At 41.3% G+C, this 57,671-nt stretch carries 56 protein-coding genes and 1 pseudogene (1 of these 57 only partly in view); 42 read left to right on the top strand and 15 right to left on the bottom strand.

Annotated features, from left to right (window positions below; all coding sequences use genetic code 11):
* From HMPREF2877_RS07625 to HMPREF2877_RS07610, 4 genes are all read left to right on the top strand, one after another.
* On the top strand, positions 1–420 hold the 3' portion of the coding sequence (locus tag HMPREF2877_RS07625; protein ID WP_002884568.1) for an FUSC family protein. The gene continues 84 nt to the left of window position 1, outside the view; only the last 420 of its 504 coding nucleotides appear in the window; the start codon falls outside the window, past its left edge; the stop codon is at positions 418–420.
* Between the two features lie 173 nt (positions 421–593).
* A complete protein-coding gene (locus tag HMPREF2877_RS07620) occupies positions 594–968 on the top strand; it encodes a MerR family transcriptional regulator (RefSeq protein ID WP_004183576.1) in 375 nt (124 codons plus the stop codon).
* Positions 969–1,016: 48 nt separating this feature from the next.
* Positions 1,017–2,360 (top strand): type I glutamate--ammonia ligase, encoded by a 1,344-nt coding sequence (gene glnA, locus HMPREF2877_RS07615; protein WP_070579476.1) that lies wholly within the window; start codon positions 1,017–1,019, stop codon positions 2,358–2,360.
* A 186-nt stretch (positions 2,361–2,546) separates the two neighbouring features.
* Positions 2,547–3,179, top strand: coding sequence for a CHAP domain-containing protein (locus HMPREF2877_RS07610; protein ID WP_049553485.1), 633 nt, complete (start codon positions 2,547–2,549; stop codon positions 3,177–3,179).
* 101 nt (positions 3,180–3,280) lie between these two features.
* On the opposite strand, the gene rnjA is transcribed toward HMPREF2877_RS07610, so the two are convergent.
* Together rnjA and HMPREF2877_RS07600 are read right to left on the bottom strand one after the other, a co-directional pair.
* Entirely contained in the window at positions 3,281–4,963 is a 1,683-nt protein-coding gene (gene rnjA, locus HMPREF2877_RS07605) for a ribonuclease J1 (RefSeq protein ID WP_070579474.1), read from the bottom strand.
* A 4-nt stretch (positions 4,964–4,967) separates the two neighbouring features.
* Positions 4,968–5,198 (bottom strand): DNA-dependent RNA polymerase subunit epsilon, encoded by a 231-nt coding sequence (locus tag HMPREF2877_RS07600; RefSeq protein ID WP_002947111.1) that lies wholly within the window; start codon positions 5,196–5,198, stop codon positions 4,968–4,970.
* Between the two features lie 261 nt (positions 5,199–5,459).
* On the opposite strand from HMPREF2877_RS07600, the gene tsaB reads away from it, so the two are divergent.
* Genes tsaB through HMPREF2877_RS07575 form a run of 5 tightly spaced genes read left to right on the top strand, consistent with a single transcriptional unit; the run spans position 5,460 to position 8,631 of the window.
* Positions 5,460–6,146 (top strand): tRNA (adenosine(37)-N6)-threonylcarbamoyltransferase complex dimerization subunit type 1 TsaB, encoded by a 687-nt coding sequence (gene tsaB / locus HMPREF2877_RS07595; protein ID WP_049553487.1) that lies wholly within the window; start codon positions 5,460–5,462, stop codon positions 6,144–6,146.
* A complete protein-coding gene (gene rimI / locus HMPREF2877_RS07590; protein ID WP_049553488.1) occupies positions 6,106–6,561 on the top strand; it encodes a ribosomal protein S18-alanine N-acetyltransferase in 456 nt (151 codons plus the stop codon). The genes tsaB and rimI overlap by 41 nt, the downstream gene beginning before the upstream one ends.
* Positions 6,561–7,574: a tRNA (adenosine(37)-N6)-threonylcarbamoyltransferase complex transferase subunit TsaD gene (gene tsaD / locus HMPREF2877_RS07585; protein WP_049553489.1), complete on the top strand. Its 1,014-nt coding sequence runs from the start codon at positions 6,561–6,563 to the stop codon at positions 7,572–7,574. Before rimI ends, tsaD begins: the two co-directional genes overlap by 1 nt.
* Before the next feature lie 51 nt (positions 7,575–7,625).
* Entirely contained in the window at positions 7,626–8,318 is a 693-nt protein-coding gene (locus HMPREF2877_RS07580) for an AzlC family ABC transporter permease (protein ID WP_013991201.1), read from the top strand.
* A complete protein-coding gene (locus tag HMPREF2877_RS07575) occupies positions 8,305–8,631 on the top strand; it encodes an AzlD domain-containing protein (RefSeq protein WP_045769119.1) in 327 nt (108 codons plus the stop codon). Before HMPREF2877_RS07580 ends, HMPREF2877_RS07575 begins: the two co-directional genes overlap by 14 nt.
* A gap of 51 nt (positions 8,632–8,682) precedes the next feature.
* Here HMPREF2877_RS07575 and HMPREF2877_RS07570 read toward each other — a convergent pair whose 3' ends face one another.
* The 3 genes from HMPREF2877_RS07570 to rnhC are packed head-to-tail and all read right to left on the bottom strand — an operon-like array spanning position 8,683 to position 12,798.
* Complete coding sequence (locus tag HMPREF2877_RS07570) at positions 8,683–11,187, bottom strand: SF1B family DNA helicase RecD2 (protein WP_045769120.1); 2,505 nt, start codon at positions 11,185–11,187, stop codon at positions 8,683–8,685.
* 60 nt (positions 11,188–11,247) lie between these two features.
* Positions 11,248–11,889: a signal peptidase I gene (lepB, locus tag HMPREF2877_RS07565; RefSeq protein ID WP_070579471.1), complete on the bottom strand. Its 642-nt coding sequence runs from the start codon at positions 11,887–11,889 to the stop codon at positions 11,248–11,250.
* Positions 11,890–11,901: 12 nt separating this feature from the next.
* Entirely contained in the window at positions 11,902–12,798 is an 897-nt protein-coding gene (gene rnhC / locus HMPREF2877_RS07560) for a ribonuclease HIII (protein ID WP_070579468.1), read from the bottom strand.
* A gap of 316 nt (positions 12,799–13,114) precedes the next feature.
* On the opposite strand from rnhC, the gene zapA reads away from it, so the two are divergent.
* Together zapA and HMPREF2877_RS07550 are read left to right on the top strand one after the other, a co-directional pair.
* The gene (gene zapA / locus HMPREF2877_RS07555; protein ID WP_004183554.1) at positions 13,115–13,429 is read left to right on the top strand and encodes a cell division protein ZapA; all 315 of its coding nucleotides are present in this window, start codon (positions 13,115–13,117) and stop codon (positions 13,427–13,429) included.
* The gene (locus HMPREF2877_RS07550) at positions 13,426–13,968 is read left to right on the top strand and encodes a CvpA family protein (protein ID WP_045769122.1); all 543 of its coding nucleotides are present in this window, start codon (positions 13,426–13,428) and stop codon (positions 13,966–13,968) included. Before zapA ends, HMPREF2877_RS07550 begins: the two co-directional genes overlap by 4 nt.
* A gap of 101 nt (positions 13,969–14,069) precedes the next feature.
* On the opposite strand, the gene HMPREF2877_RS07545 is transcribed toward HMPREF2877_RS07550, so the two are convergent.
* On the bottom strand, positions 14,070–16,418 hold the full coding sequence (locus tag HMPREF2877_RS07545; RefSeq protein WP_070579466.1) for an endonuclease MutS2: 2,349 nt from the start codon (positions 16,416–16,418) through the stop codon (positions 14,070–14,072).
* 174 nt (positions 16,419–16,592) lie between these two features.
* Here HMPREF2877_RS07545 and polA point away from each other — a divergent pair, with 174 nt between their 5' ends.
* The 3 genes from polA to HMPREF2877_RS07530 all read left to right on the top strand — a co-directional run bounded on the left by polA (position 16,593) and on the right by HMPREF2877_RS07530 (position 20,416).
* Entirely contained in the window at positions 16,593–19,232 is a 2,640-nt protein-coding gene (gene polA, locus HMPREF2877_RS07540; RefSeq protein WP_049553707.1) for a DNA polymerase I, read from the top strand.
* Positions 19,233–19,784: 552 nt separating this feature from the next.
* Positions 19,785–20,186 (top strand): DUF6608 family protein, encoded by a 402-nt coding sequence (locus tag HMPREF2877_RS11405; RefSeq protein ID WP_004183523.1) that lies wholly within the window; start codon positions 19,785–19,787, stop codon positions 20,184–20,186.
* A 20-nt stretch (positions 20,187–20,206) separates the two neighbouring features.
* Entirely contained in the window at positions 20,207–20,416 is a 210-nt protein-coding gene (locus tag HMPREF2877_RS07530; RefSeq protein WP_014632597.1) for a hypothetical protein, read from the top strand.
* 348 nt (positions 20,417–20,764) lie between these two features.
* Here HMPREF2877_RS07530 and mutY read toward each other — a convergent pair whose 3' ends face one another.
* Complete coding sequence (gene mutY / locus HMPREF2877_RS07525; RefSeq protein ID WP_014632598.1) at positions 20,765–21,916, bottom strand: A/G-specific adenine glycosylase; 1,152 nt, start codon at positions 21,914–21,916, stop codon at positions 20,765–20,767.
* 1,167 nt (positions 21,917–23,083) lie between these two features.
* A complete protein-coding gene (locus tag HMPREF2877_RS07515) occupies positions 23,084–24,037 on the bottom strand; it encodes a hypothetical protein (RefSeq protein ID WP_045769125.1) in 954 nt (317 codons plus the stop codon).
* A gap of 200 nt (positions 24,038–24,237) precedes the next feature.
* On the opposite strand from HMPREF2877_RS07515, the gene rpsF reads away from it, so the two are divergent.
* The 3 genes from rpsF to rpsR are packed head-to-tail and all read left to right on the top strand — an operon-like array spanning position 24,238 to position 25,339.
* Positions 24,238–24,528 carry a 30S ribosomal protein S6 gene (rpsF, locus tag HMPREF2877_RS07510; RefSeq protein ID WP_002884188.1) on the top strand — a complete coding sequence of 97 codons (291 nt, stop codon included), beginning with the start codon at positions 24,238–24,240 and terminating at the stop codon, positions 24,526–24,528.
* An 11-nt stretch (positions 24,529–24,539) separates the two neighbouring features.
* Positions 24,540–25,058 carry a single-stranded DNA-binding protein gene (locus HMPREF2877_RS07505; protein ID WP_002891844.1) on the top strand — a complete coding sequence of 173 codons (519 nt, stop codon included), beginning with the start codon at positions 24,540–24,542 and terminating at the stop codon, positions 25,056–25,058.
* Positions 25,059–25,099: 41 nt separating this feature from the next.
* Positions 25,100–25,339 (top strand): 30S ribosomal protein S18, encoded by a 240-nt coding sequence (gene rpsR / locus HMPREF2877_RS07500; RefSeq protein WP_000068665.1) that lies wholly within the window; start codon positions 25,100–25,102, stop codon positions 25,337–25,339.
* A 122-nt stretch (positions 25,340–25,461) separates the two neighbouring features.
* Here rpsR and HMPREF2877_RS07495 read toward each other — a convergent pair whose 3' ends face one another.
* The 3 genes from HMPREF2877_RS07495 to HMPREF2877_RS07485 form a co-directional block, all read right to left on the bottom strand.
* A complete protein-coding gene (locus tag HMPREF2877_RS07495) occupies positions 25,462–26,343 on the bottom strand; it encodes a DUF4300 family protein (RefSeq protein ID WP_004183473.1) in 882 nt (293 codons plus the stop codon).
* Positions 26,344–26,453: 110 nt separating this feature from the next.
* A complete protein-coding gene (locus HMPREF2877_RS07490) occupies positions 26,454–27,125 on the bottom strand; it encodes a DUF1129 domain-containing protein (RefSeq protein WP_013991182.1) in 672 nt (223 codons plus the stop codon).
* Positions 27,126–27,194: 69 nt separating this feature from the next.
* Complete coding sequence (locus HMPREF2877_RS07485) at positions 27,195–28,139, bottom strand: magnesium transporter CorA family protein (protein ID WP_045769126.1); 945 nt, start codon at positions 28,137–28,139, stop codon at positions 27,195–27,197.
* Between the two features lie 295 nt (positions 28,140–28,434).
* Between HMPREF2877_RS07485 and uvrA the strand changes: the two genes are divergently transcribed.
* From uvrA to nusB, 10 genes and pseudogenes are all read left to right on the top strand, one after another.
* Positions 28,435–31,260 carry an excinuclease ABC subunit UvrA gene (uvrA, locus tag HMPREF2877_RS07480; protein ID WP_070579463.1) on the top strand — a complete coding sequence of 942 codons (2,826 nt, stop codon included), beginning with the start codon at positions 28,435–28,437 and terminating at the stop codon, positions 31,258–31,260.
* Between the two features lie 96 nt (positions 31,261–31,356).
* Positions 31,357–31,599, top strand: a complete 243-nt coding sequence (locus tag HMPREF2877_RS07475; protein WP_045769128.1) for a DUF3923 family protein — start codon at positions 31,357–31,359, stop codon at positions 31,597–31,599.
* Between the two features lie 174 nt (positions 31,600–31,773).
* Complete coding sequence (locus tag HMPREF2877_RS10995; RefSeq protein ID WP_013991178.1) at positions 31,774–31,923, top strand: hypothetical protein; 150 nt, start codon at positions 31,774–31,776, stop codon at positions 31,921–31,923.
* A 36-nt stretch (positions 31,924–31,959) separates the two neighbouring features.
* Positions 31,960–32,160 (top strand): hypothetical protein, encoded by a 201-nt coding sequence (locus HMPREF2877_RS07470; protein ID WP_013991177.1) that lies wholly within the window; start codon positions 31,960–31,962, stop codon positions 32,158–32,160.
* A 267-nt stretch (positions 32,161–32,427) separates the two neighbouring features.
* Positions 32,428–33,288, top strand: coding sequence for a thioredoxin family protein (locus tag HMPREF2877_RS07465; RefSeq protein WP_045769129.1), 861 nt, complete (start codon positions 32,428–32,430; stop codon positions 33,286–33,288).
* Positions 33,289–33,502: 214 nt separating this feature from the next.
* Positions 33,503–34,563: pseudogene (locus tag HMPREF2877_RS07460) on the top strand (M24 family metallopeptidase).
* Positions 34,564–34,581: 18 nt separating this feature from the next.
* Positions 34,582–35,037 carry a deoxycytidylate deaminase gene (locus HMPREF2877_RS07455; protein ID WP_002884736.1) on the top strand — a complete coding sequence of 152 codons (456 nt, stop codon included), beginning with the start codon at positions 34,582–34,584 and terminating at the stop codon, positions 35,035–35,037.
* A gap of 115 nt (positions 35,038–35,152) precedes the next feature.
* Positions 35,153–35,713, top strand: a complete 561-nt coding sequence (gene efp, locus HMPREF2877_RS07450) for an elongation factor P (RefSeq protein ID WP_002884532.1) — start codon at positions 35,153–35,155, stop codon at positions 35,711–35,713.
* A 70-nt stretch (positions 35,714–35,783) separates the two neighbouring features.
* Positions 35,784–36,173 carry an Asp23/Gls24 family envelope stress response protein gene (locus tag HMPREF2877_RS07445; protein ID WP_045769163.1) on the top strand — a complete coding sequence of 130 codons (390 nt, stop codon included), beginning with the start codon at positions 35,784–35,786 and terminating at the stop codon, positions 36,171–36,173.
* Positions 36,166–36,600: a transcription antitermination factor NusB gene (gene nusB, locus HMPREF2877_RS07440; protein WP_002884506.1), complete on the top strand. Its 435-nt coding sequence runs from the start codon at positions 36,166–36,168 to the stop codon at positions 36,598–36,600. The genes HMPREF2877_RS07445 and nusB overlap by 8 nt, the downstream gene beginning before the upstream one ends.
* A gap of 90 nt (positions 36,601–36,690) precedes the next feature.
* Here the strand turns inward: nusB and HMPREF2877_RS07435 are convergent, their stop codons facing one another.
* Both HMPREF2877_RS07435 and HMPREF2877_RS07430 read right to left on the bottom strand, forming a co-directional pair.
* Positions 36,691–37,656, bottom strand: a complete 966-nt coding sequence (locus HMPREF2877_RS07435; protein WP_045769164.1) for a LacI family DNA-binding transcriptional regulator — start codon at positions 37,654–37,656, stop codon at positions 36,691–36,693.
* Between the two features lie 8 nt (positions 37,657–37,664).
* Positions 37,665–39,107: a sucrose-6-phosphate hydrolase gene (locus HMPREF2877_RS07430; RefSeq protein ID WP_021143622.1), complete on the bottom strand. Its 1,443-nt coding sequence runs from the start codon at positions 39,105–39,107 to the stop codon at positions 37,665–37,667.
* Between the two features lie 189 nt (positions 39,108–39,296).
* On the opposite strand from HMPREF2877_RS07430, the gene HMPREF2877_RS07425 reads away from it, so the two are divergent.
* The 14 genes from HMPREF2877_RS07425 (at position 39,297) to HMPREF2877_RS07360 (ending at position 54,755) form a co-directional block, all read left to right on the top strand.
* Entirely contained in the window at positions 39,297–41,198 is a 1,902-nt protein-coding gene (locus HMPREF2877_RS07425; RefSeq protein ID WP_014635038.1) for a sucrose-specific PTS transporter subunit IIBC, read from the top strand.
* A 177-nt stretch (positions 41,199–41,375) separates the two neighbouring features.
* Complete coding sequence (gene scrK / locus HMPREF2877_RS07420) at positions 41,376–42,269, top strand: fructokinase ScrK (RefSeq protein WP_070579460.1); 894 nt, start codon at positions 41,376–41,378, stop codon at positions 42,267–42,269.
* Positions 42,270–42,334: 65 nt separating this feature from the next.
* On the top strand, positions 42,335–43,282 hold the full coding sequence (manA, locus tag HMPREF2877_RS07415; protein WP_070579457.1) for a mannose-6-phosphate isomerase, class I: 948 nt from the start codon (positions 42,335–42,337) through the stop codon (positions 43,280–43,282).
* Between the two features lie 2 nt (positions 43,283–43,284).
* Positions 43,285–43,611 (top strand): hypothetical protein, encoded by a 327-nt coding sequence (locus tag HMPREF2877_RS07410; RefSeq protein ID WP_229051953.1) that lies wholly within the window; start codon positions 43,285–43,287, stop codon positions 43,609–43,611.
* Positions 43,612–43,811: 200 nt separating this feature from the next.
* Positions 43,812–46,361, top strand: coding sequence for a preprotein translocase subunit SecA (secA, locus tag HMPREF2877_RS07405; RefSeq protein ID WP_045769168.1), 2,550 nt, complete (start codon positions 43,812–43,814; stop codon positions 46,359–46,361).
* 23 nt (positions 46,362–46,384) lie between these two features.
* A complete protein-coding gene (locus tag HMPREF2877_RS07400; protein WP_045769169.1) occupies positions 46,385–47,416 on the top strand; it encodes a 3-deoxy-7-phosphoheptulonate synthase in 1,032 nt (343 codons plus the stop codon).
* A gap of 84 nt (positions 47,417–47,500) precedes the next feature.
* On the top strand, positions 47,501–48,529 hold the full coding sequence (locus HMPREF2877_RS07395) for a 3-deoxy-7-phosphoheptulonate synthase (RefSeq protein ID WP_070579455.1): 1,029 nt from the start codon (positions 47,501–47,503) through the stop codon (positions 48,527–48,529).
* 5 nt (positions 48,530–48,534) lie between these two features.
* Positions 48,535–48,888, top strand: a complete 354-nt coding sequence (gene acpS, locus HMPREF2877_RS07390) for a holo-ACP synthase (RefSeq protein ID WP_014632616.1) — start codon at positions 48,535–48,537, stop codon at positions 48,886–48,888.
* A 27-nt stretch (positions 48,889–48,915) separates the two neighbouring features.
* Positions 48,916–50,019, top strand: coding sequence for an alanine racemase (alr, locus tag HMPREF2877_RS07385; protein WP_070579452.1), 1,104 nt, complete (start codon positions 48,916–48,918; stop codon positions 50,017–50,019).
* A 118-nt stretch (positions 50,020–50,137) separates the two neighbouring features.
* Positions 50,138–52,168, top strand: coding sequence for an ATP-dependent DNA helicase RecG (gene recG / locus HMPREF2877_RS07380; protein WP_256262932.1), 2,031 nt, complete (start codon positions 50,138–50,140; stop codon positions 52,166–52,168).
* Between the two features lie 11 nt (positions 52,169–52,179).
* Positions 52,180–52,686 (top strand): hypothetical protein, encoded by a 507-nt coding sequence (locus tag HMPREF2877_RS07375; protein ID WP_004183442.1) that lies wholly within the window; start codon positions 52,180–52,182, stop codon positions 52,684–52,686.
* A 609-nt stretch (positions 52,687–53,295) separates the two neighbouring features.
* On the top strand, positions 53,296–53,733 hold the full coding sequence (locus tag HMPREF2877_RS07370) for a hypothetical protein (RefSeq protein WP_070579450.1): 438 nt from the start codon (positions 53,296–53,298) through the stop codon (positions 53,731–53,733).
* Positions 53,734–53,924: 191 nt separating this feature from the next.
* Entirely contained in the window at positions 53,925–54,533 is a 609-nt protein-coding gene (locus tag HMPREF2877_RS07365; RefSeq protein WP_045769173.1) for a DUF2975 domain-containing protein, read from the top strand.
* 9 nt (positions 54,534–54,542) lie between these two features.
* On the top strand, positions 54,543–54,755 hold the full coding sequence (locus HMPREF2877_RS07360) for a helix-turn-helix domain-containing protein (protein WP_002884695.1): 213 nt from the start codon (positions 54,543–54,545) through the stop codon (positions 54,753–54,755).
* Positions 54,756–54,806: 51 nt separating this feature from the next.
* Here HMPREF2877_RS07360 and HMPREF2877_RS10990 read toward each other — a convergent pair whose 3' ends face one another.
* Together HMPREF2877_RS10990 and HMPREF2877_RS07355 are read right to left on the bottom strand one after the other, a co-directional pair.
* Positions 54,807–54,950: a hypothetical protein gene (locus tag HMPREF2877_RS10990; RefSeq protein WP_004183437.1), complete on the bottom strand. Its 144-nt coding sequence runs from the start codon at positions 54,948–54,950 to the stop codon at positions 54,807–54,809.
* A 3-nt stretch (positions 54,951–54,953) separates the two neighbouring features.
* On the bottom strand, positions 54,954–55,922 hold the full coding sequence (locus HMPREF2877_RS07355) for an asparaginase (RefSeq protein WP_004183436.1): 969 nt from the start codon (positions 55,920–55,922) through the stop codon (positions 54,954–54,956).
* 71 nt (positions 55,923–55,993) lie between these two features.
* On the opposite strand from HMPREF2877_RS07355, the gene HMPREF2877_RS07350 reads away from it, so the two are divergent.
* Positions 55,994–57,379 carry a Cof-type HAD-IIB family hydrolase gene (locus HMPREF2877_RS07350; protein WP_004183434.1) on the top strand — a complete coding sequence of 462 codons (1,386 nt, stop codon included), beginning with the start codon at positions 55,994–55,996 and terminating at the stop codon, positions 57,377–57,379.
* The last annotated feature ends 292 nt before the right edge of the window (positions 57,380–57,671 follow it).

Below are 57,671 nucleotides of genomic sequence, written 5' to 3'. Positions count from 1 at the left end.
CTTTTTTCCGCTTTAGGCTGGGAAGGGCTTCAGATTGGTTGTTTGACAGCAGTCTTTAGTCTTCGAGAAAACTTTGATAGAAGTATTCAGTTTGGTAAATCACGTATTTTTGCGAATACGGTTGGAGGGCTTTTGTCTCTATTATTTTACTTTGTGAATATGTGGTTTAATCATTCAGTTTGGGTGACTTTGCTATTGGTTCCAATTTTGACAATGCTGACGATTGTCATTAATGTGTCCTTTAATAATGCATCTGGTGTTATTGGAGGGGTGGCTGCACTTCTGATTATTACCTTGTCTATTCCACCTGATAATACCTTTACTTATGTTATTGCTCGAGTCTTTGAAACTTTCTGTGGAGTCTTTATAGCAATCCTTGTCAATTATGATTATGATTGGTTACTTAAACACTTAAAATAAGAATGATAGGGTTCTATTGAACTCTATTTTTTATGTTTTTTTGATAAAATCCTTAAATTAGAGCGAATACATAATGTAATGTTCGGGAATTGCTTATTGTGTAAGAAAAAGTAACATAAACTGTTGACATGTAGAAATATTCAGAATATAATTGTTAGGAAAGGAGGATGATCATGGCAAGAGAGAAAGAATTAAGGCGTTCTCTAGCTGTTTTTCCGATTGGTACAGTTATGAAATTGACGGATTTAACTGCTCGTCAAATTCGTTACTATGAAGATCAAGGTTTAATTCAACCTGAACGTACAGCTGGAAATCGTCGGATGTACTCATTAAATGATATGGATCGTTTATTGGAAATCAAAGATTTTTTGGATGATGGTTACAATATTGCAGCGATTAAGCATGAGTACGAAGAACGTGAAGTTCGTGCCCAACAAAAACAAGCGGCTTTAACAGATGCGGACGTTCGACGTATCTTGCATGATGAACTCCTTCAGCAAGGCCGTTTTACGACCCCGTCACAACAATTTGGTAACTTGCGTATCTAATTACGCTTTGAACTTTTATTTTTGGTTTTTATAAAGGAGACCCCTATTATGGCAATCACAGCAGCTGATATTCGTCGCGAAGTCAAAGAGAAGAATGTTACTTTCTTGCGTTTAATGTTCTCTGATATTCTTGGTGTTATGAAGAACGTTGAAATTCCTGCGACAGATGAACAGTTGGATAAGGTACTTTCAAATAAAGCTATGTTTGATGGTTCATCAATCGAGGGATTTGTTCGTATCAACGAATCTGATATGTATCTTTACCCAGATCTTGATACGTGGACAGTTTTCCCTTGGGGTGATGAAAATGGTGCAGTAGCTGGTCTTATTTGTGATATCTATACCTCTGCAGGTGAACCATTTGCCGGTGACCCTCGTGGTAACTTGAAAAAGGCTTTGCGTCATATGGAAGAAGTTGGTTATAAATCATTTAACCTTGGACCAGAACCAGAATTCTTCCTTTTCAAATTAGATGAACAAGGTAATCCTACGCTTGAAGTTAACGATAAAGGTGGTTATTTTGACCTTGCACCAACTGACCTTGCAGACAATACACGTCGTGAAATCGTTAATGTCTTGACAGAAATGGGATTTGATGTTGAAGCATCTCACCACGAAGTGGCGGTTGGTCAACATGAAATCGACTTCAAGTATACAGATGTTTTGAAGGCTTGTGATAATATCCAAATTTTCAAATTGGTTGTTAAGACAATCGCTCGTAAACATGGTCTTTATGCGACATTTATGGCGAAACCTAAATATGGTATTGCTGGTAGCGGTATGCACTGTAACATGTCTCTCTTCACTGAAGAAGGAAATGCATTCTTTAATCCAGAGGATCCACGTGGTATGCAATTGTCTCAAGATGCTTACTACTTCCTTGGTGGTTTGATGAAACACGCATACAACTATACTGCAATTATTAACCCAACAGTTAACTCTTACAAACGTTTGGTTCCTGGATACGAAGCTCCTGTATATATTGCATGGGCAGGTAGCAACCGTTCACCATTGATCCGCGTTCCTGCGTCTCGTGGTATGGGTACACGTTTGGAATTGCGTTCAGTAGACCCAATGGCAAACCCATACTTGGCACTTGCTGTACTTTTGGAAGCTGGTCTTGATGGTATTATCAACAAGATTGATGCTCCAGATCCGGTTGAAACAAACATTTACTCAATGTCTCCTGAAGAACGTAAAGAAGCAGGTATTATTGATTTGCCATCAACACTTCGTAACGCTCTTAAAGCATTGGAAACAGATGAAGTGGTTCGTCAAGCTTTGGGTAATCATATCTATACAAACTTCCTTGATGCGAAACGTATGGAATGGGCAAGTTATGCTACCTTTGTTTCACAATGGGAAATTGATAACTACTTGGACATTTATTAAGAAATTAAATTTGAAAATCAGGTTATGCCTGGTTTTCTTTTTCTTCTAAATTCATTAAGTTCTTGGACAAATTACGTAGTTTTAACTGAGCTGTTTTCTTTTGTCATATTTCTTTATTCCCCCTTAATCGCATTAAAATATGAGAGTGTTAAACTAATTTTATATTAATCTTATTCAGGGGGAAATATGAAAACTACAAAAAAAGCTGCTTTGGCAGCAGCCTCAAGTGCATTATTGCTCGGTCTTACAGTCGCACAAACAGTTAATGCTGATACTTATACAGTTCAAAATGGAGATTCATTCTTCGGGATTGCTAGTCAGTATGGTGTAGATCCTTACCAATTAGCAGCTGAAAATGGCATGACTATTTGGTCAACAATTGTTCCTGGTGGAAGCTTGGAAGTTTCAGGTGCTACGACAGCAGTTGAGGAAACAACAGCAGCTTCTTCTTCAGAGGTAGCAACTACTGATTCAGATGCTACTTGGAATCGTTATCCAGTTGGTCAATGTACATGGGGTGTTAAGGAAGTCGCTCCATGGGCAAGTAACTGGTGGGGTAATGGTGGCGATTGGGCAGGAAGCGCTGCTAGCCAAGGTTATGCTGTAGGTTCAACACCTGTGACAGGATCAATTGTATGTTGGACTGATGGTGGTTATGGTCACGTTGGTTATGTAACACAAGTTGGTCAAGATGGTCAAATTCAAATTTTGGAGTCAAATTATCAAGGTCAACAACAAATCAATAACTATCGTGGTTGGTTTGACCCACAAAACTCAACTACACCAGGTTCAGTATCTTACATTTATCCAGGTGCATAAAATGAAAAAAAAGCGCTTATAGCACTTTTTTACTTGCTAGAATGGTGTGCTCTAGACTGGATTTAAACTTAAAAAATGGTAGCTAGATGGCTACCATTTTTTTATTTATCAGGTGTGAGAATCATTGGAATAATGATTGGTTCACGTTCTGTCTTTTCATATAAGAATGGGCGTAAAGCATTGACGATAGCTCCGTTAACGGATTGGATGCTAGCATCCTTATTCTTAAGAGCGATACGAATAGCATTGAATAGAATGCGTTGGCTTTCACGGATAAGATCGCCAGATTCACGCATATAGATGAAGCCACGGCTGAGGATGTCTGGACCGGCTAGAATCATCTTAGACTTGAAGTCGACAGTTGCTACGGCAAGTACGACACCATCTTCAGAGAGATTACGACGGTCACGAAGAACGGCAGCTCCGATATCCCCAATACCATTACCATCAACATAGATATCTTGAGCATTGAAGTGACCTGCACGACGCGCAGAGTCTTTTGTTAGGGCTAAGACATCACCATTTTCCATGATAAAGATATTATCTTTTGGAACACCACAATCAACAGCAAGGCCTGCGTGGACTTTCTGCATGCGGTATTCACCGTGAACAGGCATGAAGAATTTTGGTTTAATCAAACGAAGCATGAGTTTTTGCTCTTGTTGACCACCGTGTCCAGAGGTATGGATATTGTTGATTTTACCGTGGATAACATCAACCCCAGCTTCTTGGATGGTATTAATCAAGCGGTTAACGCTGGTTGTGTTCCCTGGGATAGGGCTAGACGAGAAGATAACGGTGTCACCAGGTTGTAGTGTCACTTGGCGGTGCATACCATTGGCGATACGAGCAAGAGCTGCCATAGGCTCACCTTGAGAACCAGTACACATGATAAGAATCTCACTGGCATGATAGTTCTTCATCTCACTAGGGTCAATAATAGTTCCTTTTGGAACTTTGATGTAGCCTAGTTCAACCCCATTGACAATGGCTTTTTCCATAGAACGTCCGAAGACAACAATCTTACGGCCAGTTTTTACAGCGGCTTCGGCAGCTTGTTGCAGACGGAAAATGTTTGAGGCAAATGAGGCGAAGATAATACGTCCGTGAATGCCTTCAATGATTTTCATGATGGATTGGCCGACGACCTTCTCAGAATTAGTGAAAGTTGGTACTTCGGCATTGGTTGAGTCTGAGAGGAGGCAAAGAACCCCTTCCTCACCAAGCGCAGCCATACGGTGAAGGTCTGCTGGCTCACCAACTGGAGTAAAGTCGAACTTAAAGTCACCGGTACATACAATCTTACCTTGTGGCGTATGGATGACGATACCGAGAGGTTCTGGAATTGAGTGAGTTGTACGGAAGAAGGTCACACTCATGTTTTTGAAAGTAAGCTCTGTATTAGCATTAATTTCATAGAGTTGCGCATCACGAAGTAGTCCGTGTTCTTCCAATTTTCCTTTGATAAGTGCAAGAGCAAGTGGTCCTGCATAGATTGGGATATTTGCCTGTTTAAGAAGGAAGGGAATACCACCAATATGGTCTTCGTGACCGTGAGTAATGACAAGAGCCTTTACGCGGTCAACGTTTTCAACGATGTAAGAATAGTCTGGGATAACATAGTCGATACCGAGAAGATCATCCTCGGGGAATTTAATACCTGCATCGACAATGATAATTTCATCTTGGTATTCAATACCATAGGTGTTTTTACCGATTTCCCCCAAACCACCAATCGCATAAACCCCAACTTCTTCAGGTTTTAGATTGATTTTTGATGTCATGGTCTTAGAACTCCGTTACTTCAAAAACGCCTGTTTCTTTCTCGTATTCAAGAGCTTTTTCTGAGAGGAGCTCAATGAATTCGATGTTGTAGGCAGTGTTTTTTTCGATGATTTGGCGAGCTTGGATACGGCCCTCAAGTTCAGTTTCTGCATCAATATCTAGGTAGAGTGATTTTGTCTGTTCGCGGCGTGGACTGCGCTCTTTAGTTTCTTGGTAAAAGACTTTATAAATCATGGTTTTCCTTTCTTTCCAAAAGGCTCTGCCATTCTATAAAAAAACCGGTCAAGTTAATCTTTCTGTGATTTACTTGACGTTATGATATTCACTTTTATGAGTAATAGCTAGTAGCCTTGATTCGTTTAACAATTACTATTATTGTACCATAAGATAAGGGCTAGATAAAGAAAATGGCGGAAAAAGTTGGAAAATGTTCGTTTCTGGGAAACAGTGACTTGTGTTATAATAGAAAAGCATAAAAGGAAACAAGGAAAAAAGATGAAAATATTAGCATTTGATACCTCTAGCACTGCTTTATCAGTAGCTTTGTTGGAAGATGAAAAACTGGTTGCAGAGTCAACTGTCACAGTAAAAAAGAACCACAGTATTAGTCTGATGCCCACCATCGATTTTTTAGTTGCTCAGGCAGGCTGGCAACCAGCTGATTTGGAACGTATTGTGGTTGCACAGGGGCCTGGATCCTATACGGGTCTTCGTGTGGCTGTCGCAACTGCCAAGACCTTGGCTTACGCTCTTGACATTGATTTGGTAGGAGTTTCAAGTCTACAGGCACTGACAGACCTTTCGGTTGACGGTATTGTGGTTCCTATCATGGATGCTCGTCGTAATAATGTTTACGTTGGTTTTTATGAAAATGGTCAAGCCCTCGTCCCTGATTGCCATGCAGCTTTTGTCGATGTTCTTGAGCAGGCTAAAGTTTATGAAAAGGTGACATTTGTGGGTGAAGTAGCTAATTTTGCGGATCAGATTAAGGAAAGTCTCCCAGAGGCAACTATCTTGTCAAGTCTTCCATCAGCTCAGCTGATTGGACGTTTAGGCTTATCCTTGCCTTCTGTTGATGTGGATGCCTTTGTTCCACATTACTTGAAACGGGTTGAGGCCGAGGAAAATTGGCTTAAGACGCATGAGGAGACTAACCGTGACAACTACATCAAGCGCGTCTAGATTGAGTAACCAAGAGCAAGCTCAACTGATTTATCGGATTTTGTCGGATGTTTATGACAAATCTCCGTGGACGATAGAACAAGTGGTAGCGGACTTGGCTTTGGATACGACGGAGTATTTCTATGTTTATGATCAGGAAGAAGTTGTTGGTTTTTTAGCCCTTCAAAATTTGGTGGGTGAGCTTGAGGTGACCAATATCGCCGTTTTAAAAGCTTATCAGGGGCGTGGTTATGCTAGTCAGCTGATGAAGCATTTGGAAGAGCGTAGTGAGCCTATATTTCTAGAAGTAAGGGCTTCAAATCAAGTCGCTCAGGCACTTTATAGAAAATTTGGTTTTGAAAGTCTAGGAATTCGGAAAAATTATTATCATGAGCCTCAAGAAGATGCAGTTATCATGAGGCGAGAGGAAGTCTAATGGCAGATAGATATATTTTGGCAGTGGAGAGCTCATGTGATGAGACTTCAGTTGCCGTTTTGAAAAATGAGAAAGAACTTTTAAGTAATATTATTGCCAGTCAGGTGGAAAGCCATAAACGTTTTGGTGGTGTTGTTCCTGAGGTGGCTAGCCGTCACCATGTGGAAGTGGTAACTCTTTGCATTAAAGATGCCCTTTCTGAGGCGGGAATTACTGCTGAACAACTAGATGCTGTAGCAGTAACCTATGGTCCTGGTTTGGTCGGGGCGCTCTTGGTCGGGATGGCAGCAGCTAAGGCCTTCGCTTGGGCACATGGGTTGCCTTTGATTCCAGTTAATCATATGGCTGGGCATCTTATGGCAGCGCGTGAGGTTCAAGAATTGGAATATCCCCTCTTAGCACTTTTGGTGTCTGGGGGACACACAGAGTTGGTTTATGTGTCAGAACCGGGAAATTACAAGATTGTTGGTGAGACACGTGATGATGCAGTTGGTGAAGCCTATGACAAGGTCGGGCGTGTGATGGGTTTGACCTACCCAGCTGGGCGTGAAATTGATGAATTGGCTCATAAAGGGAAAGATGTTTATGATTTTCCACGTGCTATGATTAAGGAAGACCACTTGGAGTTTTCATTTTCAGGCTTGAAGTCAGCCTTCATCAATTTGCACCATAATGCGGAGCAAAAGGGTGATGTTCTAATTAAAGAAGACCTTTGTACTTCTTTCCAAGCTGCTGTGTTGGATATTCTTTTAGCTAAGACAAAGAAAGCTTTGGAGCGCTACCCTGTCAAGACACTTGTTGTTGCAGGAGGTGTGGCAGCCAATCAGGGATTACGTGAGCGCTTGGCTGAAGAAATTACAGATGTAGATGTGGTTATCCCGCCTTTACGTCTCTGTGGTGACAATGCTGGCATGATTGCTCTAGCAGCAGCTATTGAATGTGATCAAAAACATTTTGCTGAGTTGGACTTGAATGCAAAACCAAGTCTAGCCTTTGCAGGATTTGAAGAATAAGAAGAACCTCTTACTAGTCTGGTAAGAGGTTCCTTTAGAAAGGAATTGAGTGTGTCTGACTTTCGTTTAGGTGTAAAAGCCGCGGTACCGACAGCTTTAGGCTATGTAGCTATTGGTCTAGCCTTTGGTGTTGTAGCAGCCGCTTCGGGTCTATCAGCCCTTGAGGTTGGCCTCATGTGTGCCTTGGTCTATGGTGGCTCCGCCCAGTTTGCCATGTGTGCCTTAGTAGTTGCAGGAGCTGGCCTAGGTGAGTTAACCTTGACTGTTTTCTTGGTTAATTTGCGTAACATGTTGATGAGTTTACATGCAACGACGATTTTTACAAAAACAAGCCTCTGGAATCAGCTGGGAATTGGTAGTCTGATTACGGATGAAAGTTATGGTGTTTTATTGGGAGAATATGTGCATCATAAAGATATTCCTGCTAACTGGATGCATGGTAACAATATTTTCAGCTATCTGGTTTGGATTGTATCATCAGTTATTGGTTGTTTGATTGGTTCCATGATTCCTAATCCTGAGCTTTTTGGTTTGGATTTTGCTTTGATTGCCATGTTTATAGGTTTGTTAAGTAGTCAGATTGATGCCTTGTTAGGGGAAGGAGTGCGTAAGCTACTCTTGATTTTACTATCTATTGCCGTGGCTTATCTGAGCTTTAGTGTCGTCTTGTCGGAATCTTTGGCTGTTTTAGTGGCTACTTTGGTTGGATGTAGTGTGGGGGTGATGTGTGATGGCCGTCAATGAATTTATTCTCATTGCTATTCTACTTGGGTTTGTGGTCAGCTGGGTTCCTCGTGTGCTCCCCTTTGTTTTAGTGAAATACAAGGGCTTACCAGATATCGTTGTTCGGTTTTTGCACTACTTACCAGTTTCTATCCTCTTTGCCTTGATTCTCTCTAGTCTCACGACTGAGAAGATTGGTCACTTGCCACAGTTTAAGTGGATGGAAATACTGGCTACTGTGCCAACGGTAATTGTAGCATTTAAGAGCAAAAATCTGCTCTATGCAGTAATCGTCGGTATAATATCTATGGCCCTGATTCGTTTCGTATTTTAGCAAATGAAAAGACTTGGAGTTGCTCTTAGTGAGTCGCTTCCCAAGTCTTTTTTAGTTATTGTTAAAAAAGGCAGCAATATCGTCTTCACTGAGACCAATCATTGGATCTATAGTTGACCAATTTTCTTCAGTTAAACGATAGTTTTCTTCTGTTTGCACAGGTTTGTTAACAGACTTATCCACAGGTTGTGAATAAGTGTTAACAAGATCTGGGGATGGATTGATATTTTCCGAAAAGTCTTTGTTTTCAAGGGTTTCTGAGGGGTCGTTGTTTTTCGTTTTTGTTTGATTGGAGGCGTCTGTTGCCTCATTTTTAACAATCTTTTCGACAGACTTATCAACAGCTTGTGTATAAGTTTGTTCAAAACGTTGGATGAGATAAGTATTTCGTTTAGCTCCTTCGTTGCGAACGGCATAATCAAAGGCTGCGATTTCCCCTAACATGACTAGCTTACTCTTGGCGCGTGTGATGGCGGTGTAGATGAGGTTACGTTGTAGCATACGTCCACTTTGGCGTGTGATGGGAAGGATAACGACTGGGAACTCACTCCCTTGGGATTTGTGGATTGACATGGCATAGGCCAGAGTAATCTTATTCCATTCGTTACGAGGATAGATAACCTCATTGCCATCAAAGGACATGTAAATTTCGTCCTGCTTGCTTTCAGTATATTTACCAGGGATGAGATCAGTTATGATGCCGATGTCGCCATTGAAGACATTGAGTTCGGTATCGTTGACCAGATGGAGAATTTTGTCGTTCTTACGGAAGAAAATGTCATTAAAGGCAAATTGATTGGCCTTTTCTTGAGGATTAAGTAGGTCCTGCATAATGGTATTGAGATTGTTGATACCAGCCTGTCCTCGATACATGGGAGCTAGAATCTGCACATCCTGAGCAGCGATCCCGCTCTTTATAGCGGCAGAGACAATTTTAGGAACCATCTGTGGAATATGGTTGGCATTGGCCTCAAAGTAAGAGCGGTCAGCCTTTTTCTCTGTGAAATCAGCGGGTAGTTGGCCTTGTCGCATCTGGCTAGCTAAGGTAACGATAGTGGAGTCCTCAGATTGTCTGAAAATTTTGGTCAGAGAAACCTTAGGCAAGTCATCAATCTGCAAAAGGTCAGCCAAGACCTGGCCAGGGCCTACGGAAGGCAGTTGGTCTTGGTCACCCACAATGATGACTTGGGTTGAATCAGAGATACTTTCAAAGAGTTGATTGGCCAACCAAGTATCAACCATAGAAAACTCATCGATGATAATCAAGTCGCAATCGAGATAGTCCTCTAAGGTCTTGAAATCGTCCTCGCTATTGAGTCCCAAATGTCTATGGATAGTGGCACTAGGGAGTTGTGTGAGTTCGTTCATTCGACGAGCAGCCCGTCCTGTTGGTGCCGCTAAAATAATAGGCAAATCAGACTTTTTGAGATCTAGACCGTGAAGGTCGGCATAAGTTTTAATGATTCCGTTAATAACGGTGGTTTTACCTGTCCCGGGACCACCTGTCAGGATGAATACTTTGCTTTGTAGGGCTTTGATAATGGCGTCTTTTTGCACCTTATCATAAGTAATACCAAGCTCCTCTTCCGCCTCTTCAAGACTTGCTTGGATTTTGTCCTCTGTACTGATGTCAGGTTGGTCTTTCATGATACGAGTTAGGTGGGTATAGATGCCCTGTTCCGCAAAATATAGGGTATTATCAAAGATTTTAGTCTCTACATTTTGCACTTTATCCTCTTGGATGAGATTGGTTAATTCCTTAGCGACCAAGGCGGGGTCCAGTTCAATCTGACGAGCACTTTCCAAAAGGATGATAGTTCGTTCGAGCAAAGCTTTGGCTTCGATGTAGGTGTCGCCTTCTTCCATACTGGCTTCTAGCAGACAATGAATCAAGGCAGCTCGTAAGCGCTCAGGAGCATCACTAGCAATGCCGAGACGTTCAGCCAGTTGATCCGCCATTTTAAATCCAATTCCTTGAACTTCCTCTACCAAGAGATAAGGGTGTTCCTCAATAAGATTAAGCGATTCTTCCTTATATTGGTTGAAAATTTGTGAGGCAGCCTTTGGAGTGAGTCCATAGCTGGAAAGTTTGGACAAGATTTGCTCGGTTCCATAGTTGATTTTTAACTTTGCAACGAAGGCTTCTCGGTTTACCTTTGAAAGGTTAGATATCTGCTCTAACTTGCTCGGGTCCTCGAGAATCTTGTCAATAGGGTCTTCACCATAAATCTCGACAATACGCTCAGCTGTTTTCTTACCAATCCCCTTAAAATTGTCGCTGGCGAAATACTTGATAAGACCGCTAGCAGAAGGTTTTGACCGTTCGTAGCGCGTCATTTGGAGTTGTTCACCATATTTGGGATGATTGGTTAGCTGACCCCAGAAGGTATAATCTTCACCTTCCATGACATCTCCCATAGTTCCTGTGACAATGATTTCATAGTCCTCAAAATCACTGTCTGTTTCGTCAATTTCTAAGAGTAGGATACGAAAAAAATTACTAGCGTTTTCAAAAATGACGCGTTCGATAGTTCCTGAAAAATAAAATTCTTGCATGTGTTTTTCCTAGATACATAATAAGGCTGGGTTTCCCCAACCTTATCTTATTCAGTGTTTTTAGTTGTCCTCAACAGTACCAATTTTATTAAGTGGCCAGAAGCGGAATTTAACTTCCCCTACAAGAGCACTCTTGTCAAAGTAACCAACTACTCGACTATCTTTGGAAACAATACGGTTGTCTCCAAGTAGGAAATATTTGCCTTCAGGAACAGTGACAGAGAAGGTCGTGTTACCGTCAGCATTGGTTGTAAAGGCCTTGGCATCCTTAGCTAGTTGTTGGAAGTATCCACTCTTGCTCTTGTCATCGTTGTAAGCATATTCTTTTTGTAGCTTATCCTTGGCAAAGGCAGCTTGGAATTCTTTGAGGTATTCTTCCTTGACTTCTTTACCGTTGACAGTAAGTTTATCATTTTGATAGGTAATGGTATCACCTGGCATACCGATGATACGTTTGACAATTTGTTTCGTCGTACCGTCTTCGACTTCCTTGGCAACGACAATATCGAAGCGTTCAATGGATGTGTGTTTCAAAACGATAACACGTTGATTATTGGCTAGAGTAGGATCCATTGAGTGGCCGTCAACCTGGACAGGGAGCCAAAGGAAGAGGCGAGTCAAAAGGAAAAATGTGATAAAGAGGATAAAGAGTCCCCATTCACGAAGTAAAATGAGGAAGTATTGGGTCCATTTGTTTTTCATAGTTAAGGCCTTTCAGGGTTGTTTTAAGCGTTGGTAGGCTTTTTTAGTATTGGCGAAATGATATTTAGCAGTAGCTTGGAGAGCCTGATCTCCGTAGGCTTGAAGAAGCTTAGTTGCGACCTGGTCAGATTTAGCACCAGCACCTGAAGGAAGGGTGTAGCCAACCTCTTGGCTGAGTTTGTCCAAATTTTCCAGGAAGAGATTGCGAGCGATGATAGAGCTCACCGCGACAGCTAAGTATTTCCCTTCAGCCTTTTCTTCTAAAGTGATAGGAAAGTCAAAGCGATTGCGTTCATTCTTGAGGTATTTCTGATAATTTTTCTCACTGGTGAAGGCATCAATGACAATCTTATCTGGTTTAGCACCTGATTGTAACAATAGAAAGATAGCCTGATTGTGGAGAGCTACTTTAACGGACACAGCATTATGACTCTTACCGTCTCCAACCACTTCATTGTACTTTCTAGGCGAAAGAAGGAGTGCCTTGTGAGGAATTTTCTCCTCCAATATAGGTGCAATCTGACGAATCTTGATATCATTAAGATTTTTAGAATCATCGACCCCAAGAGATTTCAAAAAGGCATGGTCAGCCGGGGTAACTAGACTAGCTACAACAGCTAGACCACCAAAATAGGAGCCATTTCCGACTTCGTCTGATCCAATTAGGGCTAGGTTTTGCCCATCAGGTGAATGCTTAGGTTCAGCTTGGTATCCAAAACGGCTAGCCAAGACTTCTGGCTTAGCTCCTTGGAAGGTTACCTTTCCTGAAGTATAGGCGATGACACTTATTCCATCGACCTTGGCTGAAAAACTTGCATAAGGATTTTTAGTCGCAGTCGCATAGCATGCCAGGTCCTTCTGGAGTGTCGAAATCTGCTCTGCTGTCATTTTTAATACGATTGTGCCCATGGAATCTATTTTAGCACAAAAAAGGAGAATTGGTAGATATTTTACAGACTCGGAATCCCTGAAAATTATTTTTCTAGAGAAGTGCAAAGTCTAAAATTTACGAAAGTTAAAATTTAGGATATAATGATTAGAAAGAGGATGCCTAACCATGCTCTTTTTTCCACAATTAGAGAAAATGGGTTGGCATTTAAGTATCGAACACGCCTCAGAGTAAGTGTCTGAATCTTGCTAACAAATGGCGATATAAAAGCAATAAAATAAGGAGAAGCTGCGGTGGCGAATCCGCGACCACCATTGATTGGCAGCTAACAAGCAAATGGCAAATAAGAACCGTTACAAATTTCATTTTGGAGAGAAGAACCTCACGCTAACAACTGATAAGGACAACTTATTCATGGAAGAGGTTGAGCGTGTTGCCCACGAGAAATATAAAATTATCAAAGAGCAGATGAAAAATGCTGACAATGAAACAATCGCTATCCTAATGGCTATCAATTCTTTGTCGACTCAGTTGGAACGCGAAATTCAAGTTGAAGATATGGAAAAAGAGTTGGAAACGTTGAGAGCTAAGCAACTTGAGCAGCTCAAGGTTAAGGCGACAGCTACAAATGACGATGAGGATGACGCATGATTGGACTCCTTGTCTTAGCTATTATGGCTTGGAATTTCTACATTGGCTACCGTCGAGGCCTCTTTATGCAAGCCTATTACGTGGTTTCAGTCATTATCGCCATGTGTGTGGCGGCCTATTTCTACCGGTCGCTAGGAGAGGCTATCAATCTTTGGGTACCTTATACCAATCCAACCAAAGATGCTAGTATAGCTTTCTTTAAAGATCAGAACATCTTTTCACTTGACCGTGTCTATTATGCGGGCGTTGCTTATTTTGCTATCTACTGTATAGCCTATTATGGCTTACGCTTTCTTGGTATTTTCTTCCATTTTGTGAGAATTGAGCGACTTGATCAGAGATGTTACCAAGTGGTGGGCGGGGTCTTGGCCACCTTAGTGAGTCTTGTGCCTTTGACTATGTTGGGGAATATTCTTGCGACTGTTCCCATGAATAACATTCAAACGCTCTTGTCATCGAGCTGGGTTTTACGTATCTTGATTAATGGCTATTTTCCAGTTAGTCAGATTATCCAGCATTTGTGGACAAGTGTGATATAGAAAATAGAAGTCTTCCTTGATTAAGGGAGACTTTTTTGTTCTTTGTTTTGGTAGGATATGAAAAAGACCGGACACAAGGTCTCAGTCTTTCTTAACTATATTTACCCTAAGGTTGCAATGGTACATCCGGAACCACCAGCACTCTGTGGGGCATATTCAAAACTTTTAACATGGCGATGACGGCGGAGATATTTGGTAACGGCATCACGGATGACACCTGTACCAATACCGTGGATGATGTCCACCTGACTCATGTTATTAAGTAGGGCTTGGTCAATAAAGGCATCAAGCTCTTGCATGGCTTCTTCGTAACGTTTCCCACGAAGGTCTAGACGGGCACGAGGACCGCCAGATGACTTTTTGGCTTTTTTAACCACGTTAATCTGTTTCTTCTTAGGTTGTTGGGCTTCTGCTTGGGCACGAACAAGAGTGAATTCATCCGCCTTGAGTGTCATCTTGATGAGACCTACCTGGGCTTCCCAGTTACCATTTTTGGCTTGACTGGTAAGCGTACCACGTTGACCATAGGCGGTAACGATGATATCATCTCCGACATGAGGGGCACGCGCAGCCTTTTCTTTCTTGGCCTTACGAAGGACTTTATTCTTAGAGAGGTCCACTTGTGGGGCAAGTTTCTTGAGTTTTCCTTTGGCGTCGATAACTTCATGAGGTTTGAGTTGACTCTTATCGTGAAGATTTTTGAGAATACTATCGCTCTCAGCCAAAGCTGTATCCACCATCTCTTGAATTTCTTTTTGAGCCTTTTCGAGTTCCTTGTCGTACTCATGGGAGAATTCATTATAGAGTTTCTTGACCGCACGGTTGAATTTAAGGTTCTCCTGCTCAACGTTCTTGATGTGCTCCAGACGTTTTTGTGTTTCCACAGTTTGGGCTTCAAGTTGCTCGATGATACGGTTGACATCACTATCAGTATCCGTTAGGTTTTCCGCTTCCTTGACAATAATCTCATTCAAACCGAGGCGGCGAGCAATCTCAAAGGCGTTAGAGCGACCAGGAACTCCCTGCATAAAACGATAGGTAGGACTTAAAGTCGCTGTGTCAAACTCCATGCTGGCATTTTCCACATGTTGCGTCTCAATCCCATAGGCCTTAAGCTCAGGATAGTGAGTAGTAGCCATGGTCTTAATCTGACTCAAACGGAGGTGCTCTAGGATTGCCATGGCTAGACTAGCCCCTTCCTGAGGGTCAGTACCAGCCCCAAGCTCATCGACCAAGATAAGACTGTTGCTGTCGGCAGCGTCCAGAATCTCAACAATGTGGGTCATGTGACTAGAGAAAGTTGACAAACTCTGTTCAATAGACTGTTCATCCCCGATGTCCGCAAAAATCTCTTGGAAAATGGCTACACGACTACCCTTATCAGCCAAAATTGGAAGACCAGATTGAGCCATCAGTTGAGCTAATCCCAGAGTTTTAAGCATGACCGTTTTACCACCGGTATTGGGCCCGGTGATGACAATAGCTGTGAGGTCCTCATCAAAGCGTAAATCGTTGGCTACTGGATTGACCAAAAGAGGGTGACGAACGTTAAGGAGTTGGAGTGTTTGGTTGTCACTAATCTTTGGAATAACTGCCTTTTTATCCTGGAGATAGAGGTATTTTCCTCGAATAAAGTCCATGTGACCCAAAATCCAAGCGTTGTTAGCGATAGCAGCAGCTTGTGGACGGAGTTGATCAGACAATTCATGCAGGATACGGGCCATCTCATGGCGTTCGTCTGCACGTAATTGTGTAATTTCTTCGTTAAGTTGGATAACGGCGCGTGGCTCGATATACACTGTGTTTCCAGAGCTTGAGATGTCATGCACAACCCCAGCAATACGGTTACGGTAGGTATTTTTGACAGGCAGCACTGAACGACCATTACGACTAGCAATCAAACTCTCAGCCAACATGTGACCAGATTTCTTGAGAATGTCTTGCAAGGTCTGGCGAATGGCATCATCGCAAGATTTGAGTTGACGACGGATATTCTGCAACTCAGGGCTAGCAAAATGTTCAATGAAACCACCATCATTGATACTTTGAAGGCTGCCTTGTAGACTTGGGAAGGCCTCAATCTTTTCGAAAAGACGTTTAAGAGCGACGAGCTCAACATTTTCAAGGTCAGCGTAGAAGCGACCAAGGTCAGCTGAAGCTTGCAGCACCTTCTTGATGGCAATAAGCTCCTGAATGTTGAGGTCAGCATCCAATTCCAAGCGACGCAAAGGCTCAGAAATATCTCGCAAGCTACCAATGGCAAAGCCATGGTGCTCTACGAAAATCTCAGCCATTTCTTGAATTTCTGTAAATTGATTTTGAATTCTTTCTGAATTGGTCATAGGCACCAAGTCACGTAACTCCGCCTGAGCCTGTTCAGTCTGCAGGTATTCTGTGAACTGGTCCTTGACCTTGTTAAATTCTAATTGGTCTAAAATCTTTGTGTTCATAGCTTCTATTATAGCACATTTGCCTATGGGGCGTGGAGGTGGGAAATGCCTGAGGTCGTTTTATGAGCGGCCTTTTGTCATCAGATGTTGACTAGCTACTTTTACAAAAGAGTCTCCCTAAAATAAGAGATTTTCAATTAAAACCAATGCTCTCATCTATGCTATAATAAACCTATGACTAATCAGAAAAAATTACTCCTAATTGACGGTTCATCCGTTGCCTTTCGTGCTTTTTTCGCACTTTATAATCAAATTGACCGTTTTCGTAACAATAATGGCCTTCATACCAATGCTATCTACGGTTTCCACCTTATGTTGGACAACCTGCTTGAGCGTATCCAACCGACTCATGTCTTGGTAGCCTTTGATGCTGGCAAAACAACTTTCCGTACCGAGATGTTCGCAGACTACAAGGCTGGTCGTGCTAAGACACCAGAGGAATTCCGTGAGCAGTTCCCTTATATCCGTGAGATGTTGGCTGCACGTGGTATCGCCTATTATGACTTGGCTCAGTACGAGGCAGACGACATTATCGGTACCTTGGCTAAGATGGCTGAAAATACCAGTGAGGACTATCAAATTACTGTTGTCTCTGGGGATAAAGACTTGATTCAGCTGACTGATGAAAATACTGTCGTTGAGATTTCGAAGAAAGGTGTGGCTGAGTTTGAGGCCTTCACACCTGACTACCTCATGGAGAAAATGGGGATTACTCCAGCGCAATTCATCGACCTCAAGGCCCTCATGGGTGATAAGTCCGATAATATTCCAGGGGTTACTAAGATTGGTGAAAAGACTGGTCTCAAGCTCCTCTTGGAACACGGTTCCCTTGAAGGTATCTATGAGCATATTGATGAGATGAAGAAGTCCAAGATGAAGGAAAATCTCATCAATGATAAGGAGCAAGCCTTCCTTTCTAAAACTCTGGCGACCATTGATACCCAGTCTCCTATTGAAATTGGCTTAGATGATACGGCCTTTACGGGACCTGACCTTGAAAAATTGGCAGCCTTTTATGACGAGATGGGCTTTGTTCAGTTCAAAAATGCCCTTGGTGGAGAGGCTGTTCCGCAGGATTTTGATGTGGCCTATGCAGAGCCTAGTCAAGTGACAGAAGCTCACTTTAGCTCTGACGATTTCTTCTATTTTGAAATCCTCGGTGACAATTATCACATAGAACCTATCATCGGTTTTGCTTGGGGGAATGACAAGCAGATTTATGCGTCTACAGATACAGACCTACTCAAATCAGAAGCCTTCCAGGCAGCTCTTTCAAAAGCTGTTAATATCTACGATTTCAAGCGAAGTAAGGTCCTTTTGAGCCATCTAGGTATTGACTTGCCTACGGCTAATTTTGATGCACGTCTGGCCAAGTATCTGCTCTCAACCGTTGAAGACAATGAATTGTCAACCATTGCCCGTCTCTATACGGACCTACCGTTAGAAACAGATGAAGTGGTCTATGGCAAGGGGGCTAAGCGTGCGGTTCCTGAAAAAGATGTCTTACTCAGCCACCTAGCTAAAAAAGTCAAGGTCCTTCAGGTTGCTAAACCGGTTATGCTTGAAAAATTGGCTGAACACGGTCAATCAGAGCTTCTCTTTGACATGGAGTTACCACTGGCAAATGTGTTAGCTAAGATGGAAATCGCTGGTATTAAGGTTAAGGGACAAACCCTTAACGAGATGGCAGTGGAAAACCAAGTAGTCATTGATAAATTGACCCAAGAAATCTACGAAATGGCGGGCGAGGAGTTCAATATTAACTCGCCTAAACAGTTGGGTGTTATCCTCTTTGAAAAGATGGGTCTACCTTTGGAATACACTAAGAAAACCAAGACAGGTTACTCAACAGCTGTGGATGTCCTTGAACGATTAGCACCAATTGCTCCAATTGTAGCTAAGATTTTGGAGTACCGCCAAATCACTAAGCTTCAGTCTACCTATGTCTTGGGGCTTCAGGATTATATCCTTGAGGATGGTAAAATCCATACCCGTTATGTGCAAGATTTAACTCAGACAGGTCGTTTGTCATCAGTGGATCCCAACTTGCAAAATATTCCTGTTCGCTTGGAGCAAGGTCGTCTCATCCGTAAGGCCTTTGTCCCATCGACTGAGGACGCAGTGCTTTTAAGCTCGGATTACTCACAGATTGAGTTGCGCGTGCTGGCTCATATTTCGGGAGATGAGCATTTGATTGCAGCCTTTAAAGAGGGGGCAGATATCCATACCTCTACAGCCATGCGTGTCTTTGGCATTGAAAAGCCAGAGGATGTCACACCTAACGACCGTCGTAATGCAAAGGCTGTTAACTTCGGGATTGTTTATGGCATTTCTGATTTTGGTCTTTCTAACAACCTTGGCATTAGCCGTAAGAAGGCCAAGGAGTATATCGACACCTACTTTGAACGTTATCCTGGTATCAAGGCCTATATGGATAATGTGGTTCGTGAAGCCAAGGATAAGGGCTACGTAGAAACTCTCTTCCACCGCCGTCGTGAGTTGCCAGATATTAATTCTCGTAACTTTAACGTCCGCAACTTCGCAGAGCGTACAGCTATCAACTCTCCTATCCAAGGAAGTGCTGCTGATATCCTCAAGATTGCTATGATTAACCTAGACAAGGCTCTGGTAGAAGGTGGCTATAAAACTAAGATGCTCCTACAGGTGCACGATGAAATCGTCCTTGAGGTGCCAAACGACGAACTTGTAGCGATGAAAGCCTTGGTTAAAGAAACTATGGAAGCTGCAGTCGAACTCGCTGTCCCTCTCATCGCAGATGAGAATGACGGCCGCACATGGTATGAGGCAAAGTAAAACATGAAAGAAAATTTTCCATTTACCTATTTTCTCTTGCGCTACATGCTAGGATTTCTGGCCGTTGTTCTGGCTATCGTAGCAGTGTTGGTGATTATCACCTACTTTATGACCAAGTAGAAATAGGCAAAAAAGCTGGACTGAGGTCCGGCTTTTTTGCCTATTGAAAAACACCAGATATGCTAGTGGTTCCGAAAAGTTTTTAACGATGTATCAAAAAAAGTCCCCCTAAAGTGTTATATTAGATAGGGGTTCCCGACCAGTAGCTAATATACTAATGAGACTTGCTAGTCGGGTCAGCTAGCAAAGGTGGTGCTGAAGTGGAACTATTCGGTGGTTTTTTAAGCCTTGGCCGGTAGCAGAGGCTTTCATCCGAAGAGCAAGTTACAAGTTCTAATCTATGAACTTAGAAAGGAAGGAATAACTTAGAACAGCTCTCAAATAAATTTGGAATAAACATTTCTAATTTTAGTTATATAATTAAATTGATTAGTCGTTAACCTTTATTTTATAATTAGATAAACAAATTTGAATTTCTGGAGTAGTAGTGCAATGAAAAAGGATAAATATAAGAATTTGATTTTCGCATATACGGTTTTATATACATTTGTAACGGTGCTAAACAGCATTTTGTATTTATATAACGGAATATATGAGGATCCGAGCGGAAACTGGCACGAAATAGACAGAGCAATCATAGTTTTAATAGGTGTAGTGGCATATGCTCTTGTTACAGAGCTGATTATAAAGCCTATGGTTCTAAGATATGCAGTTTCGTACATACCGACAGTTTTGCTTGCATTTTTTTATGTATGGTCTACGAGCTTTAGAGAAAATTTAGCTCAGTCCGCGTATATGGACATCTGGATAAATTTCACGTCTATGTTCGTTATATTTTGTATAGTCCATTTTATTGTGTACAAATGTAGAAAAAAGAAAGAGACAATGAAGTAAATTAATTCCAATTTATAGGATTGTATACGGCAAAGGTAGCAATTGAATATGGTAAAATTACTGATGGCTTTTTTAAAGCAGGACTTGTGCCAAAAGAAGTTGGTCCTAGTGGTGGAACATTAGCATTTTTACCCAAAGGAGTATCTTTGACTGGTTCTGTAATGTCATCGCCAAATGAGAAAGCCGATGATCAGTCAGATAAAAGTAAGGATCGTATCTGGGGTGGGTAGTCACTTTATGGCACCACAGACGATAGTTATTTCTTCTACAAAGTAGACTAATGATTAACAAGCTGAAACTGAAACGTTTCGGCTTTTTTGTTTTCGTCATAGTGACATTTATGTCACTATTTTTTATTGGCCGTATTACCTATAATAGAACCATAACTGAGAACAGCGACAGGAGTTCTTAATAAAAAGGAGTGTCGTACTATGATTGAATTTTTGATGTCAAAAAATGTGACTTATTTGGAGTTGTTTTATATCTTTTTGGGAGTAGTTCTTTCAAAGGTATACCTTGCTTTGCGTGGCCGGAAGCACGCTAAACGTGACGTATAACAAAAAGGGTAGCACTCAATGCTATCCTTTTTTGCTGTCTTCATAAGTTTTAATCATTTTCTTTTGTGGTGTGGCCATTGGGAACTGGTCGAAGTCCTCAGCCGCTACCCAGCATAACTCCTTATCGGTAGTGAGTTTGTCGTCATTGACGCTACCTTCTACCATCTCGATGGTCCATTTTTGGTGGCTGAAGGTATGTTTTACAGGTGTAAAATCATTGTTCGTCCACTCTGGATTAAGGGCATAATTTTCTTCAAAAATAGCCTTTTGAGAGACTGTCTCGAGAATATAATCATCCTTTTCAAAAAGGCTGAGTTGTTGACCAATAAAGTCCGTTTCCATGATAGGGAAGGACCAGAAACCACCTAGCAGACGTCCCTCGATATTTTTTTCGAGCAGAAATTCACCCTTTGCATTTCTGATAATAAAAGCTTGAATTTGCATAGGTTTAGGCTTCTTCTTAGGCAATTTGATAGGGTACTTGTCATAAGTTCCATTGAGATAGGCTGCACAGAAAAAGCGAATAGGGCTTTCGTCTGGTCTTGGATTTTTAGCCGATTCGATATCGGTCCCAAGGTCCATAAGCGCCTGATTAAAGTCCCCTGGACGGTCAGGGTCAATCAAAATGTCCATAATCGCTTGGAAAATCTTACGATTTTTGGCGTCTCCAATATCGTAATTAACCTCAAAGAGACGAGCCATGACTCGCATAACATTACCATCAACAGCGGGTTCTGGGAGCCCAAAGGCGATGCTAGAAATAGCACCAGCAGTATAGGGCCCGATGCCCTTGAGTTTGGCAATATTGTCATAAGTATCTGGAAACTGACCATCAAAGTCATCCATGATTTGTTTAGCAGCCTTTTGCATGTTTCGGACACGTGAATAGTAACCTAACCCTTCCCAAGCTTTGAGAAGCTTCTCTTCTGGAGCTTCAGCCAAATCTTTAACTGTTGGAAACCAGTTTAAAAAGCGCTCGTAATAGGGAATGACAGTCTGAACCTGGGTTTGTTGTAGCATGATTTCACTGACCCAGATATAGTAGGGATTTTTAGTTCTTCGCCACGGTAGGTCTCGTTTCTCTCGATCGTACCAGTCCAGGAGGGTACGACGAAAAGAGGCGATTTTCTCAGCATCCCACATGACAATGCCGTATTCTTTTAAATCTAACATGTCTCTATTGTAGCAAAGAAATCTTTTTTCAAAAAATTATGCGTTTTTCTGTTAAAAAGATTGACAAAAGTAAGCGTTTACATTATACTAAGAGTGTAAAGAAGATAAGGATTCATCAAGGAGGTAAAAGCCATGGTGAGAGTCAATATTTCAAGGTACAAAAACGGAGACTGAGATCTCTAAACAAAACAGTAGGCAAAACAAATAACTTTATCAATCATCTCTGAGGAGCGTGACCGCATGACAGTAGGACGTTACAAGAACGGAGATTAATTCAGTCGCATAAAATAGCTACAAGGGAGTGATACCACCAGAAATCGAAAGCTAAACTCAAGATTAACGTCAAAAAGTGAGGTAAAGCTCATGAGAAATGTTAGTAGGTATAAAAAAGGAGACACTTAGGTTGTTGCGTAAAATAGCCTAAGGAGTGATACCCATGCCACACGAAACGTAAATCCTATATTCTTAAGATGAACGAGGTGAGTTCATGAAATATATCAGTAGGTATAAAAACGGCGATTAAAAATGTTGCATAAAATAGCTACAAGGGAGTGATACCACCAGAAGTCGAAGGCTAAACTCAAATCTGTTAACTTAAGAAGAAGTGAGGTAAAGCTCATGAGAAATGTTAGTAGGTATAAAAACGGAGACACTTAAGCTGTTGCGTAAAATAGCTTAAGGAGTGATACCGATGCCAAATGAGTAAACTATCGACAAAAGTTAAATGCTTAAATCTTGTAACAAAGTACCGAGGTGACGCTTATGTTGATGTTTGATGTAAGTCGTTATAAGAACGGCGACAAGTAAATCTCATTGAGTGGTCAATGGGGAGATAGGTCTCAAATCATACGAATCAGAGGTGATTACTATGATGATGAATTTAGGACGTTATAAAAATGGAGACACTTCAAGTTATTGCATAAAATAGCTTAGGGAGTGATACCAATGTAATAGAAAATTTACAATACAAAAAAGTTATTTGTAAGTTGATGGAGGTAATCTATGATTGCTAGGTATAAAAATGGTGACACACAATGACTCCTCCTTATGAAAATATTTTTTACAAAATTCCAAAAGGATGTTCTAATGACAATTGAAGAATCTTAAAAGCTCATTCTAGCGTGTAAGAATGAGCTTTTTGATATGTTGAATTTTGCTGAAAGTTACTTAATCCTTATTGTTTAACTGGACCTTTCGTAGGAGAGCCAGTCTTTTTTGTTCTTCGACTAGAGCCATAAAGATTTGGTATTGATTTTTAAGATGCGGCAGGAAGCTCTTAGGAATCTTGCTATCAAAGCTTAGGTTGTTCAGAAATATGGGGGCGCTACTGTCTCTATAGATTTGTCCTTGGAAGAAGTAGTTGTCGGTCACGATATCAATTGAGATACGTGATGAGCGCCATCGACGTTTGCGCATGTACTTGGGTTTCCAACGAATCTTAAGTTGTTGGTCCTTGATATACCACCCCATGATGTCTATTTTAGCGGTCTGTTTCGTTTTGTCATCACAGTAGGTTACTGGTACGCTTAGAACCTGTTGGCTTCTTGGTGAGGTTAAGAAGGGATGAAAATCAGGAATGAAGTCGTAGTCCTTGCTGGATACTTCCGAAAGACCGTTTTCTTCTCGTATTTTGCTACGACTGGCGTACTTGAAGAAGTCAAAACTCTTATCCTGTCTTTCTAGTCGATCAGCCTCTAATTGATATCTTGCCACCTGATCACCGATATTTTTAGTCGTCTTGAGGTAACGCATGATTTCTGCATCCTTGTAGTAAAGAGCGACGAGATTTTTTAGACGCTGACTAGGGTCCAGAGAGTGTAACTTGTCTGGAAAAGACAAGATTTGTATGCTATGAACAGAGGCCAAAGGGACAGCAGCGATGCCTGATAAGACCTTGTCTTGTTCAAAGAGGGAGACGGTATCAAAATGACTGGTATGTCCAAGCGAATGTCTTATGTCAACAACAAAGAGGTTATTGTCCTGTTTAAAAGTGATAATATAGGTATCACTCGGACCTAAGTTTTTAAGGTTATATTCTAGGGAAGTAATAGGAATATTATAGTAGTGGTTAAAGGTTGGAAGTCCTAGTTTTTCTCCTAATTTCTTTTTATGATAAAGCATTCTCTTATTTTAGCATGAAGTTTGACCGGAGAAAAGATGACGCATAGGGCTTAATTTTTTTATGAGGGAAAATTTCTAACTCTTTACTTTTTCCTTGCATTATCCCTCAAACTTTGGTAGAATTATATCTTGTGAGTGCACCTCACTTACTCGTGGCGAAAGACCATGAGTCATTAGACCAAAAGAGGAGGAAAATATCAATGGCTAAATACGAAATTCTTTATATCATTCGTCCAAACATTGAAGAAGAAGCTAAAAACGCTTTGGTAGCACGTTTCGATTCTATCTTGACTGACAACGGTGCAACTGTTGTTGAATCAAAAGATTGGGAAAAACGTCGTCTTGCATACGAAATCCAAGATTTCCGTGAAGGACTTTACCACGTTGTTAACGTTGAATCTGATAACGATTTTGCTCTTAACGAGTTTGACCGTCTTTCAAAAATCAACGGTGACATTCTTCGTCACATGATCGTTAAACTTGACGCGTAAGAAGGTAAATTATGATTAATAATGTCGTACTCGTTGGTCGCATGACCCGTGATGCGGAACTTCGTTATACACCAAGTAACGTTGCTGTTGCAACATTCAGCCTTGCGGTTAACCGTAACTTCAAGGGTGCTAATGGTGAACGTGAAACTGACTTTATTAACTGTGTTATCTGGCGCCAGCAAGCTGAAAATTTGGCTAACTGGGCTAAGAAAGGCGCATTGATTGGAATTACAGGTCGTATTCAGACTCGTAACTATGAAAATCAACAAGGTCAACGTGTTTACGTAACTGAAGTTGTCGCTGATAATTTCCAAATGTTGGAAAGCCGTGCGGCACGTGAAGGTCACAGTGGTGGTTCTTACAACGCTGGAGGATTTGATAATTCAAATTCATTCGGTGGAGGAGCTTCAACTGGTGGTTCATTTGGTGGATCACAACCTGCACAATCTACACCAAACTTCGGTCGTGACGAGAGTCCATTTGGTAATTCAAATCCAATGGATATTTCAGATGACGATCTCCCATTCTAAGAATGGACAAAACGAATTAAATATATAAAGGAGAAATAAACATGGCTCAACAACGTCGTGGCGGATTCAAACGCCGTAAAAAAGTTGATTACATCGCAGCTAACAAAATCGAATATGTTGATTACAAAGATACTGAGCTTCTTAGCCGTTTCGTTTCAGAACGTGGTAAAATTCTTCCACGTCGTGTAACAGGAACTTCAGCTAAAAACCAACGTAAAGTAACAACAGCGATTAAACGCGCTCGCGTTATGGCACTTATGCCTTACGTAAACGAAGACTAAAAATAATGCCCTCGACTGAGGGTGTTTTTTTCTGGCTTGATTTTATGGGCTTTTTTCTTTTTAGGCTTGTGTGTTGAGTGTTATTTTATACTTTAGGGAAAAAGAAAAACCAACTGGTCTTCTCATTTATCTTGAGGAGCTAGTTGGTTGTTTTGTGGTATATAGAGTGTGTTTTCTAAGAAATCATCAAATTTTTGGTCGTTAACGAGGATATCGACATTATCTTTGAAGACCTTGAAGCGGTTTGATAACCAATGTGTTTTGATATCTGCCCAATTATTGAAGCGGCTCCACCTATAAGGAAGTGTTGGGTCCTGTTTTTCAAAGACATAGATACTGCCATCTTTTTCGTAAGTTATAGCCGTGTGGAAATTGCTGACATCACCAGGGCTATTTTGAAAGACTGAGAGGAGTTTAACCTTTTCTGGAAACTTGAGTCCAGCTTTTTTCCAAGCTTTAAGGAGGTCATCCGTAGACTGGTAGCTGATATTATCTCCAAAGAGGAGACTATAGAGAGCTTGATCCTTGGAAGTTAGCTCTTTGTGGCGTGACTTAAGATCTATAAATTCGTTTTGAGAGGGGAGGTCCAATTTGGTGAGGTCCTCTGAGCTTGTAATAAGGTCATGAAGAAGGAGGAACGATGTTCGTCGGCAGTTTAAGTCATCAGTAAAATGTGATTTGTTATCTTCGAAAGTTTTTTCATTAAGGAAGGTGACGAATTGATTTTGATCCTTGCCGATTTTACTTTGGGTCCATTTTTTGACAACAGGTTGGAGATTTGTATTTTCCTGATTGTAACGACTAATATAAGGGGCTAGATTGTCCCAGTCTTTTGTCGGAATACCCTTGCTTTTTAAGGCTTTTGCTAGCTGTTTTTCCTGAGTGGAAGTCGTCACATTGTTAAAACTATAGTAAGCTTGATAGTTTTTCTGAGTATTCTTGTGGCCACAAGCCATAAGTAGTAGGCAGCAAGCAATGATTAGTAGAGGGAATTTGATACGCATCTATTGGAATTCTTTCTTTTGTCTATTAACTTTAACATTTTAGTATAGAATAGCCAACTGTGTCAAGATTTCTGACGTAAAAAAGCACCCTTATGGGTGCTTGAGGTTGATTAAGATGCAGGTGCGTAAGTACTTTGGACGTTGTAATGACGTTTGAAGAAGTATTTGGCAACACCAGCGATGACACCAATGATAAGGATTACAATTGGTGAAAGACCAGGGTTGAGGTAGCTTGGAAGAAGGGCTGTAAGACTAAAGAGAGCAAACCATGCAATAAAAGAGAGTGTGATGACGGTCATGCTGAACCACCATTTTGGACGTTCTTCTTTTGGTTTGTTATTGTGACGGTAGATGTAGTGATAAGGGGTATACATAGCAAGGCCTCCAATGAATGACACTGAAAGAAGGGTTGTGAGGCCGTAGCTAGTTTGTGTACCTGAGAAACCAAAGATAGCGTTCATGATAGCAACGATGGCTAGAAGGAAGAGTGAGGTATCAAGCCACATCTTCCAAGGAGTTTTATCTGTTTCTGGCACTTCTTTGTTAGGCTTACCAGTTTCAGGTTTTTGGTGTTTTTCAGGAGAGAAACTAGCTGCCCAAACAGTTGGAGCACCAAGGAGTCCACGTCCTGTAATTCCTTTTTTCTGATTTTCGATAAGTTCAGGAATGACATTGCCAAGAATGTCTTTGATTTCTTGGTCTGATTTACCATCTTTGATGAGTTGGTTAGTTGCGATGTGGATAAATTCTTGGTTTTTCTTGGTGAGTTTTTGGATGTCCATGAGATGACCTTTCGATAAATAGTATTATTTTTTTAGTTTTGTAGTTTAGGGAAAAGAAGAGGCTCTATATTAGAACCATTTTTTCCTGATAAAGTAGATAACAACGCAGGATGACCCGAAGACTGCCATGAAGAAGATGACCCAAAAGGCGTTATCTAAATCGTTTAGTGGCATAGAATTGTTTTTAAAGTTCATACCGTAGGCGGAGAAGATAACGGTTGGGATATCCAGAGCCATAGTCATGAGAGCGAGTGTTTTCATGATTGTGTTCTGGTTATTGCCGATGATAGAGGCAGAGGTTTCAGCCATGGCATTCAAGACGTTTTCATAGATGCCTGCCATCTCAATGGCCTGTTGGGTTTCAACCAGCGTATCTTCCAAGAGATCCTCGTCCTCGATATATTTCTTCAAGCTAGAGGCGTTACCTGTTAGCTTTTTGACAATACGCTCATTCATCTTAAGTGATGCTTTAAGATAGACAATGGATTTTTCCAATTCCATCATGTCAATCAAGTGCTCGTTTTTAGTCGCATTTTCCAACTGAGCTTCCAATTTATCGCTCTGGCGGTCGATAGAACGTAGGGCGGTTAGGTAAAGTTGAGCGTTGCGATAGAGAATCTGAAAGACAAAACGGGTCTTCATGAAGGTGTAGAAGTTACGCACACGGTGGTTGAGGAAGTTATCCATAAGGCTGATGTCCTCAAGACAGGTAGTAACGACTACCTCATCGGTAACGATGATACCTAATGGGATAGTGACGTAGTAACTTTTGTTATTACGCTCTTCTTGGGTTGGAACGTCGACCAGAATCAGGGTGTAGTCATCTTCGACATCGATACGTGAAGTTTCTTCCACGTCCAGAGGGGCGCGGAGGTCTTGAATATCAATGTTAAACCGTTCTGCGACCTTCATGGCTTCTTCTTGGGAAGGGTTCACCAAATGAATCCAAGCACCAGGCTCGAATGTTTCAATTTCTTTGAATTCTTTTCCGGTGGATAAGAACATTTGTTTCAATGGGAACCCCTCCTTTGTCATTAAGTAAGCGCTGGCATCTTGATTATAAAAGGATTTTTACAATCGCTTTTAAGTCTAATTAACACTGCTCTTAGCTTTTTTAGTGCTGTCAAAAGAGGCTTGGGATGATGTTCCTTGCCTTTTTTAGACACTCCACCATTATACTACATTTGAAACATTTTTGGGCTGGATAAATTGAAATTTTGTTATAATTATGAGAGAAAGTCGGGATGGATTTTCCATCCGTCTGTAGAAAGGAGCGGCAGTAGCTTTTGGGCTAGGGCCTCTTAAAAAAATGCAAGATAAGTTAGTGATTCATGGAGCAAGAGCTCACAATTTAAAAAATATCGATGTGGAGATTCCGCGTGATAAACTGGTGGTGGTGACGGGCTTGTCAGGTTCTGGTAAGTCTTCTTTGGCCTTTGATACCATCTATGCAGAGGGGCAACGTCGTTATGTTGAAAGTCTCTCGGCTTATGCCCGCCAGTTTTTGGGAAATATGGAGAAACCTGATGTGGACTCGATTGATGGTTTGAGTCCTGCTATCTCCATTGACCAGAAAACAACAAGCAAAAACCCTCGTTCGACGGTCGGAACGGCAACAGAGATTAATGACTATCTTCGTCTTCTGTATGCGCGTGTGGGTGTCCCTTATTGTCCTAATGGTCATGGAGCCATTCAGTCGTCCTCTGTGGAACAGATTGTGGACGAGGTTCTAGCTCCTCCTGAGCGTACACGTATGCAAATTTTAGCGCCGATTGTTCGTCGTAGAAAAGGGCAACACAAGGCCGTTTTTGAGCGTGTACAAAAGGACGGTTATGTTCGTGTTCGTGTAGATGGTGAGATTTACGATGTCACAGAAGTGCCAGAGTTGTCTAAGTCTAAGATGCATAATATCGAAGTGGTTGTGGACCGCTTGGTGAATAAGGATGGTATCCGTAGTCGTCTCTTTGATTCGGTTGAGGCGGCCCTACGTTTAGCAGATGGCTACTTGATTGTGGATACTATGGATGATAATGAGCTGCTTTACTCAGAACATTATTCTTGTCCGGTTTGTGGCTTCACAGTGCCAGAGTTGGAGCCTCGTCTCTTTTCATTCAATGCGCCATTTGGCTCTTGTCCGACCTGTGATGGTTTGGGTAATAAACTAGAAGTTGATATGGATTTGGTTATCCCTGATGCTAGTAAGACCTTACGTGAAGGTGCTCTGGCGCCTTGGAATCCTATTTCGTCCAACTATTATCCAGCCATGCTTGAGCAGGCTATGGAGCAGTTCGGCGTGGATATGGATACGCCATTTGAAGATCTTAAAAAAGAAGAACAAGATTTGATTCTCTACGGATCTGGGGATCGTGAATTCCATTTCCATTATGTTAATGATTTTGGTGGGGTGCGTGATATTGACATTCCTTTTGAAGGGGTTGTGACTAATATCAATCGTCGCTATCACGAGACCAATAGTGATTTCACTCGCAATGTCATGCGAGGTTATATGAATGAGCTGTCATGTCCAACTTGTCATGGCTATCGTCTTAACGAAGCAGCACTCTCAGTTCGTGTTGGTGGTGAGAATGGTCTCAATATTGGTCAAATCTCTGATTTGTCTATTTCAGATCATCTTAAGGAAATCGATAACCTTGAATTAGGTGAAAACGAGGGAGTGATCGCTCGTCCAATTGTTAAGGAAATCAAGGATCGCTTGACTTTCTTAAATAATGTCGGCCTTAATTATTTGACTCTCTCTCGTATGGCTGGAACTCTTTCAGGTGGTGAGAGTCAGCGTATCCGTTTGGCGACACAGATTGGCTCTAACCTTTCTGGAGTCCTATATGTTTTGGATGAGCCTTCTATTGGGCTTCATCAGCGTGACAATGATCGCTTGATTTCAAGTCTTAAAAAGATGCGTGACCTGGGCAACACCTTGATTGTGGTGGAGCATGATGAAGATACCATGCGTGAGGCTGACTGGCTTATCGATGTGGGACCTGGTGCTGGTGCTTTTGGTGGTCAAATCATGGCCTCTGGAACCCCAGAGGAAGTGGCTAAGAACAAGAAGTCAATCACTGGGCAATATCTGTCAGGTGCCAAATCAATTCCTGTACCGACGGAACGTCGTGTAGGTAATGGTCGTTTTATCGAGGTTACAGGAGCTAGCGAAAATAACCTTAAGAATGTGTCTGTTAAGTTTCCACTTGGAAAGTTGATTGCAGTCACAGGTGTTTCTGGTTCAGGAAAATCAACTTTGGTTAACGGAATTCTCAAGAAAAAAATTGCCCAAGAGCTCAATCGCAATAGTGAGAAGCCAGGTAAACACAAATCAGTGACAGGAATCGAGCATATCGAGCGTTTGATTGATATTGACCAAAGTCCAATTGGGCGTACACCTCGTTCTAATCCAGCGACTTACACAGGCGTCTTTGACGATATTCGTGATCTTTTTGCCCAAACCAATGAAGCCAAGATTCGAGGTTACAAGAAGGGGCGTTTCTCTTTCAATGTCAAGGGTGGCCGTTGTGAAGCCTGCTCTGGTGATGGTATTATCAAGATTGAGATGCACTTTTTGCCTGATGTTTATGTCCCTTGTGAGGTTTGTCATGGCACACGCTATAATTCTGAGACCCTAGAGGTTCGTTATAAAGGGAAAAATATCGCGGAGATTCTGGATATGACAGTTGATGACGCAGTTGACTTCTTTGCGGCTATTCCTAAGATTGCTCGTAAGGTGCAGACGATCAAGGATGTGGGGCTTGGGTATGTGACCTTGGGACAACCAGCAACAACCCTCTCAGGTGGTGAAGCACAACGTATGAAACTGGCTAGTGAGTTGCACAAACGCTCTACTGGGAAGTCCTTCTACATTCTGGATGAACCGACGACTGGTCTCCATACAGATGACATTGCACGTCTTTTGAAGGTGCTTCAGCGTTTTGCGGATGATGGCAACACTGTTCTCGTGATTGAGCACAATCTGGATGTTATCAAGACCGCAGACCATATCATTGATTTGGGTCCTGAAGGCGGTGTCGGTGGAGGTACCATCGTAGCTACAGGGACTCCAGAAGAGGTAGCAGCTGTTCCAGAAAGCTACACAGGACAATATCTGAAAGAAAAATTGATATAAAGGAAAAAGGCTCTTTGAGTCTTTTTTTTGCTTTAGGCTGGTTTAAGTTGAGTTTGGTATTCTCTTGTTAAGAAAAAAACATACAGGAGTCAGACTATGGTTAAAAAGCGTTTTTTTATAGGCTTCAATGGTATTCTTCTAGCCCTATTTCTAGATGTTTGTCTTTTGATTAGCATCCGTACAGTGGATTATCACGGCCATTTTCAATCAGCAACAGATAAATGGGAAACTTTGCTTTACGTTTTAGGACTTTATTTTACTTTTCTCCTTTTTGAGGTTATTTTTTCTCTTATTCTGAAACACCGTAGAAATAAACAAGTTTTGGAACAGGTCTTATAAAGGCCTGGATTTTTGTATTCAGTGATAGTGACATTTATGTCACTATTTTTTTGAAAAGAGAGAACTTATAATGGCCTTATACCCAAACCCACTAGGTTACCAAGACGACTAGTTTTTTGAATAGTCCAAGTGGTTATTGCTGTATTTATTTTTGAAAAGAAAGGAGAAATAAGAATGCGAACTAAGGTATATGGCGAAGAGCTCACTGCTGAAACGTTAGAAAATGTCACAGGGGGTGATTTTGTATCTAGACCTCAAACCTTACCTGAACGATTGGGTTGGAACAAATGGTGGTTGAAAAGAAAATACCCTTATGGTGATTAAAAGTTACCATGAGCACCAAGTATGGGAAAGAGAAATATGGATAAACAGAAGAATAATCTTATTAGAAGTTTAAGCATTGTTATCGTGATCGTCTGGCTATTTATTGTGATGATAAATGCTACGCTAAGTTTCACCGAAGGCGATGCCTTTATTGACCATTGTCTCGTCTGGTCAACACTTTCGCTAGCTTTTTCTTTGTTTGCGCTTATGGTAGCGGGTAGGGACAAGGAGAAATGATTTTCTCTGTTGATTGCTATAGTCTCAGGTTGAGCTTGCTTGCTTAGCCTTTTCTTTTTGTCTTTAATCTTATGGAATGGTGACATTTATGTCACTATTTTTTATTTCGTTAAGCTCTTATAATGAAGACATAGCTTGGACTTAGTGGCTAAAGTATTAATATAAATAGAAAAAGGAGAGAAACATGGTGATTAGTGTTATGGTACCCTTGCTATTGTTAATGGGTAAAAAGTAAGATGTCACACAGTAAACAAATAAGGAGAACACATGAAGAAAATACAATTTATTTTGATGGCGAGTTTTGTTTTAGGTACTTGCCAGTTAGCAGTGCTTAGTGGAGCAGCGGACGAGTTAGATGTTAAGGAATCTACAATCGAATTATCCAATAATTTTGTTGAGAATAGTCAGGTAGATAATGTACAGAATTCTTCCGAAACAGCCTCCGAACAAGTGGTTGAGAAGGCTGAATCTAATAGTGAGGCAAAGGAAAATTATCTTCTTCCGTCATCACAGACAGGAGTGGCTGAGACAGAAGTGAGGTCCGAAGAGGTTTCGGTTGAAACTTATGAAAAGAATCTTGAAAACCTGAAGCAAGTCTCTTACAGTGATGTCACAAATATGTTGACTGAAGATGGTGGGGACCATATCCTTTATGTTGGCCGGCCAACCTGCTATTATTGTCGTCAAAATTCTCCGGTTTTGAAGGATTTCAATACCCTGATTGATGGTCAGCTTCTTTATTACAATACAGATTCGGATCAGTTGGACCGTGAGTCTCGTAAAATACTATTTGATAAGCTAGGTATTCCAGGGACTCCAAGTGTGATTCGTCTCAAAAATGGTCAATTGGTTTCAGGCTATCTTGGCAGTGCCCCGGATGCCCAAGCTATTTATCAGGCTGTTTTCAAGGAAGAAACTGAGAAAACAGAGACACCAGAGGGAACAGAGGTAGTAGAGAAGGCGGAAAATCCCTTACCTGAATCCCCCTCTGAGGATACTATCAAGGATGGTGGCGAGAATACAGTTAATCATACAGACCAGTCTGTTAATAGCCTAATGTTTCAAATTAAGCAAGTTTTTAGGAATCTAACAGACCTGCTTATAAGTCTTTTAGGGAAATTTATCTAACAGACTACTTTCTACGTCGAGAAATAAAAGAATTTATCAAATATGATTACCAACTATCTACGAAAAGCGAGCCTTTGTATAATGCTAATAAAGTCAGAGTTTCATCTGGCTTTTTCTTTATGACATCAAAAAAACACTCTAAAATGTCAATTTAATCCTTTAAAGTCTGAAAATTTGGTATAATTAACCTAAAATACCAAAGGAGTAATTCATAATGCAACGTAGACTTGAACGATTTGATGCCAAACTTGCCCAATCAGGCCTTGATGCCTTGTTGGTGACAGGACAAAAAATATCTATTATTTAACAGATTTCTGGGGGACAAATGCGACTGTCTTCATTACTAAGAATCGTCGCCTCTTCTTAACTGATTCACGTTATACCCTCATTGCCAAACAATCTGTGCATGGCTTTGATATTATTGAAACTAAGGATCCACTTAAGGATATTGTTAAAATTATCGAGGCTGATAAACTTGAAACTATCGGTTTCGATAATCAGGTGTCATTTGCTTACTACCAAGGTCTTCAAGCGATTTTTGAAGGCTACACTTTGTCACCACAAAGCAACTTCATGGAAGAGTTGCGTATGATCAAGGACGAAAAAGAATTGGCAACTATCCGTAAGGCTTGTTCTATCTCAGACCGTGCCTTTACAGATGTGCTTGATTTCATTAAACCAGGTCAAACAACAGAGCTACAAGTGGCAAACTTCTTAGATTTCCGTATGCGTGAGTACGGAGCTTCAGGGATTTCCTTTGAGTCTATCATTGCTTCAGGTTACCGTTCAGCTATGCCTCACGGGGTTGCTTCAGAAAAGGTTATTCAATCTGGTGAGACCTTGACTATGGACTTTGGATGCTACTACAACCATTACGTTAGCGATATGACTCGTACTATCCATATTGGTGACACTACTGATGAGGAGCGTGAAATTTATGATATCGTTCTACGTTCTAATCAGGCTTTGATTGATGCGGCTAAGGCTGGCATGACACGTCGTGACTATGATAAGGTTGCGCGTGATGTTATTGTCGAAGCGGGGTATGGTGATTACTTTACACATGGTATCGGACACGGTATCGGTCTTGACATTCACGAGATTCCTTACTTTGGTAATTCCGATGAAACTATTGAAGCTGGTATGGTCTTGACGGACGAGCCAGGTGTTTATTTGGCTGATAAATATGGTGTTCGTATCGAAGATGACATCATTATCACAGAGAATGGTTGTGAATTGATTACCCTTGCGCCTAAGGAATTGATTGTTCTCTAAGATTTGGAGGAATACTTTATGCCAAACCGTTTATCTTGGCAAGATTATTTTATGGCTAATGCAGAGCTGATTTCTAAGCGTTCTACGTGCGACCGTGCCTTTGTTGGGGCTGTTTTAGTCAAGGACAAGCGTATTATCGCTACAGGTTATAACGGCGGGGTTTCTGAGACTGATAACTGTAACGAAGTAGGTCACTACATGGAAGATGGTCATTGTATTCGTACGGTACACGCAGAGATGAATGCCCTTATCCAATGTGCCAAAGAGGGGATTTCTACCAAAAATACAGAGATTTATGTGACTCATTTTCCTTGTATCAACTGCACCAAAGCCCTCTTGCAAGCTGGTATCGTAAAGATTACCTATAAGGCCAATTATAGACCGCACCCATTTGCAATTGAGTTGATGGAACAAAAGGGTGTTTCTTATTTACAACATGATGTTCCAGAGGTTCACTTAGGAATGGATGACTAGTTTGTTCTTTGAAAAAAGCCTGAGGATTGGGCTTGAATCTATAAAACATTTGAGCCATGCTGTCATTTATGGTAGAATAAACTGATAATAATTTTTTACAAAGAGGTATTTAATAATGATTGAAGCAAGTAAACTCCGTGCGGGTATGACTTTCGTAACTAACGATGGCAAATTGATCAAAGTTCTTGAAGCTAGCCACCACAAACCTGGTAAAGGTAACACAATCATGCGTATGAAATTGCGTGATGTTCGCTCAGGTTCAACTTTTGATACTAGCTACCGTCCAGAAGAAAAATTTGAACAAGCAATCATCGAAACAGTACCAGCACAATACTTGTACCAAATGGATGATACTGCATACTTCATGAACACTGAAACATATGACCAATATGAAATCCCAGTAGCCAACGTTCAAGAAGAATTGAAATTTATCCTTGAAAACTCAGAAGTAAAAATCCAATTCTACGGAACAGAAGTTATCGGTGTGCAAGTACCAACAACTGTTGAATTGACTGTTACTGAAACACAACCATCAATCAAAGGTGCAACAGTTACAGGTTCAGGTAAACCTGCAACACTTGAAACTGGTCTTGTGGTTAACGTTCCAGACTTTATCGAAGCTGGTCAAAAATTGGTTATCAACACAGCTGAAGGTACTTACGTATCACGTGCCTAAGCCCAACTAAGTCTTTCAAACCACTGGTTTGAAGGCTTTATTTTCCAAACTAACGGAAAGGAAACATGCGATGACTACAGAAAATATCGGTGAAATTGTAATTGCCCCTCGCGTGCTCGAAGTGATTACAGGTATCGCTGCAACTAAAGTGGAAGGTGTTTACGCCCTTCAAAATAAAAATGTTACGGATAGTCTCAGCAAAACAAGCTTGGGACGTGGTGTTTACCTCCGAACAGAAGAAGATGGTACTGTAAATGCTGATATCTACGTCTCACTTCAGTATGGGGTTAACGTACCAGCGGTTTCAATTGAAATTCAAAAGGCTGTTAAAGCAGCTGTCTATGATATGGCAGAAGTGGCAATTTCAGAAGTCAATGTTCACGTTGAATCTATTGTTACTGAAAAGTCACCAAAACCAGACTTGGCTGAATTGTTTAACGAGGATTTTTTGAATGACTAACATCTTTAAAGATTCACGTCGTGACCTTCGTGAGCGTGCTTTTCAAACGCTTTTTGCCCTTGAATTTGGTGGAGAAGCTCTGGAACAAGCACATTTCGCTTACACTTATGACAAGCCAATTGACGAAGAAACTGAAGTTGATGTACCAGCCTTTCTCCTTAGCCTAGTAACAGGTGTCCGTGAAGAGTTGGCCCAACTTGATAGTCAAATTGAAGAAAAGTTGAAAGAGGGTTGGAGCCTCTCACGTTTGATTGTGACAGATCGTACTCTCCTTCGTTTGGGACTTTATGAAATCACGTCATTTGAAGAAACACCAGGACGTGTAGCTATTAACGAAATCATTGAAATCGCTAAAAAATATTCTGATGAAACATCTGCTAAGTTCATTAATGGTGTACTTAGTCAGTTTGTGACAGATGAAGCATAAGCAAAAGAAGTTGAGCGTTGTTTCAACTTCTTTTTTTCTACAAATGTAACAAGAAAAAAGTCGCAAGCGGAGATTTCTTGCGACTTTTATTTATATACTGCCACCAGCAATCAGACTCACTGGAAGTACATAATCACGATTAACTGTTTTGCCTTTAATTTTCTTGAGAAGAATTTCGACACAAAGCTTAGCAATTTCATCCAAAGGTTGTTGGATGGTTGCTAACTCTGGGTAGAAGTGACGGATAAAGGCGGTACCGTCATAACCGATGATTTTTAGGTCATCTGGGATAGAAAGTCCCAATTGTCTAGCTATCTTCATAACCAAGATAGCTGTTAAATCGTCCGAAACAAAGATGCCATCTGGTTTTTCACGAGAGATAATAGATTTGATTTCTAATTCTCGTCGCATGAGAGACAAATCGTTTGGAACAGGACAAATAATACCTTTCTTGTCCAATTCATAATTAAAACCTAGTTGACGAAGTTCTGTTGGAGAATCCGAATTATCATAGCCTGTAATCATGACAATGCGTTGACAGCCAGCCTTGACCATAGCTCTTGCGGCTAACTTGCCACCTTCAAAGTTGTCAGACGAAACAATAGGAATCTTTGGGGCGAGATTACGGTCGAAGGCAACGATGGGAGCTTCAACCTTCTCATAATCCTCAATACCAAGATTGTGACTAGATGAGATGATGCCGTCACATTGGTTGGCGGCAAGCATTTCCAAATAGTCCCTCTCCTTGTTAGGATCATGCTCACTGTTACAAATAATGGTTTTATAGCCTTGCTTAAAGAGTTCATCCTCAAGACGTTCAATAAGTTCGGCATAAAATACATTGGAAATATTTGGGAAAATCAAGCCAACGAGTTTGGCCGACTTTCCTTGAAGACCTCGAGCTAAATTATTAGGTTTATAGTTGAGTTCTTGCATAGCAGCGTGAACTTTGTCAATGGTCTTCTGTGAGAGGTAGCCCTTTTTGTTTATGACGCGAGAAACTGTGGTTGGGCTCACACCAGCCAGTTCGGCAACGTCAGTAAGCTTTGCGACCATAAATCACCTTAGTATTTCAAGTTGAAGTAGTGTCCAGAAACGTTTCCTGACGTTACTTTGATACCAGTTTGTTCTGTACTTGGGAAAACACGACTAGTGAAGACTTTCTCACCTTTGTTGAAGAAAATTTCAACGATTGAGTTATCTACAAAGATGTTTGCTGTTGCAGCTTGACCGGCATCAAGAGCGCATTCACGGCTTGTGCCAAAGTCAGTAGCATATTGTTCACCAGCTTTAGAACGGTCAAGGATAACTTTTCCGTTTTCAGTATCAACTGTAAGTGACAAGCCATTTCCTTCTTGGTCTGCGAAGAGGACAAGTTCTGTTTGAGTGTTAGCTTCAAAGTTAAGTTCAAGCTCGTAAGTGTTAGTTGTTGCCGTTTTTTCAGAGAAATCTTCTTGGCTAGCACGTAAGCTTGTAATGGCTTCGACTGGATATTGGTAGAGTTTGCCATCTTTAATAGACAATTCTTTAACCAAGCTCATAGCCCCTTGGTAGTCGTATTTGTCAGTTGGATAGTCCACATCTGGAAGACCGATCCAGCTGACAATAAGGGCACGACCATCTGGAGTATTAAAGCCTTGAGTTGCATATGCTTCAAATCCGTAGTCCAAGTTGATAATTGGTGTGCCATCAACGAGGGCAGGTTTTTCTGTGTCGAAATCTTGGAAAATCTTATAAGTGTTAGGGTAGATGTTACCGTAGTCAAGTTCAGCTTTATCGAGACCTTGTGGGCTATAAAGAAGAACAGGTTTGCCATCTACAAAGACAAGGTTAGGACACTCAATCATGTACTCTGACCCAGTGCCACCAAAGTCAAGATTACCAACCTCAACCCAGTTTTCGACATCATTGTCTACTGCCTTGTAAAGTTTGATATAACCTTGTTTATCGTGGTTTTGAGCACCTACGATAGCGTAGAATTGTCCCTTGTAATCGAAGATTTGAGGGTCACGGAAGTGCCCAGTAGCGTCAGCAGGTTGTTTGATAAGAACCTTGTCGAATTTTTCGATTTTGCCGTCTTTATCCATCCAAGCGCCGATTTGACGTGGGTCACGAATCCAGTTTTCATCACGAACGTTCCCAGTATAGAAGATAAAGAGTTTATCACCGATTTGATAAGCAGAACCTGAGTAGGCACCGTGGCTATCATTTTCATGGTCTGGCAAGAGTTTGACACCAGTTTCTGTAAAGTGAACCAAATCTTCAGTTTCAGTATGCACCCATTGTTTCAAACCATGAGCAGCTCCAAATGGCCAACTTTGGTAGAAAAGTTGGAACTTACCATTAAAGTAAGAAAAACCGTTTGGATCATTAAGAAGCCCTGTTTCTGGTTCGATATGGTAACTTGCACGCCAAGGTGATTTAGCGACATTTTCTCTAATCTTTGTTTTTTCTTCGTCTGTCCAATCAGCGTATGGACGGTAACGAACTTCTGTTGGTAGATTCATATAAAGGGATCTCCTAATCTATTTGTTAGTAATATAGTAAACGTTTTACCTAGAAAAATCAACGATTTATCATAAAAAAATAAAAAATTATGCTAAACGGTTGACATATGACAGAAAGATGCTAAAATAGTTACCGTAAAGAAAAGCTAAACGCTTTCATACCAAATTTTATTAAGGAGAATTTTGCAAATGGATAACAAACAAATTGCAAAAGAAGTCATCGATGCCCTCGGTGGACGTGAAAACGTCAACAGTGTTGCTCACTGTGCGACACGTCTACGTGTGATGGTTAAAGATGAAAACAAAATCAATAAAGAAAAGGCTGAGAACATTGAAAAAGTTCAAGGTGCTTTCTTCAACTCAGGTCAATACCAAATGATTTTTGGTACAGGTACTGTTAACAAGATTTACGACGAAGTCGTTGCTCAAGGTCTTCCAACAGCATCTAAAGACGAACAAAAAGCAGAAGCTGCTAAACAAGGGAACTGGTTCCAACGTGCTATCCGTTCATTCGGTGACGTTTTCGTTCCATTGCTTCCAGCAATCGTAGCGACTGGTCTTTTCATGGGTATCCGTGGAGCAATCAATAACGATACAGTTCTTGGTTTGTTCGGTACAACATCAAAAGCTTTTGCTGCTACAGATTTCTACACTTACACAGTTGTATTGACAGATACAGCCTTCGCCTTCTTCCCAGCCTTGATTTGTTGGTCAGCCTTTAACGTATTTGGTGGTTCACCACTTCTTGGTTTGGTTCTTGGTTTGATGATGGTTAACAACGCCCTTCCTAACGCTTGGGATGTTGCATCAGGTGCTGCTAAACCAATCTACTTCTTTGATTTTATTCCAGTAGTAGGTTACCAAAACTCAGTGCTTCCAGCCTTCTTCGTAGGTTTGCTAGGTGCTAAGTTTGAGCAATGGGTTCGTAAATGGGTTCCAGACGTTCTTGACCTACTCTTGCGTCCACTTATCGTCTTCGCTGTAATGTCAGCTTTGGCCCTCTTTATTATTGGTCCTGTCTTCCATACTGTTGAAAGCTATGTTCTTGCTGCTACAGAATGGATTCTTAACTTGCCATTTGGTCTTGCGGGTCTTGTTATCGGTGGTGTTCACCAAGTTATCGTCGTTACAGGGGTTCACCACGTCTTCAACTTGCTTGAAGCTAACCTTATTGCAAATACTGGTAAAGACCCACTTAACGCAATCATCACAGCTGCTATGACTGCACAAGCTGGTGCGACACTTGCAGTTGGTGTAAAAACTAAAGATGCTAAATTGAAAGCACTTGCTTTCCCTGCAACTCTTTCAGCGGTACTTGGTATCACTGAACCAGCTATCTTTGGGGTTAACCTTCGTTTCGGTAAACCATTTATCATGGGTCTTATCGCCGGTGCTGCTGGTGGTTGGTTGGCGTCAATCCTTAACCTTGCTGGTACAGGATTTGGTGTTACAATCGTTCCTGGTACACTTCTTTACCTTAACGGTCAAGTACTTAAATATGTTCTTATGGTGCTTGTCACTCTTGCTCTTGGTTTCGTTCTTACTTGGATCTTCGGTTACAAAGAGGAAGAAGTTGAAGCTCAAAAAGAAGTTGTTGCTGAAGATATTGCATCTGCAGAATCAGCTCCAGTTGCATTGCAAGCTGAAACAATCGCTGCACCACTTAAAGGTGAAGTTGTAGCTTTGGAAAATGTTAATGACCCAGTCTTCTCATCAGGAGCTATGGGTAAAGGTGCCGCTATCAAACCTTCAGGTAACCAAGTAGTTGCACCATTTGATGGTGAAGTGCAAATCGCCTTCCCAACAGGTCACGCTTACGGTCTTAAATCTGATAAAGGTGCTGAAGTGCTTATCCATATCGGTATCGACACTGTCTCACTTGACGGTAAAGGATTTGATGCTAAAGTTCAAGCAAATCAACGTATTAAAAAAGGTGATGTCTTGGCTACCTTCGATAGCTCAGTAATCACTGAAGCAGGTCTTGACGATACAACTATGGTTATCGTTACAAACACTGCAGACTTCGAAGATGTTTCATCAGTAGCGACTGGTTCAGTTGCTGAAGGTGCAGACTTCATCGCAGTTAAATAATAAGCTAGAAAAGTCGAAGTCAATTCGGCTTTTTTAGTTAAATGGCTCATAAAGAAAAGCATGAAGCAAAGCAGTCTTCCTTAAACAAGGTCTCATTTAGATTGTCTTTTGCCTAGCTTTTCTTTATAATAATATAAAATAGTTATATATTGATCATAAAAGGAGATAGCTTTACCTATGGCTAAACTATACGGAAGCTTGGAAGCTGGTGGTACAAAATTTGTTTGTGCTGTCGGTGATGAGAAATTCCAAGTCGTTGAAAAAACTCAATTCCCAACAACTACACCTTATGAAACAATTGATCGTACGATCGAATTTTTCAAACGTTATGAAGACCAATTGGCTGGAATTGCTATTGGTTCATTCGGTCCAATTGATGTTGATCCAAACTCTGAAACATATGGTTTTGTGACTTCAACACCAAAACCACATTGGTCAAATGTCGACCTTCTTGGTTTGATTGCTAAAGAGTTTATTGTGCCTTTCTACTTTACGACTGATGTTAACTCATCTGCTTATGGTGAGACACTTGTTCGTAAAGGTGCTAAGAGTCTTGTTTACTACACTATCGGAACAGGTATCGGAGCTGGAGCTATTCAAAATGGTGAATTCATTGGTGGTATGGGTCATACTGAAGCTGGTCACGTATATGTACCGCTTCACCCAAATGATGTTTCCAATGAATTTAACGGAACTTGTCCATTCCACCGTGGATGTTTGGAAGGTTTGGCTGCTGGACCATCGCTTGAAGCCCGTACAGGTATTCGTGGTGAATTGATTGATCAGCACTCTGAAGTTTGGGATGTTCAAGCTTACTACATTGCTCAAGCGGCTGTCCAAGCAACAGTCCTTTACCGTCCTGAAGTTATCGTCTTTGGTGGCGGTGTTATGGGGCAAGAACACATGCTTCGTCGTGTTCGTGAAAAATTCACAGCTCTTTTGAATGGTTACCTTCCAGTACCAGATGTAAATGAATATATTGTGACACCTGCTGTTTCAGGTAATGGCTCTGCGACGCTTGGTAACTTCGCACTTGCTAAAGATGTAGCTGACAAGCATGCAAACAAATAAACAAAATATGTAAAATCGCTTTAAGAGATAATCTTAAGGCGTTTTGCTCTATACAGGAGGAAGTAATGGAACCTTTATTTTTAGATTCACCAATGCATGAGAAAATCTGGGGAGGTAATCGCCTCAAGACAGAGTTTGGTTACGATATTCCCAGTGAATACACTGGTGAATATTGGGCAATTTCTGCCCATCCTAATGGTGTATCCTATGTCAAAAATGGAAAATATGCTGGTTTCCACCTGGCAGAGCTTTACAAGGATAATCCAGAACTTTTTGGGAACCCCAAGACTAGTGTTTTTCCTTTGTTGACCAAGATTTTGGATGCTAATGACTGGCTTTCAGTGCAGGTACACCCTGATGATGCCTATGGGCTAGAGCACGAAGGTGAGCTAGGAAAGACAGAATGTTGGTATATTATTGATGCTGAAGAGGGTGCAGAAATTATTTATGGTCACAAGGCTAAGACAAAGGAAGAGCTGGCATCCTTGATTGAAGCAGGTGATTGGGATGGACTTTTGGCGAAAACTCCTGTTAAGAAAGGTGACTTTTTCTTTGTACCAAGTGGCACCATGCATGCTATTGGTCCAGGTATCCTTATCTTAGAGACTCAACAATCTAGCGATACCACTTATCGTGTATATGATTTTGATCGTAGGGATGATCAGGGAAATAAACGTGAACTTCATATTCAACAGTCTCTTGATGTCTTGAATCTAGGGAATCCAGAAAATAGTGTCCCAGCAACTGTTAAGACCTTGCAATTAGAGTCGACTTGTTTGACATCAAACTCCTTTTTCACTGTGTATAAATGGAAACTCAGTGGCTTGGTTGACTTCAAGCAAGCAGCTCCCTATTTGCTTTGTTCCGTACTTTCTGGCAATGGGACCATGACTATCGATTCACGCATTTATTGTCTAAAGAAAGGTGATCACTTCATTCTTCCAAATGATGTGACAGATTGGGAAATTGATGGACAATTGGAGATGGTTGTCAGTCACCCTAACGAGGCTTAAGTATGAGTAATGAAAAAGTTTTAGCGGCCCTATTTGAGCGTATTGAAATCAACAAATCATATTATTTTGAAGGAGCTTATTATCGTCTGAAAGACTATGGCGACCACATTTATGGCTTACAACGGGCAATTCCTGGTATGTGTGGTGAAAAAACAGCTTCCCCTAGCATCAAATTTTACTGGAAAAATGGTGTCTTGGACTATCAATTCTACGTTGATTTTGAAGCTAGTCCTATGATAATGAAGGCTTATAGTAGCACCGACCATGCCTTCTTTGAGCAGGCTTTTGAAAATCTTTTGCATGATTTTGAGGATATCCTAGAGAGCTAAGAAAACTCTGAGAAGTAGGCATAAAGTATTATTGTCGATATTTTCAGTGAATCTAATAAAAAAGTTTTAGTTTATTTGCGAATCCATTGTGAAAGCCCTTAAACTAGGGCTTTTTTCTTTGTCAATCCTTGAGTGATTTCTTGTTTAAAGGGGGCTTTTGTGGTAAAATATGGAGATAAAGACTGTCGAAAGGAAAAAAGATGGCAAATATATTACGCAAAGTCATTGAAAATGATAAAGGCGAAATTAAGAAACTAGAAAAAACTGCCAAGAAAGTCGAGAGCTATGCTGATGCAATGGCGGCTCTTTCAGATGAAGAACTTCAGGCAAAAACAGAAGAATTTAAAAAACGATATCAAAACGGAGAAAGCCTAGACCAACTCTTGCCAGAGGCATTTGCAGTTGTTCGTGAAGGGGCAAAACGTGTCCTTGGACTTTTCCCATATCGTGTGCAAATCATGGGTGGTATCGTTCTTCACCATGGTGACGTCCCAGAGATGCGTACAGGGGAAGGGAAAACCCTGACTGCGACAATGCCTGTTTACCTAAATGCTATTTCAGGTGAAGGTGTACACGTTATCACCGTTAACGAATACCTTTCAGAGCGTGATGCGACTGAAATGGGTGAGCTTTATAGTTGGCTTGGTTTGTCAGTAGGGATTAACCTTTCAGCCAAATCACCAGCTGAAAAACGTGAAGCTTATAACTGTGACATCACTTACTCAACCAACTCAGAGGTAGGTTTCGACTATCTTCGTGATAACATGGTTGTTCGTAAGGAAAACATGGTACAACGTCCATTGAACTATGCCTTGGTCGATGAGGTTGACTCGGTTCTTATCGATGAAGCCCGTACACCATTGATTGTATCAGGTCCTGTAAGTTCAGAAACTAACCAGTTGTATCATCGTGCAGATGCCTTTGTTAAGACCTTGACAGAGGATGATTATGCCATTGATATTCCAACAAAAACAATTGGTTTGAATGACTCAGGTATTGACAAGGCTGAAGAATTCTTCAACTTGGACAACTTGTATGATATTGACAATGTTGCCTTGACTCACTATATTGACAATGCCCTTCGTGCCAACTACATCATGTTGCATGATATCGACTATGTGGTAAGTCCTGAGCAAGAAATTCTTATCGTCGACCAATTTACAGGTCGTACCATGGAAGGTCGTCGTTTCTCAGATGGACTCCACCAAGCCATCGAGGCAAAAGAAGGTGTACCGGTTCAAGAAGAAACGAAGACATCTGCCTCAATCACTTACCAAAATATGTTCCGTATGTACAAGAAATTGTCAGGGATGACTGGTACTGGTAAGACCGAGGAAGATGAATTCCGTGAAATCTATAACATGCGAATTATTCCGATTCCAACTAACCGTCCAATTCAACGTATTGACCACGATGACCTTCTTTACCCAACCTTGGATGCTAAATTCCGTGCTGTGGTACAAGATGTTAAGCGTCGTTATGAAAAGGGACAGCCAGTCCTTGTTGGTACGGTTGCCGTTGAAACATCTGACTTGATTTCTAAGATGTTGGTTGAAGCAGGTATTCCTCATGAAGTACTTAATGCTAAGAACCACGAAAAAGAAGCGCATATTATCATGAATGCGGGTCAACGTGGTGCTGTTACGATTGCGACCAACATGGCCGGTCGTGGTACCGATATCAAACTTGGTGAGGGTGTTCTTGACCTTGGTGGCCTTTGTGTTATTGGTACAGAGCGTCACGAAAGCCGTCGTATTGATAACCAGTTGCGTGGTCGTGCGGGACGTCAAGGGGACCCAGGGGAATCTCAATTCTACCTTTCACTTGAAGACGAATTGATGCGTCGTTTCGGTTCTGATCGTATCAAGCAAGTCTTGGAACGTTTGAATGCTGATGATGAAGATATTGTTATCAAATCACGCATGTTGACTCGTCAAGTGGAAGCGGCTCAAAAACGTGTCGAAGGAAATAACTACGATACTCGTAAACAAGTCCTTCAGTACGATGATGTTATGCGTGAACAACGTGAAATCATCTACGCTGAGCGTTATGATGTTATCACAGCGGAACGTGACCTTGAACCTGAGATTAAGGCTATGATTAAGCGTACGATTAACCGTACAGTAGATGGTCACAGCCGCAATGATCAAGAGGAAGCTCTTAAAGGTATTTTGAACTTTGCTCGTCAGGCCTTGGTTCCTGAGAATGCCATCTCACTTGAAGATTTACGAGAAGTGGGAGAGGTAACGAAACGTAGTGTTAATTATGACGCTATTAAAGTTTACTTGAATGAGTTAGCAGCTGATGTTTATGATCGTCAAATCAAGAAATTGCGTTCAGAGGAAGCTATCCGTGAATTCCAAAAAGTCTTGATTTTGATGGTTGTTGACAACAAGTGGACGGATCACATCGATGCCCTTGATCAATTACGTAATGCCGTTGGTTTGCGTGGTTATGCCCAAAACAACCCAATCGTTGAGTATCAATCTGAAGGGTTCAAGATGTTCCAAGATATGATTGGGGCAATTGAATATGATGTGACACGTACAATGATGAAAGCACAAATTCATGAACAATCTCGTGAAAATGTGAATGAACGTGTTTCAACAACAGCAACAGGCAATATCCAGGCTCACCAAGCAGATGCTAATGGTCAAGAAATTGACTTTAGTAAGGTTGGTCGTAATGACTTCTGTCCATGTGGCTCTGGTAAGAAATTTAAAAATTGTCACGGTCGTAAACAATTTTAGGAAAAAAGAAATAGGTAATTATTATGGTTTTTAAAGCAGTAAGTGAAAAAATTGATTTTGATGCAGTTAAAGAATCAACTACATTGACAGGTGAAGCCCTTGCCAAGAAACAAGCTCGTGATAAAGAGCTTGAAGCAATCATCAAGGGTGAAGATGACCGTACACTTTTGGTTATTGGTCCATGTTCATCTGATAATGAGGATGCAGTTCTTGATTATGCTCACCGTTTGGCTAAACTTCAAGAAGAAGTGAAAGATAAAGTCTTTATGGTTATGCGTGTTTATACAGCTAAACCTCGTACAAATGGTGATGGTTATAAAGGACTTGTCCACCAACCTGATGCTGAAGGTAAACCAAACCTAATCAATGGTATCAAGGCTGTGCGTAATCTTCACTACCGTGTTATCACTGAAACTGGTATCACAACTGCTGATGAAATGCTTTACCCAGAAAACCTTCCTTTGGTAGATGACCTTGTGTCATATATTGCCATCGGTGCACGTTCTGTAGAAGACCAACAACACCGTTTTGTTGCATCAGGTATTGATGTTCCAACTGGTATGAAGAACCCAACATCAGGGAACCTTAACGTTATGTTTAATGGTATCTACGCTGCACAAAACAAACAAAACTTCCTCTTTAACGGTGAAGAAGTTGAAACATCAGGTAACCCATTGGCACACGTTATTCTTCGTGGTTCAACGAATGAATATGGTAAAAACGTGCCTAACTTCTACTATGATGATGTTCTTGAAACCATCGAACACTATGAAAAAATGGGTCTTGAAAATCCATTCATCGTTATTGATACAAACCATGATAACTCAGGTAAACGTTACTTGGAACAAATCCGTATCGTTCGTCAAACCTTGATTAACCGTGACTGGAATGAGAAAATCAACAAAGTTGCACGTGGTTTCATGATTGAATCTTACCTTGAAGATGGCCGTCAAGATGCGCCAGATGTCTATGGTAAATCAATCACTGACCCATGTCTTGGTTGGGATAAGACAGAAGAATTGATTCGTGAAATCCACGATACTTTGTCAAAATAATAAGGTAACAGAAACCATGTATGGGGAGTGAACCGTTTGGATGACCAAGCGGTTCGCTCTCTTTTCACAAAGAGAGGGAAATAAATGGGAATTCATCAAAATAGTCCGCTGATTGATGTAGCGGAAGTAAGGAAATTACATGCTCTTACGGGAGATGCACTAGTAACTAAACAGGCTAATGATGAGGCTTTGGCAAAAATTATCAAGGGTGAGGACAAACGTATTCTCTTGGTTATTGGTCCATGTTCATCTGATAATGAAGAAGCCGTTCTTGACTATGCTCACCGTTTGGCCAAACTTCAGGAAGATGTGAAAGATAAAATCTTTATTGTTATGCGTGTTTATACAGCTAAACCACGTACTAATGGAGATGGTTATAAGGGGCTTATCCACCAACCAGATGCAGAGGGTGATGTAGACCTTCTTGCTGGAGTTAAGGCGGTTCGCCACCTTCAGTCACGTATTATTACTGAAACAGGCCTTCCAATCGCTGACGAGATGCTTTATCCGTCAAATCTTTCCTTCTTTGATGACCTACTTAGCTACCACGCTGTTGGAGCACGTTCGGTTGAGGACCAAGAACACCGCTTTGTAGCTTCAGGTATTGATGTGCCAATTGGCTTGAAGAACCCAACGTCAGGAAATTTGAATGTCATGTTTAATGGTATCTATGCTGCGCAGAACCAACAGCATTTCCTTTACAATGGCGCTGAAGTTAAAACAGATGGTAACCCACTCGCTCACGCTATCTTGCGTGGTGCCAACAATGAAAATGGACAGAACATTGTCAACTACCATTACGAAGACTTGGTTAAGGTTTTGGACAAGTATAGTGCATTTAATTTGGAAAATCCATTTATCCTTGTTGATACAAACCATGATAACTCAGGTAAAAACTTCATGGAACAAGTTCGCATTGTGCGTGAAGTCCTTCTTAACCGTGAGTGGGATGAGCGTATTGCGGATACCGTGCGTGGCTTTATGATTGAGTCTTACCTCGAGGATGGTCGTCAGGACACACCTGAAGTTTACGGTAAATCAATCACAGATCCATGTCTTGGTTGGGATAAGACAGATAGTCTTATTCGTGAAATCCACAATCGACTTTCGTAAGAATTATGATTTTTGGACATGGTATAGACTTGCAGGAAATTTCAGCTGTTAAAAAGGCTTATGACCGCAATCCACGCTTTGCAAAAAAGGTATTGACACCAAAAGAGTGGGAGCGTTTTGAATCCCTTTCTGGCAATCGTCAGATGTCCTATTTAGCAGGTCGTTGGGCCGGTAAGGAAGCATTTTCTAAGGCCTGGGGTACAGGTATTGGAGCAGTCGGCTTTAAGGATATTGAAATTTTGACCAATGACAAGGGAGCTCCAGTGGTGACCCAGTCGCCTTTTGAAGGCAATGTCTTTATCTCGATTTCCCATAGCGGTGATTTTGTTCAGGCAAGTGTCATTTTAGAAAAAAACTAAGAGATAGATGTTGGAAGAGGATAGCTTATGATCTCAAGTTTACATCGACCAACCTTAGCAAAGGTTGATCTATCAGCAATTTCAGAAAATATTGAACAAGTGGTTAGCCACATTCCTAAAAAGGTAAAGACTTTTGCAGTTGTTAAGGCCAATGCCTATGGTCATGGTGCTGTTACGGTGGCCAAGCATTTGTCTAAGCAGGTAGATGGTTTTTGTGTTTCCAACCTAGACGAGGCACTTGAACTCCGTCAAGCTGGCTTAGAGCAACCGATACTTATTTTAGGAGTCGTCTTGCCAGACGAGGTTCCTTTGGCTATTCAAGAAAACATCACTCTGACGGTAGCTTCGCTTGAGTGGTTGGAAATGGCTAAGGATCAAGGGCTTGATTTGACTGGTTTGACCTGTCATATTAAGATTGATTCAGGTATGGGACGCATTGGGGTGCGTAGCCAGGGAGATGCAGATAGTTTGATTACTGGTCTTAAGGCGCTTGGTGCTGATGTCGAAGGTATTTTTACCCATTTTGCAACAGCTGATGAGGCAGATGATAGTAAATTCAAGCGTCAATTGGCCTTCTTCACGGATTTGGTTAATAACTTGGTGGACCGCCCTCGCTTGGTACATGCAAGCAACTCTGCGACGAGTATCTGGCATGCAGAAACAGTCTTTAATGCTGTACGTCTGGGTGTCGTGATATATGGTCTCAATCCTAGTGGCAGTGCTTTAGAACTTCCCTATAGCATTCGTCCTGCTTTAAGCTTGGAGACAGCGCTTGTTCATGTTAAGATCCTGCCAGCAGGTCAAGATGTGGGTTATGGTGCAACGTATACGACGACAGCTGATGAGGTTATTGGAACCATTCCGCTTGGCTATGCGGATGGTTGGACCAGAGATTTACAAGGTTTCCACGTTATTGTTGATGGACAGCTTTGCCCAATTGTTGGGCGTGTGTCTATGGACCAGATCACTGTTCGCCTTCCTAAGGTTTATCCCCTAGGAACTCCAGTTACGCTTATGGGGGAAAATGGGGGAGCAAGCATCACTGCGACAGAGGTGGCTGAAAAACGTGGCACTATCAACTACGAGGTCCTTTGTTTGCTTAGTGATCGTGTACCTCGTAGCTATGATTAATATAAATAAATAGAAATCCAGTTTGATACTGGATTTTTTGATTTTAGTGAAGAGCATTTTCATGTGTTATAATAGCTGATAAGGCTTCCTCTTTCACGAGGAGAAGAACACGATAGAAATGATAGAGGATATGATTCGACTAGATTCACCAATTGCGGATTTGAAAGGCTTTGGTCCTAAGTCCGCTGAAAAATTTACCAAATTAGATTTACACACGGTTGGGGACCTCTTGCTTTATTTTCCTTTCCGATATGAAGATTTTAAGAGTAAGTCTATCTTTGAACTGATGGATGGGGAAAAGGCTGTTATTACGGGAACAGTGGTGACACCTGCCAATGTGCAGTATTATGGCTTTAAACGTAATCGTCTGAGTTTTAAAATCAAGCAAGGAGAGGTAGTGATTGCCATTAGTTTCTTCAACCAGCCTTATCTTGTAGACAAGATTGAGATGGGGGCAGAAGTGGCTATTTTTGGCAAATGGGATCAGAAGAAGTCGGCTGTGACTGGTATGAAAGTGTTGGCTCAAGTGGAGGACGACATGCAACCAGTCTATCATGTGGCCCAGGGTGTTAGTCAGGCCCAGCTGATAAAGGCTATAAAGGCAGCTTTTGATAGTGGGGCCTTGAATTTATTGGAGGAGAGTCTCCCACAGGTGCTTATGGACAAGTATCGTCTCATGGGACGTCAAGAGGCTGTGCGTGCCATGCATTTTCCGAAAGATTTGGCTGAATATAAGCAGGCTCTACGTAGGACCAAGTTTGAGGAGCTTTTTTATTTCCAGATGAACTTACAGGTGCTGAAGGCTGAGAATAAGTCCGAAACCAATGGTCTAGCAATTGCTTACGATGAAGCCAAAATCAAAGCCAAAATTGCAGAATTACCATTCCCCTTGACAGAAGCCCAACAACGCAGTTTATCGGAAATCCTAGCTGATATGAAATCTGGGGCTCATATGAACCGTCTCTTGCAAGGAGATGTGGGCTCAGGGAAAACAGTTATCGCTAGCCTGGCTATGTATGGGGCCTATACGGCAGGATTGCAGTCTGCCCTCATGGTACCGACGGAAATCTTAGCAGAGCAACACTATGAGAGTTTGCAGGGGCTTTTTCCTGAGCTAGAGGTAGTGCTCCTAACTTCTGGGATGAAGGCGGCGGACAAAAAAGTAGCTCTTTCCAAAATCGAATCTGGGGAGGCTCAGATGATTGTAGGGACTCACTCACTGATTCAGGATGCTGTGACTTATCACAGGCTTGGGCTAGTAATTACTGATGAGCAGCACCGTTTTGGGGTTAATCAACGTCGTATTTTCCGTGAGAAAGGTGACAATCCTGATGTCCTCATGATGACAGCGACACCTATCCCTAGGACCTTGGCGATCACTGCCTTTGGAGAGATGGATGTGTCAATCATTGACCAGATGCCAGCTGGGCGTAAGCCCATTATTACCCGTTGGGTTAAACATGAGCAACTAGATACCGTACTGACTTGGATCAAGGGCGAGTTGGAAAAAGATGCTCAGGTCTATTTTATTTCACCTTTGATTGAAGAGTCTGAGGCTCTCGATTTGAAAAATGCGGTGGCCCTTCATCAGGAACTCACAGATTTCTTTGGGGATTCAGCTAGAGTGGCCCTGATGCACGGTCGCATGAAAAATGATGAAAAAGACCAAATTATGCAGGACTTCAAGGATAAAAAATCTCAGATTTTAGTATCAACTACAGTTATCGAAGTGGGGGTTAACGTGCCAAATGCTACGGTTATGGTCATTATGGATGCCGACCGCTTTGGACTTAGCCAGCTTCACCAACTTCGAGGACGTGTAGGTCGTGGCCATAAGCAGTCCTACTGTGTTTTGGTGGCTAATCCTAAAAATGATACCGGGAAAAAACGCATGCAGGCCATGTGTGAGACTACGGATGGTTTTGTTCTAGCAGAAGAGGACCTTAAAATGCGTGGTTCAGGAGAGATCTTTGGAACACGTCAGTCAGGAATTCCTGAATTTCAAGTGGCTGATATTGTGGAAGACTATAATATCTTAGAGGAAGCAAGGCGCGTGGCCAGCCAAATTGTATCTGACCCTAACTGGCGTGAGAATGCTGATTGGCAGGTGCTTGGAGCTCATTTGAGAAGCCAAGGCGAGTTTGATTGAGGAGGAAACCCATGAAAAAGAAACGGTTAAAAATCGATTTTTTTGCTATCTTGCATCCTTTATTTCTTATGATGTTAGGTCTCCTGTTTTATTTTTTCGCCTTCATCTTGATTTGGTTTATTACCGAATTGGCAAAGTTGATAGAAGGAAAGACGGACTTTCATACCCTATATCTTTATTCACTTCTTATCTCTCTAGTTTGTTCGGTATTACTGATTATGTACGTCGCGGGTTTTATAGCTCAGCTGATTATCCATATACAGCATCAAAAGGAAAGGACGCTTTTGCCGGTCTGGTGTATGCTTACGGCTGTACTGATGCTTGTGCCCCTATTCGAAGATTTTAGTATCTTAGGCTCGTCCTGGAATTTTAAAGGGTATTTTCTTTCCATAGTTGCTTACATTGCCTATCTCTTTACAAAGCTACCCAAGGTTATTGAAAGTTACCGCTATCATGCGACAATTCGCTATGCTGTTTGGGTGGCTCTAGTCCTGGGAATTATTTTATCCATGCTTTAGACAGAAAAACTCTCAGTAAACTCACTGAGAGTTTTAAGTTTCCTTCAAGCTTATTACAAGCTTTCTTTAAGTTAGGTAACCTATAATAAAACCATCAAAACGAGATAGGTTTTGATAATAAAACGTTTTGGCTAAGCCAAACCATTCCTAAAAAGGAGGACAAAACAATGACAGTAAAAATCAAAGTAACCTACAACCGAAATTTCCAGAAGCATCCTCAAGACTTTAAGGTTTATCAAAACTAGTATTGATGCTAGGAAGAGGCTAAATTTACCCATATTCTACAACTTTCATCCCTCATTTTCCAAAATCCCTTTTTCCTTTTTTCATAACGTAGAATCCCTCTTCTTAAACTCATAAAAAGTCTAGACGGAAGCATGACCAGTCTAGGCGATTAACATAAGTAAGCTAACCAGTTGAGATTTTCTTGACTGGTTTTTAAATTTAGATAAAAATATCGAAAAACGATAAAAATGTGTTGACAAGGAGAAATAAAGAGTGTAATATATATTCATCGATAAACGATAATAAGTTTTCGATAAAGATAATCTTATTCGCGAAAAAGAGAAATTATATACCAAAAACTATTTTATAAAGGAAATACTTATCATGAAAACACTTAAATCAATCATCAACGCAGTTCTTATTCTTCTTATGGCAATCTACGGTCTTGCAATGTTTGCTTTACTTATCCTTCCTTTTGTGGATGTGACTAATCTTTTTCCAGGTGCTGAGGTTCATTACCTTTCTGGATGGGGTTACTGGCTAGTCTCAGAGTTACACTTTGCCTTCTATCTTGCCTTGATTTGGCTCCTTCGTAAAGAGCTTAAAGACTTTACTTGGAAGGCATTTTGGACAGAAGATTTCTCTCTCTTCTTGAAAAAGGCTGCTCTCTTAACCTTTGTGCCATCAGTCTTGAATATCTTCTTACAGTTGGGAACGACTAATCACCTTGTAGTGGACTTCAGCACATCAGTCTGGCTCCTCTTGGTCTCTCTAGCTTGTGATGCTGTCCGTCTTCGTAAGGGACAAACGGCTGTTAAATAAGTGAAAGAATCTTATTTGAAAAGTAGTAAAATCTTACCTATAAACTAGTATTTTATATTGATATTCGATATAATTGATACTGTTAATAGTTAGCTAATGATTTAGTATGAGGTCAAGGGCTCCTAGAGGCACCTTGGCTTTTTCTAGTCTATGCTCAAAGAAATCAAATGAATTTACAATCGAGGTAACACATGACAACTATCTTATTTTATTTTTTAATCATCCTAGCCTTGGCTGGCTCTAGTTATTATGGTTGGAGATCGGCCAAAAGTGCTAAAAATCGTCAGGAAACGCAAGAACAGAAACGTCTACGTAGTATTCTCCTGTTCGTTAATGTCCTCCTTTTTGCGGGCTTTTTAAGTCTTGTTATTACCATTCTTAATGATGCCTTTATCCTGACTGGTCATGAAGGACTCTTACACCAAGGTTTGCGTATGCTTCTTGGTTCGGGAGTTACCGTGAAAAGTACTAGCACTAGTCTGACGCTTTTTACAGCAACCATTGATTTCCTTCGTATGTCAGTCAACATAGGCTTCTTGTTGTGTCTACGTGCCTTTCTGATTAATCTTTATCGTTCTGATATTTTTATCGCTAAAAATGCTAAGTTGGTTCGTTGGTCAGCACATTTGCTAGTTCTTGGGGCCTTTATCCATAATGGTATCTTTACATTTGGGACAGGCAACCATAGTTATAGTTTCTTTAATATCAGTTATTTGCTAGTTAGCTTTGTTCTCTATGCTGTTGCTATGATTTTGACTAAGGCTAATGCCATTGCTGAGGAAAATGAGTACACGATTTAGGAGGGGCTTATGATTATTGTCAATTTGGACGTTGAACTTGCCAAGAAGAAGATGCGCTCGGGTGAGCTGGCAGAACGTATTGGTATTACCCCAGCCAATCTCTCGGTTCTTAAGACAGGCAAGGCCAAGGCAATCCGTTTTACAACTCTGGATGCTATTTGTAAGGAGTTAGATTGCCAACCAGGAGATATTCTTGAATATAGACCTGACGAAGAAAACTAAAAAGCCTGAAGCAGTTCAGTCACTTCTCTAGTGACCATGCTTCAAGCTTTTTTATTTTTTCTTCAACCATGCGACCAGGGCTACACTGGCTAGCACGGTACCACAGACTATGGCGATATATGTTTTTGAGACTGTCAGCTCATAGTGGAAATCTTTATTTTTCAATTTATCGGTTGCTTCAATACTAAGTTTCATGTCTTATCCCTCGATATAGTTTTTCAATTCTTGGCCTTTGAGTCCTGCACTAAGTGCGATGAGGAGTTTGAGGCGAGCCTTTGGTGCGTTGAGTTCTTTAACAAACATAACGCCAGCTTCTTGGAGTTTGACCCCGCCTCCTTCATAGGCGTAGACAGGTTCGGCGATACCGTTGAAGCAGCGGGAAACGAGCACAACAGGAACACCTTTTTCCATCAGTTTTGTGATTTCTCTTGCGGCTAATGGTGGGAGGTTTCCAGCACCTAGTGCCTCGATAACTACACCGTCAATCTTCTCAGGGTCTAGGAGACTGATGATTCCATCTCCGATACCCATCCCAGCATAGGCCTTGATGATTGGGACTGTTCCTGTGATTTGTTCCAAATTAAAGCGAACCCGAGGCTCAGCAGTTTTGAACCAGAGGATGTCATGCTTCATGATGATTCCTAGTGGACCATGAGTTGGTGTGTGGAAGGTTGCCACGTTTGTGGTATGGGTCTTAGTCACATACTTGGCTGCATGGATTTCATCATTCATCACGACCAGGATTCCTTTGTCAGCGGCCTTGTCGTCGCTAGCAACACGTAGGGCTGAGAGATAGTTATAGACTCCGTCGCTTCCTAGTTCGTTTGACGAACGCATGGCACCGGTTAGGACGATTGGAATCTCAGGGACGGCCATGGTGTCTAGGAAGTAGGCTGTCTCTTCCAGAGTATCTGTTCCGTGGGTGATGACCACACCATCATATTGCCCAGCTGTTTCCTTGATTTTTTTGTAAATATCCAGCATGTGGTAGGGTGTGATATGGGGGCTAGGGATATTAAGAAAATCGAGAACGGTTAGTTCTAAATTGTCTAAATCAAGCCCCACATGGTTCATGGGATTATCAGCGTTTTGACTGACCTTGCCATCATTATCCGCTGACATGGAAATTGTTCCTCCAGTGTGAAGGACTAGGATTTTTTTTTTCATTTATATTACTCACCATTATATTATATGTTATAATTTATTTTAGCATAATATGTTAGAAGGAGGGGAGTTCTGTGGCCATTAAAGCAGTCTTTTTTGATATTGATGGGACTTTTCTAAATGACCGAAAACGTGTGTCAAGTTCAACCCAAAAAGCTATCAGTCAAATGAAGGAAGATGGTATCTTGGTTGGTTTGGCAACAGGTCGTGGTCCAGGATTTGTTCAGCCTTTCATGGACAATCTGGGTCTGGATTTTGCAGTCACTTATAATGGTCAATATATTTTGACTCATGACAAGGTCCTGTATCAAAATCAGCTCCCTAAATCAACAGTCTACAACTTGATTCGCTATGCCACCAAGCACCGTAGAGAGATTTCTCTAGGGACTAGCACAGGTCTTGTTGGTTCCAATATTATTAGTATGGGAACGAGTAAGTTTGGACAAATCGTCAGCCGTATTGTCCCTAAGTCCTGGGCTAAGCTGGTGGAACGTAGTTTCAAGTCTTTGATTCGTCGTTTCAAGCCACAAAGTATTGAGACTCTTAAGACTATCATGCGTGAGCCTATTTATCAGGTGGTTATGGTAGCGACGGTGGGGGAAACAGAAGATATTGAAGAAAAGTTTCCTCATGTGAAGATTACCCGTTCAAGCCCTTATTCAGCCGATATTATTTCAGCGGACCAATCTAAGTTGAAAGGTATCGCTCATCTAGGTGAGGTTTTTGGTTTCGAACTCAGTGAGGTTATGGCCTTCGGAGATTCGGAAAATGACCTAGAAATGCTGTCTGGTGTCGGCATTGGTGTTGCCATGGGTAATGGTGAAGACGAACTGAAAGACCAGGCTACCCATGTCACTGATACTAATAACCAGAATGGGATTGCCAAAGCCTTGTCACACTACGGTTTGATTCATTTTGAGACAGAAAATTCATTTACCAGTGATGATGACAACTTCAACAAGGTTAAGGATTTCCACCATTTGATGGATGGCTCAACTAACGACATGCCTCGTGTTTACGGTATTGAGGAAGCTAGTCACCGTGCGGACTTCAAGTTGGAAGAAATCGTCGAATTTCTTTATGCTTCATCAGGTGGGGACAAGCGTGTCTTTGGTCAGGCTGTTCTGGATTTGCATGCTGCTCTTGATAAGGCGGCCCTCAAAGTTAGTTCTAAAGAGCACTCAGAGTCAACGATGGTTGGTCAGGTGGATGCTTTGACTGACTTGCTTTACTTGACCTATGGTTCATTTGTTCTTATGGGGGTGGATCCTAAACCTTTCTTTGATACGGTTCATGAGGCTAATATGGGGAAAATTTTCCCCGATGGCAAGGCTCACTTTGATCCCGTGACCCACAAAATTCTTAAACCAAGTGACTGGGAAGAGCGATTTGCACCAGAACCACACATTAAACGAGAGCTGGATCGTCAGATTCAAAAATCTCTACAAAGAAACAGATAAGAAGATATAAAGGTTTGGACAGCTTGCTCCGAACCTTTTTCTAATAAAAATGACATTTATTAATGGCTTTATTTGTGATAAAATGAAGTCATTCTATGTATTTTTAAGGAGATTGTTATGACTAAAGCAGATTGGTTAGATTTTTTTGAAGCCATCAATGGTCGTTCAGCGACTGAAGAAGAAATTGCAGCAGCACTTGCAGCTGGTGAGTTCCAAGATGATGCACCAGCAGTAGAAACTGCTCCAACACAAGAAGCACCAGCGCAACCACAACCGACTTTCGCGAGTGCCC

This window comes from Streptococcus sp. HMSC072D03, from assembly GCF_001812855.1.
Lineage (GTDB): Bacteria > Bacillota > Bacilli > Lactobacillales > Streptococcaceae > Streptococcus > Streptococcus salivarius_D.
This window is presented reverse-complemented; position numbering and strand designations above follow the sequence as displayed.

Coding starts and splice junctions, on each gene's coding strand:
- HMPREF2877_RS07620 (WP_004183576.1), top strand. CDS start 594: ATGGCAAGAGAGAAAGAATTAAGGCGTTCTCTAGCTGTTTTTCCGATT.
- glnA (WP_070579476.1), top strand. CDS start 1,017: ATGGCAATCACAGCAGCTGATATTCGTCGCGAAGTCAAAGAGAAGAAT.
- HMPREF2877_RS07610 (WP_049553485.1), top strand. CDS start 2,547: ATGAAAACTACAAAAAAAGCTGCTTTGGCAGCAGCCTCAAGTGCATTA.
- rnjA (WP_070579474.1), bottom strand. CDS start 4,963: ATGACATCAAAAATCAATCTAAAACCTGAAGAAGTTGGGGTTTATGCG.
- HMPREF2877_RS07600 (WP_002947111.1), bottom strand. CDS start 5,198: ATGATTTATAAAGTCTTTTACCAAGAAACTAAAGAGCGCAGTCCACGC.
- tsaB (WP_049553487.1), top strand. CDS start 5,460: ATGAAAATATTAGCATTTGATACCTCTAGCACTGCTTTATCAGTAGCT.
- rimI (WP_049553488.1), top strand. CDS start 6,106: ATGAGGAGACTAACCGTGACAACTACATCAAGCGCGTCTAGATTGAGT.
- tsaD (WP_049553489.1), top strand. CDS start 6,561: ATGGCAGATAGATATATTTTGGCAGTGGAGAGCTCATGTGATGAGACT.
- HMPREF2877_RS07575 (WP_045769119.1), top strand. CDS start 8,305: ATGGCCGTCAATGAATTTATTCTCATTGCTATTCTACTTGGGTTTGTG.
- HMPREF2877_RS07570 (WP_045769120.1), bottom strand. CDS start 11,187: ATGCAAGAATTTTATTTTTCAGGAACTATCGAACGCGTCATTTTTGAA.
- lepB (WP_070579471.1), bottom strand. CDS start 11,889: ATGAAAAACAAATGGACCCAATACTTCCTCATTTTACTTCGTGAATGG.
- rnhC (WP_070579468.1), bottom strand. CDS start 12,798: ATGGGCACAATCGTATTAAAAATGACAGCAGAGCAGATTTCGACACTC.
- zapA (WP_004183554.1), top strand. CDS start 13,115: ATGGCAAATAAGAACCGTTACAAATTTCATTTTGGAGAGAAGAACCTC.
- HMPREF2877_RS07550 (WP_045769122.1), top strand. CDS start 13,426: ATGATTGGACTCCTTGTCTTAGCTATTATGGCTTGGAATTTCTACATT.
- HMPREF2877_RS07545 (WP_070579466.1), bottom strand. CDS start 16,418: ATGAACACAAAGATTTTAGACCAATTAGAATTTAACAAGGTCAAGGAC.
- polA (WP_049553707.1), top strand. CDS start 16,593: ATGACTAATCAGAAAAAATTACTCCTAATTGACGGTTCATCCGTTGCC.
- HMPREF2877_RS11405 (WP_004183523.1), top strand. CDS start 19,785: ATGAAAAAGGATAAATATAAGAATTTGATTTTCGCATATACGGTTTTA.
- mutY (WP_014632598.1), bottom strand. CDS start 21,916: ATGTTAGATTTAAAAGAATACGGCATTGTCATGTGGGATGCTGAGAAA.
- HMPREF2877_RS07515 (WP_045769125.1), bottom strand. CDS start 24,037: ATGCTTTATCATAAAAAGAAATTAGGAGAAAAACTAGGACTTCCAACC.
- rpsF (WP_002884188.1), top strand. CDS start 24,238: ATGGCTAAATACGAAATTCTTTATATCATTCGTCCAAACATTGAAGAA.
- HMPREF2877_RS07505 (WP_002891844.1), top strand. CDS start 24,540: ATGATTAATAATGTCGTACTCGTTGGTCGCATGACCCGTGATGCGGAA.
- rpsR (WP_000068665.1), top strand. CDS start 25,100: ATGGCTCAACAACGTCGTGGCGGATTCAAACGCCGTAAAAAAGTTGAT.
- HMPREF2877_RS07495 (WP_004183473.1), bottom strand. CDS start 26,343: ATGCGTATCAAATTCCCTCTACTAATCATTGCTTGCTGCCTACTACTT.
- HMPREF2877_RS07490 (WP_013991182.1), bottom strand. CDS start 27,125: ATGGACATCCAAAAACTCACCAAGAAAAACCAAGAATTTATCCACATC.
- uvrA (WP_070579463.1), top strand. CDS start 28,435: ATGCAAGATAAGTTAGTGATTCATGGAGCAAGAGCTCACAATTTAAAA.
- HMPREF2877_RS07475 (WP_045769128.1), top strand. CDS start 31,357: ATGGTTAAAAAGCGTTTTTTTATAGGCTTCAATGGTATTCTTCTAGCC.
- HMPREF2877_RS10995 (WP_013991178.1), top strand. CDS start 31,774: ATGCGAACTAAGGTATATGGCGAAGAGCTCACTGCTGAAACGTTAGAA.
- HMPREF2877_RS07470 (WP_013991177.1), top strand. CDS start 31,960: ATGGATAAACAGAAGAATAATCTTATTAGAAGTTTAAGCATTGTTATC.
- HMPREF2877_RS07465 (WP_045769129.1), top strand. CDS start 32,428: ATGAAGAAAATACAATTTATTTTGATGGCGAGTTTTGTTTTAGGTACT.
- HMPREF2877_RS07455 (WP_002884736.1), top strand. CDS start 34,582: ATGCCAAACCGTTTATCTTGGCAAGATTATTTTATGGCTAATGCAGAG.
- efp (WP_002884532.1), top strand. CDS start 35,153: ATGATTGAAGCAAGTAAACTCCGTGCGGGTATGACTTTCGTAACTAAC.
- HMPREF2877_RS07445 (WP_045769163.1), top strand. CDS start 35,784: ATGACTACAGAAAATATCGGTGAAATTGTAATTGCCCCTCGCGTGCTC.
- nusB (WP_002884506.1), top strand. CDS start 36,166: ATGACTAACATCTTTAAAGATTCACGTCGTGACCTTCGTGAGCGTGCT.
- HMPREF2877_RS07435 (WP_045769164.1), bottom strand. CDS start 37,656: ATGGTCGCAAAGCTTACTGACGTTGCCGAACTGGCTGGTGTGAGCCCA.
- HMPREF2877_RS07430 (WP_021143622.1), bottom strand. CDS start 39,107: ATGAATCTACCAACAGAAGTTCGTTACCGTCCATACGCTGATTGGACA.
- HMPREF2877_RS07425 (WP_014635038.1), top strand. CDS start 39,297: ATGGATAACAAACAAATTGCAAAAGAAGTCATCGATGCCCTCGGTGGA.
- scrK (WP_070579460.1), top strand. CDS start 41,376: ATGGCTAAACTATACGGAAGCTTGGAAGCTGGTGGTACAAAATTTGTT.
- manA (WP_070579457.1), top strand. CDS start 42,335: ATGGAACCTTTATTTTTAGATTCACCAATGCATGAGAAAATCTGGGGA.
- HMPREF2877_RS07410 (WP_229051953.1), top strand. CDS start 43,285: ATGAGTAATGAAAAAGTTTTAGCGGCCCTATTTGAGCGTATTGAAATC.
- secA (WP_045769168.1), top strand. CDS start 43,812: ATGGCAAATATATTACGCAAAGTCATTGAAAATGATAAAGGCGAAATT.
- HMPREF2877_RS07400 (WP_045769169.1), top strand. CDS start 46,385: ATGGTTTTTAAAGCAGTAAGTGAAAAAATTGATTTTGATGCAGTTAAA.
- HMPREF2877_RS07395 (WP_070579455.1), top strand. CDS start 47,501: ATGGGAATTCATCAAAATAGTCCGCTGATTGATGTAGCGGAAGTAAGG.
- acpS (WP_014632616.1), top strand. CDS start 48,535: ATGATTTTTGGACATGGTATAGACTTGCAGGAAATTTCAGCTGTTAAA.
- alr (WP_070579452.1), top strand. CDS start 48,916: ATGATCTCAAGTTTACATCGACCAACCTTAGCAAAGGTTGATCTATCA.
- recG (WP_256262932.1), top strand. CDS start 50,138: ATGATAGAGGATATGATTCGACTAGATTCACCAATTGCGGATTTGAAA.
- HMPREF2877_RS07375 (WP_004183442.1), top strand. CDS start 52,180: ATGAAAAAGAAACGGTTAAAAATCGATTTTTTTGCTATCTTGCATCCT.
- HMPREF2877_RS07370 (WP_070579450.1), top strand. CDS start 53,296: ATGAAAACACTTAAATCAATCATCAACGCAGTTCTTATTCTTCTTATG.
- HMPREF2877_RS07365 (WP_045769173.1), top strand. CDS start 53,925: ATGACAACTATCTTATTTTATTTTTTAATCATCCTAGCCTTGGCTGGC.
- HMPREF2877_RS07360 (WP_002884695.1), top strand. CDS start 54,543: ATGATTATTGTCAATTTGGACGTTGAACTTGCCAAGAAGAAGATGCGC.
- HMPREF2877_RS10990 (WP_004183437.1), bottom strand. CDS start 54,950: ATGAAACTTAGTATTGAAGCAACCGATAAATTGAAAAATAAAGATTTC.
- HMPREF2877_RS07355 (WP_004183436.1), bottom strand. CDS start 55,922: ATGAAAAAAAAAATCCTAGTCCTTCACACTGGAGGAACAATTTCCATG.